The organism is Actinacidiphila cocklensis (genome assembly GCF_907177275.1).
Classification (GTDB): Bacteria; Actinomycetota; Actinomycetes; order Streptomycetales; family Streptomycetaceae; genus Actinacidiphila; species Actinacidiphila cocklensis.
In genome coordinates, this window is record NZ_CAJSLV010000055.1 from 57,672 (window position 1) to 115,342 (window position 57,671).

A 57,671-nucleotide genomic window follows, 5' to 3' on the forward strand; every position below is an offset into this window, starting at 1 on the left:
GACAGCGACTCCCGGTTGGCCGACCGCCCGCCCGCGGGCGCGCTCCCCCCACCACAACCATCGCCCTCCCAGGAGGACGCGTGCCCATATCAGGAAAACCGCCCGTGCGCGCCGTCGGCCGCGTCCGGGCCGCTGCCGTGACCGCCGTCGCCGCCCTGCTGCCGCTGGCGATGGCGGCGACCGCGGGCGCCCCCGCGGCTCGCGCCGCCACCCCGGCCGCCGCCCCCGCCGCCGCCGGCGGCTACAACTACGCCGAGGCACTGCAGGACTCGATGCTCTTCTACGAGTCCCAGCGCTCCGGCAGACTGCCCGCCGACAACCGGGTCACCTGGCGCGGCGACTCCGACCTCACCGACGGCGCCGACGCCGGCATCGACCTGACCGGCGGCTACCACGACGCCGGCGACGAGGTGAAGTTCGGCTTCCCGATGGCCTTCTCGATGACCATGCTCGGCTGGGGCGGCATCGACGAGGCGTCCGGCTACACCAAGAGCGGGCAGAACACCTATCTGCTGCGCAACCTGCGCTGGGGCGACGACTGGCTGCTCAAGGCGCACCCGTCGGCCAACGTGCTCTACGGCCAGGTGGGCGACGGCGGCAGCGACCACTCCTTCTGGGGCCCGCCCGAGGTGAACCCCTCGCCGCGGCCCTCCTTCAAGATCGACGCCTCCTGCCCGGGGTCCGACCTCGCGGGCGAGTCCGCCGCAGCGCTCGCCTCCTCCTCCATGGTGTTCAAGGCCGGCGACCCCGCCTACGCCGCCACCCTGCTGACCAACGCCAAGCAGCTCTACACCTTCGCCGACACCTACCGCGGCACCTACGACAAGTGCATCACCGCCGCCCAGGGCTACTACAACTCGTGGAGCGGCTACTGGGACGAGCTGGTGTGGGGCGCGCTGTGGCTCTACCGCGCCACCGGCGACAGCACGTACCTGGCGAAGGCGGAGACGTACTACGCCCAGCTGCCCAAGATGAACCAGACCACCACGCCCGAGTACAACTGGACGCTGGCCTGGGACGACAAGTCCTACGGCGACTACGTGCTGCTCGCGGAACTCACCGGCAAGCAGGTGTACATCGACGACGCCGAGCGCTGGCTCGACTGGTGGACCACCGGGGTGAACGGCCAGAAGGTGACCTCCTCGCCCGGCGGCGAGGCCTTCCTCGACACCTGGGGCTCGCTGCGCTACTCCGCCAACACCGCATACGCGGCACTGCAGTTCTCCGACTGGCTGAACGCGCAGGGCAAGGACGCGGCCAAGTCGCAGACCTACCACGACTTCGGCGTGCGGCAGATCGACTACGCCCTCGGCGACAACCCGGCCAAGGAGAGCTACGAGATCGGCTTCACCAACTCGGGCAAGAACACCAAGTGGCCGCAGAACCCGCACAGCAGGGCCGCGCACGGGTCCTGGTCGCAGTCGATGACCGAACCCGCCGCGACCCGGCACGTCGACTACGGCCTGCTGGTCGGCGGACCCGGCTCCGCGGACGACGGCTTCTCCGACGAGCGGTCCAACTACGGGGAGACCGAAGGGGCGTTGGACTACAACGCCGGCTTCTCCTCAGCACTCGCCGCGCTGACCGACGAGTTCGGCGGCACCCCGCTGGCGAACTTCCCGCCGAAGGAGACCCCCGACGGGCCTGAGGAGTTCCTGCAGGCCGCGGTCAACGCGGCGGGCACGAACTTCTACGAGATCAAGGCGCAGGTGGTCAACAAGTCCGGCTGGCCGGCCCGCCACCTCACCCACGGCAGCTTCCGCTACTACTTCACCCTCGACTCCGGCACCAGCCCGTCGCAGGTCACCGTGACCTCGGCGTACAACCAGTGCCTGGCGCCGAGCGGTCCCACGCAGTTCTCCGGGAACGTCTACTACGTCACGGTCAGTTGCGAGGGCCAGGACATCGCCCCCGCGGGGCAGTCCGCCTTCCACCGCGAGGTGCAGTTCCGGCTGACCTTCCCCGGGCCGCACAACCCGGCCGGCGACTGGTCCTACCAGGGGGTGTCCACGGTGCCGGGCTCCACCCCGGTCACCGTCAACGACATGGTGCTCTACGACGGTTCCACCGCGGTGTGGGGCACCGCGCCCAGCGGTTCGGGCACCACCGACCCGCCGGCGACCCCGCCGGGTGCGCCGGGCACCCCCACCGCGTCGGCCGTCACCGGCACCTCGGTGACCCTGACGTGGCCGGCCGCCACCCCCGGCAGCCTGCCGCTGGCCCGCTACCAGGTCTACGCGGACCACGGCACCGGGCCGTCCCTGGCCGGGACCACGACCGGTACGAGCCTGGTCGTCAGCGGGCTGACTGCGGGGACGGCGTACGCCTTCACCGTGAAGGCGGTCGACACGGCGGGGAACCTGTCCGCGGCGTCCCCCGCGGTCACCGCGACGACCACCACCGGCTCGACGACGCCGCCGCCGGGCGGTGCGGCGTGCACGGCCGTCTACAGGGTGACCAACGCGTGGTCCGGCGGCTTCCAGGCGGACATCCTGGTCACCAACACGGGTGCGGCTGCGCTGAGCGGGTGGACGCTGAGCTTCACCTTCGGCGGCGATCAGAAGGTCGGCAGCGGGTGGAACGGGACGTTCGCCCAGACCGGGCAGAAGGTCACGGTGACCAACCCCTCCTACGCGCCCACCCTCCCGGCGGGCGGCACCGTCGATCCGGGCTTCACGGCGACGTACTCCGCCGGCAACGCGGCGCCGACCGGCTTCGCGGTGAACGGGGTCGCCTGCACATAGCCCCTCCGGGGCGGTAGCCGGGGATCCGCGTGCACCCCCTGCCTCTCCCTCCGGGCGGCCGGTCGTCCTGCCCCTTGCGGCGACCGGTCGCCTTTCCCCCGGCGGGGGCGTGGCTCGCAGTTCCCCGAGCCCCCGGGGTGGTGGCTGCCGTTTCCACGCGACGGCTGCATCGTGGCTTGTCGCGCAGCTCCGCCCCCAGAGCTTCGCCTGGGGGTACCCCAGCGCCGCCTGAAAACGCTCACCCTCTGTGCAGAGGGCAAGCCACCAGGGGCGCGGGGCTGCATCTGATCTGCGGCGAGCGCTGCACCGGACAGTGCGAGCGCACCGCAAGGGGCACTTACCCAGGGGCGCGGGGAACGGCGCGCGCGACCACGACGCGGCCGCATGCGAGGGACGCACCCCAAGGGGCAGCTACCCAGGGGCGCGGGGAACTGCGCGACCAGGCACGATGGCGCGGCAGACGGGCGACGCAGCGTAAGGGGAACCCCCTTACGGAAGTGCGGCCAGGCGGGACGCCAGGTAGTGGCGTTCCGCCTCGGTCGGGGCCAGGGCGAGGGCCTCGCGGTAGGCGGACGCGGCCTCCCGCGGGCGGTCCAGCCGCCGCAGCAGGTCCGCCCGGGTCGCGGGGAGCAGGTGGTAGCCGGCAAGCGCACCCGACGCCGCGATCGCGTCGACCAGGGCCAGGCCCGCCTCCGGGCCTTCGGACATCGCGACGGCCACCGCCCGGTTCAGCTCGACCACGGGGCCGGGCGCCATGCGGGCCAGCTCCCCGTACAGCAGCGCGATCTGCGGCCAGTCCGTGGCCGCCGCGTCCGCCGCCTCCGCATGGCACGCCGCGATCGCGGCCTGCACCTGGTAGGGGCCGGGCCGCCTGGCGGCGAGCGCGGCCTCCAGCACGGCGGTGCCTTCCCTGATGCGTTCCCGGTCCCAGCGGGAGCGGTCCTGCGCGTCCAGCGGCACCAGCTCGCCGGCCGTGTCGGTCCTGGCCGCGTGCCGCGCGTCGTGCAGGAGCATCAGTGCCAGCAGCCCGGCCGCCTCCGGCTCGTCGGGCAGCAGTGCCGTGAGCAGCCGGGCGAGCCGGATCGCCTCCGCGGTGACCCGCCGCTGGTCGAGGCCTGCGGCCCCCGGCGCGTAACCGGCGTTGAAGAGCAGGTAGAGCACGGCGAGCACCGCCGCGGTCCGTTCGGGCAGCAGCTCGGGCGGCGGCACCCGGAAGGGGATGCCGGCGTTCCTGATCTTGTTCTTCGCCCGGGTGAGCCGCTGCGCCATCGTGCCCTCGGGCACCAGGAAGGCGCGGGCGATCTCCGCGGTGCCGAGCCCGGTCAGGGTGCGCAGCGTGAGTGCGACCTGCGCGGGCAGCGGGAGCGCCGGGTGGCAGCAGGTGAAGATCAGCCGCAGCCGGTCGTCGGGCAGCGGATCGCCGTCCCGCAGCTCGTCCGGCGGCGCCGGGTGCGGCGCGTCCGGGGTGAGCCGGGCCGCCTCGCGCAGCTTGACGCTCTCGTTGGCCGCCCTGCGCAGCCGGTCCAGCGCCCGGTTGCGCGCCGTGGTGGTCAGCCACGCGCCCGGGCGGTTGGGCACCCCGTCGCGCGGCCAGCGTTCGAGCGCCCGCTCGAACGCGTCCTGCGCGCACTCCTCCGCCAGGTCCCATTCCCCGGTCTGCCGGATCACCGCCGCCACGACCCGGCCCCACTCCTGGGACCAGGCCGTGGCGACGGCCTCCTTCACCGCGTCGCGCACGCCGGCCTCAGTCCGTCCAGAACGGCCGGACCTCGACCATGCCGAACTTCGCCACCGGGTGCTTCGCGGCGATCTCGATGGCCTCGTCCAGGTCGGCGCAGTCGATGATGTCGAAGCCGGCCATCTGCTCCTTGGTCTCCGCGTACGGCCCGTCGGTGAGCAGCTGGGCGCCGTTCCTGACCCGTACGGTCGTGGCGTCCTCCGCGGGGCGCGTCCTGTTGCCGTCGAGGCGGACGCGCCTGCGGGTCATCTCCTCGACCCACGGCTCGGCGTCCAGCTCCTCGGGCGTGGCGCCGGGGAAGCCGTCGGCGGTCTCACTGCAGATCAGCAGCAGGTACTTCATGGCACATCTCCTCGTGTGTTCCGTTGCCGGGAGGATTCCCGGTCTCATCCCTACGACGATCGGGAACCGCCCGGATGTACACCCCGCGGAAGATCCGCCGGAGGTTTTTTCGCGGAGGCCCCGCTACCCCGCCCACCTGCGGGTCGAACGCCGCTGCGTGAACAGCGCGGCCGCCACGGCGGCCAGCACCGCCGCGGCCGCGGGCAGCGGCAGCTCGCGGCCCGCGTGGCCGATCAGCGCCGCCCCGGCCAGCGCGCCGAGGAACATCGCGGCCGCCGACAGCAGCCTGCTGCCCACCTTGGCGTCCGAGCCGCCCGCGAGGCGCCCGTCCGACGCCATTCCGGTGATGGTCATGGTCAGCACGGTGGTGGTCAGGTCGGGCACCGCCAGCCGCCGTACCACCGCGTTCTGCCCGCCCATGGCGAGGGCGAGCAGCACGATCAGCGCCGCCCGCGCGCCGCCCCGCGCGGGCAGCTCGGCCAGTGCGGCCAGCACCCAGGCCGCGGCCACCAGCGCGGTCTGCGCGGCGGTGACCGCCAGCAGCAGCCGCCCGCGGTGCCCGGGCACGGCGTGGGCGAGCCGCCCGCCGAGCAGCGCGCCGACGGCGAAGGCGGCCAGCGACAGCACGGACGCCGTCACCGAGAAGCCGCTCGCCCCGGCCAGCGAGAAGCCCATGAAGACCACGTTCCCGGTCATGTTCGCCACGAAGACCCGGCCGAGCACCAGGTAACTGAAGGCGTCTACCAGGCCGGTGACCAGCGTCAGCGCCAGCAGCAGCGGGGGCAGCGGGCCGTGCGGACCCGCCAGGTCGGGGACGAGGGTGCCGCGGGCTTCGCGGAGCGTGGGGTGCACGGCAGACGACCTCCGGGGGCGTACTCACGGGCGTACGGGCAACACGTACACACCGGAGGCCGGGCCTGCGGCCCCCGGGGCGGAGAACCTGACGCACCATCGTGCCCGGTCAGGGGCGACGGGCGTGGCAGCCGCGCGCGGGCCGCGGGCCGTGTGGGACTTCGAGGCGGAGATGATCTCGATGGCCGCAGCGGTGACCGGACCCGCCGAGGACTCGGGCGACACCCTCACCACGGACGTGCACGCACGGCTCGACCGGCTGCCGCGGTCGCGGTGGCACTGGATGATCGCCATCGGGCTCGGCACGGTGTGGATCCTCGACGGCCTCGAAGCGACGACCGTCGGCCAGGGCGTCATGTCGCCGTCCCTGGGCGGCGGTTCGCCGGTCACCGTCGACAACCACGCGCCGAGCCGCAACGCGTCGGGCGTGGTGTGGGCCAGCCCGCAGCCGGGCGCGGGGCGGCACACCCTCACCATCACCATCGCCAACACCGGTCAGCGCAACCGCGCGAGCGGCGGCACCGGCATCGCGCTGGACCGGGCGGACGTCACCCCGTCCTGACCGCGCACGTACCCGACCCCCCGGCCCGTGCGGGCCGGGGGGTCGGGTACGGCGGTCAGTCCTGGACCAGCAGTCCCGAGCGGAGCCGGGCGACGACCCGGCTCAGCAGGCGGGACACGTGCATCTGCGAGCAGCCCAGCTCCTCGCCGATCTGCGCCTGCGTCAGCTCCTCGCCGAACCGCAGCCGCAGCAGCAGCCGGTCGCGCTCCGGGAGCTTGTCGATCAGCGGCGCCAGAGTGTGGAAGTCCTCGAAGAGGTCGAGGGCCGGGTCGCACTCGCCGAACGTCTCGCCCAGCGTGCGGCCCTCGCCGTCGGTGGCGCTGTCGGAGTCGCTGTACGGGGTGTCGATGGACCCGGCGGTGTAGCCGTTGGCGGCCACCAGCCCCTCGATGACCTCCTCCTGCGCCAGGTCCAGATGCTCGGCCAGCTCCGCCACCGTCGGGTCGCGGTCCAGCCTCAGCGACAGCGTCTCCTTGGCTTTGCTCAGCTCCACCCGCAGCTCCTGCAGCCGGCGCGGCACGTGCACCGCCCAGGTGGTGTCGCGGAAGAAGCGCTTCATCTCCCCGACGATGTACGGCACCGCGAAGGTGGTGAACTCCGTCTCGCGGGACAGGTCGAAGCGGTCGATCGCCTTGATCAGGCCGATGGTGCCGACCTGCACGATCTCCTCGTGGTCGGTGGCGGGGCGGTTGCGGTACCGCCCGGCCGCGAAATGCACCAGCGAGAGGTTCATCTCGATGAGGGTGTTGCGTGCGTAGCTGTAGGGCGCGGTGCCCTCTTCGAACTCCTGCAGGCGGTCGAAGAACAGCTTCGACAGCATGCGTGCGTCCTGCGGCGCCACGGCTGTCGCGTCGTCGATCAACGGCAGTCCGCCGGTGGCCGATTCCGGTCCGCTCGGCCACCGTGCGGACTGCGGCGCGGTGAGCGCCGCCGTAGCCGACCTGCCCGTGCCTTCCGTCTGCTCAACCTTTGCGGTCACGTCATCGCCTCGCACTCGTACGACTGGTGACGTATGGCCTTCCCAGTCGCGCCGGGCCTATGCCTTTTCGTTACCCGCCAACTTGCCGGGCAGCCACCGCAGCTGGGCCGACTGCTGGTGGGGGCCGCCGCCCTCGTGGCCGTTGAAGTCGTAGACCTCTATCTGCTTGTCCTGCCCCGCATAGGCGTTGAAGGCCGCGAACACGGTGGACGGCGGGCAGGTCTCGTCCTCCAGGGCGGTGGAGAACAGGGCGGGCGCCCGGCCGCGGGCGGCGAAGTGCACTCCGTCGAAGTACGCCAGGGTGTCCAGCACCCGCGCCTTGCGGTCGCGGTGGACCGACAGGTACCTGCCCACCTCGCGGTAGGGGAGCGTGTCGGTGATGGTGACGGCCCGCGGGAAGTCGCACAGGAACGGCACGTCGGGCGCGATCGCCGCGAGGTCGGGAACCAGGCCGCCGACCGCCACCGTGATGCCGCCGCCCTGGCTGATCCCCGCCGCCACCGTGCGCGAGGCGTCGACCAGCGGGTGCGAGCGGGCCGCCTCCACCGCGCGCACCGCGTCGGTGAAGACCCGGCGGTAGTAGAAGTCGTACGGGTCCTCGATGCCGCGGGTCAGGAAGCCGGGCACCGCCGGGGTGCTGCCGACCGGGTCCTCGGTGTCGCCGACCGACCAGCCGCTGCCCTGGCCGCGGGTGTCCATCACGAAGTGCGCGTAGCCGGCCGACGCCCACAGCAGATGGCTGTGCGCCAGGCCCCGGCCGCCGCCGTAGCCGACGAACTCCACCACCACGGGCAGCGGTTCCGTGCTGCCCGCGGGCACCGTGAACCAGCCCCTGACCGGGTGCCCGCCGAAGCCGGCGAAGGTCACGTCGTAGGTGTCCAGGGTCGTCAGCCCCGTCGCCGTCCGCTCGAAGCGGGCGGCGAGGTCGTACTGCCGTGCCTGGCCGAGGGTGTCGGTCCAGAACTGATCGAAGTCCGCCGGCTCCACCGAACTGCTGCGACGGTCGCGCAGCTGGTCGAGCGGCAGGTCGAAGAGGGCCATGCGGAGTCCTTCGCGGCTGGTGGCGGACGATCAGTGACACCGTACGTCCTGCCGGGCCTGCACAGAAAGCCCCCACTTAACCGGTTGAGGGGCGGGTTGCCGCAAGGGTCGCCGCAAAGGCCGCCCGGGCGGCTCCCGCGCGAAGCGCTGCGGGGGCGGCCCGGGCGTCCGGGTCGTACGGAATCGCGAAGAACGGGGGACAGATCGGCCGTCAGCGCTTGGTGGAGCCTTCGCCGGCGGGCCGGCCACGGTCCGGGTCGGTCGTGCAGCCGCCCTTGCGGCAGTTCACGTCGGGGCAGGACATGGTGCTCACCTCTTCCTTGCGAGGTCGTCTCTACTCTGCGAGGTCGTCGGGCACGCAGTCGAACAGGAGCTTGTCGACCCGCGTGCCGTGCCACAGGGCGGCACTGCGCAGCCGCCCTGCGGTCCGGAAACCGGCTTTGAGGTAGGCGTGGACCGCGGTGGTGTGGGGTGCGGGCACCTCTAGCCACACCGAGTCGAGCGAGGCGATCGTGAACGCCCATTCGAGGGTCAGCGCGGTGGCCTCCGCCGCGTAGCCCCGGCCGCGCTGCTCCGGGGCGATCACCAGGGTGAACTCGGCGCTGTTGACGGACTGGTCGACACTGAGGGCGGTGGTGCCCACCGGGGTGCCGCCCGGTGCGGTGATCACTTCGAAGAGCTGGTAGTGAGCCGACGTGTGGCTGGTGCGGAAACGAGCTCGGAAGACCTCCCAGGACACCGGCCAGCGGGCACCGAAACCGACGACGGTCGCCGGGTCGGTCTCCCACCGGTGGTACTCCTGCATCATTTCTTCTCTCGCCAGTGCCAACGCCAACCGTGTCCCGGCGCGCAGTGGTACGGGTGCGGTCAGTGGGATGTTGGTCATCACGTGCTGTCTCTCCTACGTGTGCCCGGTTCCGGCCCTCGCAGCCGTCCATAAAGCGTCAATCCGCCGCCGGACCGACCGGGGCAGATCCGCGGTATTGCCGCCGTCCGGGCCGTCATGTGCTTGGGCGCCCGCGACCGCGCGGTCGCGGTGTGCGACCGGCGGTTCGCCGCCGGTGCACGCCGCGGGTCCCAGCAGTCGCTTCGATAGGCTGACACCTCATCAGTCGGGGTTGACATAAAAGGAGAGCCGAATGAGCGGGGAGACGGACTACAACGCGGTGATTGTGGCCGAATTCCGTGCCAACCACGGGAAGGTCGGCGGCGCTTTCGAGGGCGCCCCGCTGCTGCTGCTGCACAACACCGGAGCCCGCAGCGGGCGCCGCTACGTCAAGCCGCTGATGTACCTGCCCGACGGCGACCGCTACGTGGTCTTCGCCTCCAAGGGCGGCGCTCCGGAGAACCCCGCCTGGTACCACAACCTGCTCGCGAACCCCGAGGCGGAGATCGAGGTCGGCGACGACACGTTCACGGTCAGGGCCGAGGAGGTGACCGGCGCCGAGCGGGACCGCAAGTACGCGGAGCAGGCCGCCGCCTGGCCCGGTTTCGCCGCCTACCAGCAGAAGACCGAGCGGACCATTCCTGTCGTAGTACTGACCCCTGTCGGCCCTGTGCGGTAAGCCGGCCGCCGATCGGGGAAGGGAACAGGCACGCGATTGTCGAGGGCGGGAGTGTACCGATGAAGGTCGGGCTGCTGACCCGGGAGTATCCGCCGGACGTCTACGGCGGAGCCGGGGTCCATGTCGAGTTCCTGGCACGCGAGTTGCGCGAACTGATCGATGTGGACGTGCACTGCTGGGGTGACGCGCCGCCCGAGGGAGGCGTGTTCAGGCACCGGGCGCCTGCGTCGCTGGACGGCGCGAACGACGCCCTGCGCACCTTCTCCGTCGACCTGGAGATGGCCGCCGCGCTCCAGGGCTGCGACCTGGTGCACTCCCACACCTGGTACGCCAACCTGGCCGGCCACGTCGGCAAGCTGCTGCACGGCGTCCCGCACATCCTCACCGCCCACTCCCTGGAGCCGCTGCGGCCCTGGAAGGCGGAGCAACTGGGCGGCGGCTACGCCCTGTCCAGCTGGGCCGAGCGCACCGCGATGGAGTCGGCCGACGCGGTGGTCGCGGTGTCCGACGGCATGCGCCGCGACATCCTGTCCTGCTACCCGGCGCTCGACCCGGCGGACGTCCACGTCATCCGCAACGGCATCGACACCGCCGCCTACCGCCCGGACGAGCGCACCGACGTCCTGCGCAGGATCGGCGTCGACCCCGACCGCCCCTACGTGGTCTTCGTCGGCCGCATCACCCGGCAGAAGGGCGTACCGCACCTGCTGCGGGCGGCCAGGGAGCTCGACCCCGCGGCGCAGCTGGTGCTGTGCGCGGGCGCTCCCGACACCCCCGCCCTCGACCGGGAGTTCAGGGCGCTGTTCGACGAGCTGAGCGCGGTGCGCGACGGGGTGCACTGGATCCCGGCGATGCTGCCGCGGCCGGCCGTCGTCCAACTGCTCACCCACGCCGCGGCGTTCGCCTGTCCGTCGGTCTACGAGCCGCTGGGCATCGTCAACCTGGAGGCGATGGCCTGCGGCACCGCCGTGGTCGCCTCGGCGGTCGGCGGTATCCCCGAGGTCGTCGTGGACGGCGGCACCGGACTCCTGGTGCCCTACGACGAGGAGCGGCCCGCGGAGTTCGAGGCAGGCCTGGCCGCCGCCCTCAACCGGCTGATCCGCGACCCCGCCCAGGCCGCCGCCTTCGGCGCTGCGGGCCGCGAGCGCGCGGTGCGGGAGTTCGGTTGGGACACCGTCGCCCGCCGTACCGTCGAGCTTTACGAGAAGGTGCTCGCCGCCGGGTAGTGAGCAGGGTAGGAACGGGGCAGACGGCACGGGCGGTACGTACGACAGGGCAGGGCGGTAGGCGGCAGGGCGGGACCACGACCCAAGGGGGACGTCGATGCGCGGTGGACCATCGGTGCTGGGCATAGTGCTGGCAGGGGGCGCGGGCAAACGGCTGATGCCGCTGACAGCCGACCGGGCGAAACCGGCGGTGACCTTCGGCGGTACCTACCGCCTGGTGGACTTCGTCCTGTCCAACATGGTCAACGGCGGGATGATGCGGATCTGCGTGCTGACGCAGTACAAGTCGCACTCGCTGGACCGCCATGTGACCACCACCTGGCGGATGTCCAGCCTGCTGGGCAACTACGTCACACCGGTGCCGGCGCAGCAGCGGCTCGGCCCGCGCTGGTATCTGGGCAGCGCCGACGCCATCCTGCAGTCGCTCAACCTGGTGTACGACGAACAGCCGGACTACATCGCGGTGTTCGGCGCCGACCACGTCTACCGGATGGATCCGCGGCAGATGCTCGCCCAGCACGTCGAGAACGGAGCGGGAGTGACCGTCGCGGGAATCAAGGTGCCGCGGGCCGACGCCGCGGGCTTCGGGGTGATCTCGCCGGCCGCCGACGGCGTCGCGGTGGAGCGCTTCCTGGAGAAGCCCGCGGACCCGCCGGGACTTCCCGGCGACCCCGGGCACGTCTTCGCCTCGATGGGCAACTACCTGTTCACCACCAAGACCCTGATCGACGCCCTCCAGGAGGACGCCGAGGACCCGCAGTCCGTCCACGACATGGGCGGCAGCATCCTGCCCCGGCTCACCTCCGCCGGGGTCGCCCAGGTCTACGACTTCGACACCAACCACGTGCCCGGCGAGACCGCCCGCGACCACGGCTACTGGCGCGACGTCGGCACCCTGGACACCTACTACGACGCGCACATGGACCTGATCTCCGACCAGCCCGCGTTCAGCCTGCACAACAGGAGCTGGCCGATCTACACCCACTCCGGCCAGCTGCCGCCCGCCAAGATCGCTGCGGGCGGCATCGTGGGGGAGTCGGTGGTCAGCCCCGGCTGCGTGATCCGCGGCCAGGTCACCCGCTCGGTCCTGTCGCCCGGGGTGGTCGTCGACGCCGGCGCGGTCGTCCAGGGCTCGGTGCTGCACGACGGCGTACGGGTCGGGCGCGGCGCGATCGTCCGCGGCGCGGTGCTCGACAAGAACGTCGACGTGCCGCCCGGTGCCACCATCGGCGTGAACCCCGACCGCGACCGCGAGCTGTACACGGTGTCCGCGGCCGGGGTCATCGCCCTGGGCAAGGCCCAGGTGGTCGGCTGACCTACCCGGTGGCAGGGGGCGGCGTCAGCTCACCGACCAGTTCTGGTTGGCGCCGCCGTTGCAGGTCCAGACGTCCAGCTGGGTGCCGTTGGCGGTGTTCGAGCCGGGCACGTCGAGGCACTTGTTCGCCGCGGCGTTGACCAGCGTCTGGCCGCTCACCGTCCACTTCTGGGCGTTGGTGCCGTTGCAGTCCCACAGCTGCACCAGGGAGCCGTCCGCGGTGCCGCTGTTGGCGTCGTCCAGGCACTTGCCGAGGGCGGTGACGGTGCCGTCGGTGCCGACCGTCCACTGCTGGGCGCCGCTGCCGTTGCAGTCGTAGAGCTGCACGTGGGTGCCGTTGGCGGTGCCGGAGTTGGCGATGTCCACGCACTTGCCGGCCAGGCCGGTGATGGCGTGCGCACCGGCGCCGCTGGACTGGCCGTAGACCTCCAGTTCGTAGATCCGGGCGGCGGTGTCGCCGCCGGTGTTGGTGGGTGCGGAGATGGCCAGCCGGACGTAGCGGGCCTGCCGCGGGGTGATGGTGTGGTAGGTGCGGCTGGAGCGGCTGCCGCTGACGGACACCGCCGAGGACCAGGTGCTGTTGTCGGTGCTGGTCTGGATCTGGAAGGCACCGGTGTTCCAGCTGGTGTTCTCGCCGCCCAGGCCCGCGTGCTTGACCACGAAGGACCCCACGGTCTGCGCCGAGCCGAGGTCGACGGTCAGGGTCGGGTTCGTCGCGTTCGAGCACCACTTGCTGTTGTTCTTCAGCGAGCCGTCGACCGCCTTGTCACCGGACTCCGCGGTCGCGCACGCCGCCGAGGTGGTGGTCGCCTTGCCCTTCGCCAGGTTGGTGCCCAGGCTCGGCGCGGTCGGCACCGGGGTGGCACCGTCCTGGAAGGACGGCGGTACGTCGCCGGCGCCGGTGCCCCAGCTGGTGCTCGGGGAGCCGCCCATGGTGTAGTCCAGGGTGCCGCCGCCGGCGATGTCCGGGTAGCGCAGGAAGTTGTGGCTGGTGGCGGTGCCGTTGACCTTCAGGCCCTGCACGTAGCCGCCGCTGCCCGCGGAGTTGATGGTGATGTTGCCGCCCGGGCGCTGCAGCAGCACCGAGGGGAACTGCGGGCCGTTGACGGCGAGCGTGTCGGCGCCCGGCGTCGCCGGGTACATCCCCAGCGCCGCCCACACGTACCACGCCGAGGTCGCGCCGAGGTCGTCGTTGCCCGGCAGGCCGCCGGCTCCGGTGGTGAACGACTCGGTCATCACCTTGCGCACCGCGTCAGCGGTGCCCGCGGGGTCGCGGGCGAAGTTGTACGCCCACGGCACACCGTGCTCCGGCTCGTTGCCGATGTAGTAGTACGGCAGGCTCTGGCCCGCGTTGACCTGCGTGAAGTGGTGGTCCAGGCGCTGCTGCGCGGTGGCCGGGCCGCCCATGTAGTTGATCAGGTCGGCGAAGTCGTACGGCACCATCCAGGTGTACTGCGCCGCGTTGCCCTCGGTGAAGTTGCTCTGGCTCGCCGGGTCCAGCGGCCACGACCAGCTGCCGTCGGAGTTGCGCGGCTGCACGTAGCCCGACTCGGTGCTGTAGGTGTTGCGCCACCACTGGGCGCGGGTCATGTGCGTGTCGTAGCTGGTGGTGTTGCCCAGCGCCTTGGCGAACTGCGCGACGGCGAAGTCGGACGCGCTGTACTCCAGCGAGTCGGACGGCTCGCTCAGGAAGTGCTGGCTGGTGTACGGCCCCTGGTTGCCGCGGATCGGCGAGCCCTGCGCGGTACCGCCGTTGGAGGCCTTCTCCATCAGCGACAGCGCGGCGGCGGTGTCGAAGTCCCGCACGCCGAAGGCGTACATGCTGCTGACGATGATCGGCCCGGGGTCGCCGGTCATCACGAAGTCCTCGTTGGTCTGCTGCGACCACTTGGGCAGCAGGCCGCCCTGCTGGCCGTCCAGCACCATGGACTTGGCGATGTCGGCCGCCTCGGTCGGTGCGATCAGCGCGACCAGCGCCGCCCACGAGCGGTAGATGTCCCAGCCGGAGTAGTTCTGGTAGACCGGCCGGGTCGAGTTGTGCACCGCGCCGTCGAAGCCGCGGTAGTCACCGTTGGCGTCGCTGGAGATGTTCGGGCTCTGGAAGACGTGGTAGAGCGCCGTGTAGAACTTCTTCAGGTCCGCGGTCGCGCCGCCGGTGACCTGCGCGCGGTTGAGGATCGAGTTCCAGGACGTGTCGGCCGCGGTGCGGGTGGCGTTGAAGTCCCAGCCGTTGTTCTCCGAGGTCAGGTTGGCCTGCGCGCCCGCGATGCTGACGTAGCTCAGACCGATCTTGGTCTGCACCGTCTGGTTGCCCGTGGTGTCGAAGGTGACGTAGGCCCCGGTGTTGGTGCCCGAGGTGCTCGTCGAACCCGAGGAGACCGTACCGCCGCTCCAGGTGCCGAAACCGGAGGGGGCGCGGTCGAAGCGGATGTCGAAGTAGATCTGGTACGTCTTCGAGGAGCCGCAGAAGCCGCCGGCTGTGACGCTGCCGGTCACCTCGGACCCGCTGATCTTGACGTTCCCGCTGCGGTTGCCGGTCGCGCTGCGCCCGGTGTTGATCAGCAGGCCCGCGCTGGTGGTCGAGGGGTAGGTCAGCCGGGCCATGCCGGTGCGGGTGGTGGCGGTCAGCTCGACGCCGGTGCCGTACTTGTCCAGCCGGTTCTTGTAGTAGCCGGGTGCGGCCGACTCGTTGGACTTGGTGTACGCCGAAGCGTAGCTCGTCCAGTTGCTGCCGGGGGAGGTGCCGACCGCGCCGGTGATCGGCATCAGCGGCAGGTCCTCGTTGTTCGGACAGCCCGCACCGTCGAAGTGGGTGAGGCTGAAGTCCTCGATCGAGCCGTCGGAGTAGCGGTAGCCGGACGGCGAGGCGGTCGGCGTGTCAGGGCTGAACTGCACCCCGCCGAAGGGCGCCACGGCCCCCGGGTAGGTGCTGCCGCCGGCGCCGCCGCCCACCGGGTTGGGGGCGTTGCTGTCGTCGGAGCCGACGAAGGTGTCGACGTACTGCGTGAGGTTGGCCGTGGCGGCGTGCGCGGGGGCCGAGGTGAGGCCGCCGACGCCGAGGGCGGCCAGTAACAGGGCGCTGACAGCGCCCGCGGTTCTGCTGCGGAGCACGGGAGGGAGCACGGATGACCACCTTCTCGCGGAGGCGGCAGGCCATGAGATGACGCACGGCGAGCGGCCTCGGGGCACGGGGGGGATGCTCGAACTGAATGCGAACAGCGCATGTGAACGTTACCAAGCGAATCAGCATCTTGATGTGTACCTGAGGTGATGTCAAGGGTGCGCGCGACCCGCTGAATTCCGCTTGATTCCCGCTCCCCGGGCGATGCCTGGCTGGCGATGCGCGACGTATTGACACGCCGTCAGGACGCCAGCACAATCCCGGAACGCTTGCGAACGTTACCAAGGCACCGCGTTACCACGACGCTGGGAGACAGCCGATGGCACAACCACTCCTGGAAGCCCGAGGCCTGACCAAGCGGTTCGGTCACGTCAGGGCGCTCCAGGACGCCGACTTCACCGCCTACCCGGGCGAGGTCGTCGCCCTGATCGGCGACAACGGCGCCGGCAAGAGCAGCCTCGTCAAGACCCTGTCAGGCACCATCCGACCCGACGGCGGCCAGATCCTCGTCGACGGCAGCCCCGTCGACCTGTCGAGCCCGCTCGACGCCAGGCGGTACGGCATCGAGACCGTCTACCAGGACCTCGCCCTCGCCCCCGACCTCGACGCCGCCGCCAACCTGCATCTGGGCCGGGAGCTGTACCGCGGCGGACTGCTCGGCCGGCTGGGGGTCCTCGACCACGCCGCCATGCGCCGCTCGGCCGTCACCGCCTTCGCCGAACTGGGCGTCGACCTGCAGGACGTCGGCGCCCCGGTCGCCACCCTGTCCGGCGGCCAGCGCCAGTCCGTCGCCGTCGCCCGGGCGGTGGCCTTCGCCAACCGCATCATCTTCATGGACGAGCCCACCGCGGCCCTCGGCGTGGTCCAGCGCGGCCGGGTGCTCGACACCGTCAGGCGGGTCCGCGACCGCGGCATCTGCGTCGTCCTGATCAGCCACAACATGCCCGAAGTGCTGTCCGTCGCCGACCGGGTCGAAGTCCTGCGGCTCGGCCGCAGGGTCGCCCGCTTCACCGCCGCCGACACCACCGTCGAGGAACTGGTCGGCGCGATGACCGGCGCCCTGGACGCAGAAGCCGCCGAAGCCGAGGCCCGAGCAGAGGCCGCCCGGAGCGCACCGGCCGGCCCAGGACCGGGCGCCGACGCCCCACGAAAGGACGGCGCGCAATGACCGCCCAGGCCCCCGCCCCCGTCAAGGACCGGCAGGAGACCACCCGCAGGCCCCCCGTACCCTCCTGGCTGCGGCGGCTGGCCGCCGCCAACGAGGCCTGGACCTTCGGCGTGCTCGCGCTGCTCGTCGCCTTCTTCACCGCCGCCCGCCCCAGCACCTTCCTGACCCGCTACGACATCACCCAGATCGCCACCAACGCGGCCATCTACCTGGTGCTCGGCGTCGGCATGACCTACGTGATCATCGTCGCGGGCATCGACCTGTCAGTCGGCTCCGTGCTGGTGCTGTCCGCCGTCCTTTCCGCCGAGTACACCATCCACCACGGCGGAGCGAAGTCCGGCTGGGGCACCATCGCGGTCAGCACCCTCATCGCCCTGGCCACCGGCCTGCTGTGGGGTGCGCTCCAGGGGTGGCTCGTCGCCAAGGCCAGGGTCCCCCCGCTGATCGTCACCCTCGGCGGCTTCGGCGCCGCACTCGGCGCCGCCCAGATCATCACCGGCGGCCAGGACCCCGCGGGCGCGGTGTCCGGCAAGCTCCAGCGCAGCATCGGCTTCGGCAAGCTCTTCGGCCAGATCCCCTGGCTGGTCGTCATCGCCTTCGGCGCCACCCTGGTCTTCGGCCTGGTCCTCGCCTTCACCCGGTTCGGCCGCTACACCTACGCCATCGGCTCCAACCCGGAGGCCGCCCGCCGCGTCGGCATCAACGTCGACGCCCACCTGGTCAAGGTCTACGCGCTGGTCGGCCTGCTGTCGGGGCTCGGCAGCGTGATGTGGCTGGCCTACTTCGGCACCACCTCCATCGCCGGCCACTCCACCGACAACCTCAAGGTCATCACCGCCGTCGTGCTCGGCGGCGCCAGCCTCTTCGGCGGGCGCGGATCCGTACTCGGCACGGTCATCGGCGTCTTCATCCCCGCGGTGCTCAGCACCGGCCTGATCATCATGGGCGTCCAGCAGTACTGGCAGGACGTCGCCATCGGCGTCGTCCTGGTCGCCGCTGTCTACCTCGACCAGTTCCGCCGACGCGGCAGGGACCACGGCTGACCCTCACCGCGCCCACCCACGTGCCCTCCACGGAAAGGCTCTCCGCCATGCGCCCGACCAACCCGACCGGAAGATCGACGGCCTTCGCCGGATTCTGCGCGGTCCTCGCACTGACCGCCGCGACCACCGCCGGCTGCGGCGGCGACTCCGGCGGCTCGGGGTCGAAGTCCCTCGACCTGATCACCGGCGTGAAAAGCGACCCCTTCTACATCACCATGACCTGCGCGGCCCAGCAGGAGGCCAAGAAGCGCGGCGTCAAACTCACCGTCAACGGCTCCGCCCAGTGGGACGTCGCCGTGCAGCGCCCGATCATCGACTCGGTCGCCGCCACCCACCCCGGCGGCCTGCTGATCTCCCCGGTCGACACCGCGGCCCTGACCCCCTCGCTCCAGCAGATCCAGAACGCCGGCACCAAGGTCGTGCTGGTCGACACCGAGGTCAGCGACGCCTCCATCGGCGTGTCCCGGATATCGTCGGACAACGAGGCCGGCGGCAGGACCGCGGCGAAGTCCCTGGCCCAGCTCATGGGTGACAAGGGGTCGGCGATCGTCATCAGCGTCAAGCCGGGCGTGTCCACCACCGACGCGCGCATCAAGGGCTTCAACGAGGAGATGAAGGCCAACCACCCCGGCATCACCCTGCTCCCGGTGCTCTACGACAATGACCTGCCGGCCACCGCCGCCTCGCAGATCCAGTCCACCCTGGCCGCGCACCCCGACCTCGGCGGGGTCTTCGCCGGCAACACCAACACCGCCCAGGGCATCTCCACCGGCCTGCAGGCCGCGGGCAAGCAGGGCAAGGTCAAGGTCGCCGCCTTCGACGCGGAACCCGACGAGATCACCGCGCTCACCAACGGCACCCTCGACGTCCTGGTCGCCCAGGACCCCGGCGCCATCGGCCGGCAGGGCGTCGACCAGGCGCTCGCGGCGATCGACAAGAAGAAGGTCACGGCGCACATCGGCACCGACATGGTGGCCATCACCAAGGCCAACATGGACCAACCCGACATCAAGAAGTTTTTCTACCAAGCCGCCTGCTGATCGGGGGGAGCCCGGTCACGCGCCCGGAGCCCGCCTGCCATCATCGACGCACGAGCCGGCCGGCCGCCGGCCACCAGCCGTCCGCCGGTCACCGGCGGCCGGCCGGCCGTCGGCCCGTACGGCCGGCACAGCGACGAGGAGGCCCGTGAAACGCCCGACGATGAAGGACGTGGCCCGCGCAGCCGGGGTCAGTCCCATGACGGTCTCCCGGGTCGTCGCGGGCGAAGCGGGCGTCGCCCCCGAGACCGCCGCCCGGGTCGGCCAGGCGGTGCGCAAGCTCGGCTACCAGCGCAACGACAACGCGCGCAGCCTGCGCCAGAAGAACCTCGGGACCTCCACCATCGGCCTGGTCGTGGACGACCTGGCCAACCCCTTCTACGCCCTGATGGCCCGTTCGGTCGAGGACGAGGCCCACCGCCGCGGCCACGTCGTCCTGGTCGGCAGCACCAACGACGAACCGCAGCGCGAACGCGAGGTGATCGCCGCCTTCACCGCCCGCCAGGTCGACGGCCTGATCATCGTCCCCACCATCGGCAGCCATGCCTTCCTCAAACGCCAGATGGCCGGCGGCACCCAGGTGGTCTGCGTCGACCGCCCCGCCAGGGGCCTGGCCGTCGACACCGTCACCGTGGACAACCGCGCCGCCGCCATGCGGGCCGTCACCCACCTGCTCGGCCACGGCCACACCCGCATCGCCTACCTCGGCGACCGCTTCGACATCTGGACCCAGGCGGAGCGCTACGCCGGCTACCTCGACGCGCTCGCCGCCCACGGCATCCCCGAGGACCCGGCCCTGGTACGGCACGAGTTGCGCTCGCACCCGCAGGCCCGCGACGCGCTCGCGGTGCTGCGCACCCTGCCCGAGCCGCCGACCGCGCTGTTCACCAGCAACGACCTGATCACCCTCGGCGTGCTGGACGGCCTGGACCACCCGGCGCCGCTCGCGCTCGTCGGCTTCGACGACCTCCCGCTCGGCGAGCGCCTCACCCCGCCGCTGACCGTGGTCAGCCAGGACCCGGTCGCGCTCGGCGGCACCGCCGCCAACCTGCTCTTCTCCCGGATCGCCGGCGACCGGTCGGCGCCGCGCTCCGTGGTGCTGCTGACGCGGTTCGTGGTCCGCGGCTCGGGCGAGTTCCGGACGGCCGCCGGCTGAGCGGACGGCCGGCCCGGCACCGGGGAACCGGGTCAGTCCGGAATCCAGTTGAAGGTGTCCGGGTCGGGGCCGGTGCGCTCGTCGCGGTTGAGCCCGGTGATCGCGGCCACGTCCTCCGGGGTCAGCTCGAAGTCGAAGAGCCGGAAGTTCTCCTCGACCCGGGCGGGCGTCACCGACTTGGGGAAGACGATGTCGCCGCGCTGCAGGTGCCAGCGCAGGGTGACCTGCGCGGGAGAGCGCTCCACCCGCTCGGCGATCGCGGTGATCACCGGGTCGTCCAGCACCTTGCCCTGCGCGATGGGCGACCACGCCTCGGTCGCGATGCCGTGGTCGGTGCCGAAGGCGCGGACCTCGTCCTGCGTCAGGTACGGGTGCACCTCGATCTGGTTGACCGCGGGGACGGTCGCGGTCTCCCGCAGCAGCCGCTCCAGGTGCGACGGCTGGAAGTTGGACACCCCGATCGCCCTGACCCGGCCGGAGCGGTGCATCTCCTCCATCGCCTTCCAGGTCTCGACGTAGTCCCCGACGGCGGGCAGCGGCCAGTGCACCAGGAAGAGGTCGACGTACTCCAGGTCCAGGTCGTCCAGGGTGCGGGCGAAGGCGGCGAGCGCGTCGCCGTAGGCGTGGTAGCCGTTGTTGAGCTTGCTGGTGACGAAGACCTCGCCGCGCGGCAGCCCCGAGTCCCTGACGGCCTGGCCGACCTCCTTCTCGTTGCCGTACATCTGCGCGGTGTCGATGTGCCGGTAGCCGGTGTCCAGCGCGGCGCGCACCGCCTCGCGGGTGTCCTGCGGCTCGATCTGGAAGGTCCCGAAGCCGAGTTGGGGGATCGAGATGCCGTTGTTGAGCGTCAGACTGGGGATCTGGGTCATGGGTGTGTTCCCTTGCTCTCCTTGGCTGTGTCCCTGCCGCACTGCCGCGGCCGCCCTCATCGCCGCCCCCTCACCCACCGTAGCGGCGGCCCGCTGGATCGTCCTGCCGGACCGGGCGCCGGAAACCGGGCGGTGCTCGGCCCGGGCGGTGGCGCGGGGGTCGTCGGATGTCTCCGGAGAGCGCTCTCACGGAGTGTGCGGAACCGATACGCTGTGGCCTGCCCGGCCGTCGCGCCAAGGAGACATCCCGTTGCCCGTGCCGCCCTCCGCCCCACGTCCCACGCTGGAAGCCGTCGCGGCCCGGGCCGGGGTGTCGCGCGCCACCGTGTCCCGGGTCGTCAACGGGGGAGCGGGGGTGCGCGGGCCGCTCGTGGAAAGGGTGCGCGCCGCCGTCGAGGAGCTGGGCTACATCCCCAACCAGGCCGCCCGCACCCTGGTCACCCGGCGCAACGGCGCCATCGCCGTGGTCGTCGCCGAGCCCGAGTCGCGGTTCTTCACCGACCCCTTCTTCGCCCAGCAGGTCCGCGGCATCAGCCGGGAGCTGGCCGCGCACGACAACCAGCTGGTGCTGCTGCTCACCGGCGGCGCCGCGGACCACGAGCGGGTCGGCCGCTACCTGACCGGCGGGCACGTGGACGGCGCGCTGATCTTCTCGCTGCACGCCGACGACTCGCTGCCGGTGCTCGCCCGCAAGGCGGGCGTGCCGACGGTGATCGGCGGCCGCCCCACCTGGCCCGACCCCGACACCCGTCGCCGCACCCTCTACGTCGACTGCGACAACCGGGGCGGCGCCAGGGACGCGGTACGCCGGCTGCTGGCGCTCGGCCGCCGGCGGATCGTGCACATCGCGGGACCGCTGGACCAGCCCGCCTCGGTGGACCGGCTCGACGGCTTCCGCGACGTCCTGCCCGGCATCGGCACCGCGATGATCGCCGAGGGCGACTTCACCCCGGAGGGCGGCGCCCGGGCGATGGAGAAGCTGCTGGAGCGCTCTCCCGATCTCGACGGGGTCTTCGCCGCCTCCGACGTGATGGCGTCGGGCGCGCTGCGGGTGCTGCGGCAGCGCGGGCTGCGGGTGCCCGACGACGTGGCGGTGGTCGGCTTCGACGACATGGTCTCGGTGGCGGAGTGGACCGATCCGCCGCTGACCACCATCCGGCAGGACATCGAGGAGATGGGCCGGCTGATGGCCCGGCTGCTGCTGCACGCCCTGGAGCCGGCCACCGACCAGGACGGTGTGCCCGCGGTGTCCTCGATCATCACCCCGACCCGGCTGGTGGTCCGCGACTCCGCGTGAGGGGCGCCGCTCGTGCGGCGGGACCGCGCGCCGCGCGCGATGATCGGAGGATGAGGCGTAGCGGCCAGGACACGGGTGTGCCCGAACTCGAACCCGAGGTGTTCGACAGCGCCGTCGTGTCCATCGCGATGACGGCGGGCGAGGATCACGTGCTGGTCTACTACAACGACGCCTTCCGTGCCCTCTTCGGCCCGCGCCCGCTGGGCGTCCCGGCCCGCCAGGCCTTCGCGGAGGACTCCGCCACCTCCTTCATCACCATGCTCGACGACGTCTACCGGGACCGCACGGCCCGCCAGGTCACCTCGCCGCGCACCACCGAGGCCGGTACGCCCGGCGCCCCCGGGGTGCGGCACTTCGTCTACAGCTGCTCGCCCATGGTGTCCCGGCACGGCCCCGGCGTGCTCGCGGTGGCCGTCGACACCACCTCCGCGGTGGAGGCCGCCGAGCGGGCCGAACTGCTGTCCGAGCAGCAGCACCAGGCGCTGCAGCGCTACGAGGCGCTGATGTCGGCGGTCAGCCAGATCGTCTGGCTGATGCAGCCCACCGGCGAGATCGAGGAGCTGGTCGGCGGCTTCCAGGAGTTCACCGGCATCCCGTGGCGGCCCAGGATCGACCAGGACTGGCTGTCCGCGGTCCACCCGCACGACCGAAGCCGGCTGGTGCGCGACTGGCGGGACTCGGCCGAGGGCGCCCCCTCGATGTTCGTGTGCACCTTCCGGATGCGGACCGCGTCCGGCGCCTACCGCCATGTGCAGTCCCGCGCGGTACCCATCGTGCGCGACGGGGTCACCGTCGAGTGGATCGGCGCCACCGCCGACGTGGAGGACCAGTGGCGCAACCGGCTGCGCGAGCGGCTGCTCGCCAGGGTCGCGCAGGTGGTCTCGGCGAACGACGTACCGGAGGCCTTCGCCGCCGTCACCGAGGCGGTGGTGCCCGACCTGACCGACGTCTGCTCGGTCTTCCTGCTGCCGCCGACCGGCCTGCCCGGCTCCACGGGCGCCGCCGGCACCCTGACGGCCACCCGGATCGCCTCCACCGCCCGCGAGGGGCTGCCCTCGCTGCCGCCGCTGAGCGGCGAGCCGCGGCAGCTCGGCCCGGTCGCCCAGCAGGTCGTCGACAGCCGCCGCCCGCGGCTGTTCACCTTCCCCGCGGGCGAGCCGCCGCCGGGCGTGCTGCCCGACCTGTCCACGGCCTGGCTCCGGGAGGCCCGCGCCACCAGCATCACCATGGTGCCGATCGTGATCGACTCCGCCGTCGTGGCCTTCGCCGTCGCCGCCGGCTGCGTCGACAGCCCGCCGCCGGGACCCGCCGACCTGCAGATGCTCGGCGAGGTCCTGCACGAGGTGCGCGACCCGCTGCGGCAGGCGCTGGAGCTGCAGCGCACCCGGCACACCGCGCTGACCCTGCAGCGCGCCCTGCTCACCCCCACCCCCCGGGTGCCGGGCGCGGAGCTGGCCGCGCAGTACCAGCCGGCCAGCAGGACCGCCGAGATCGGCGGCGACTGGTACGACTCGCTGCTGCTGCCCGACGGCTCGGTCACCCTGACCATCGGCGACATCGCAGGCCACGACCTGGAGGCGGCCACCTCGATGAGCCAGCTGCGGAGCATGTTGCGGGTCATCGCCTACGACCGGTCGCACCTGAACACCCCGTCCGAGAGCCTGACCCGGCTCGACCGGGTCGCGGAGGGACTGGACATAGCGCCGCTGGTCACCGCCGTGCACGCCCGCCTGGAGCGGCGGCCGGGCGGCGGCTGGCACGCGTCCTGGGCCAACGCCGGGCATCCGCCGCCGCTGCTGCTTCCGGCGTCGGGGCAGCCGCGCTTCCTGGAGGGCGAGGGACCCGACCTGCCGCTGTGCGTGGCCCCCTGGATGAGCCGCACCACCTTGCACTACGACCTGCACGCCGGCGACACGCTGCTGCTCTACACCGACGGCCTGATCGAGGTGCCCGGCACCGACCTGACCGAGGGGATGGCCGCGCTGGCCGCGCATGCGGAGCAGGCGCGGCTGCGCGGCCTGCCGCTGTCCACGCTGTGCGAACGGCTGCTGGCCGCGGCGGCCGACCGCCGCGACGACGCGGCCGTGATCGGCTTCCGGCCGATCGCCCAGGGCCGGGTGTGGACCGGCCGGCGGCCCTGACGCCGGGGGCCGCGCAGGTTCGGGCTCAGGTCCTGGCCACCATCAGGACGCCCAGGGTGATCATCGTGCAGGCGATCACGACGTCCAGCACCCGCCAGGAGCCCGGCCGGGAGAAGGGCCGCTGGAGCAGCCGGGCGCCGAAGCCGAGGCCGCTGAACCACAGGACGCTGCCGGCCGCCGCCCCGGCGCCGAAGGGCCAGCGCGAGCCGCCGTAGCCGTTGGCGACCGACCCGAGCAGCAGCACGGTGTCGAGGTAGACGTGCGGGTTGAGCCAGGTCATCGCCAGGCAGGTGAGCACCGCGGTCTTCAGCGAGCCGCCCGCGGTGCCCGCCGGGTCCAGCCGCTCGGGCCGCAGCGCCCGGCGGGCGGCCAGCACACCGTACGACACCAGGAAGGCGCCGCCGATCCAGCCGGTCGCGGTGACCGCGGACGGCCAGGCCCTCAGCACGGAGCCGATCCCGCTGACGCCCACCGAGATCAGGACGGCGTCGGACACCGCACAGATCGCGACCACCGCGGTGACGTGCTCGCGGCGGATGCCCTGGCGCAGGACGAAGGCGTTCTGCGCGCCGATCGCGACGATCAGCGACAGGCCGGTACCGAGGCCGGCCAGGGCCGCCGGCAGAGCGGGGTTCATGGGCCGAGGCTAGGAAGTGCGGGCACCATCAGTCCAGCTCATGTTTCTTAGCTAAGGTTAGCGATTGTGATGACGACCGCCGGGCTGCCGCTCGACCAGGTGCGTACGCTGCTCGCCGCCGTCGACGAGGGCACCTTCGAGGCGGCGGCCGCCCGGCTGCATGTGACGCCGTCCGCGGTCAGCCAGCGGATCAAGGCGCTGGAGCAGCGCACCGGGCGGGTCCTGCTGCTGCGGTCCAAACCGGTGCGGCCGACCGCGTCGGGCGAGGTCGTGGTGCGCTTCGGGCGGCAGCTCGCCCGCCTTGAGCAGGACGCGGCCGCGGAGATCGGCCTGACCGGTGCCGCGGGGCCGACGACGCTGCCGATCGCGGTCAACGCCGACTCGCTCGCCACCTGGTTCCTGCCCGCCCTCGCCGAGACCGCGCGCAGCCTCGACGTGTGCTTCGACCTGCACCGCGACGACCAGGACCACACCGCGCTGCTGCTGCGCCAGGGCCGGGTGATGGCCGCGGTCACCTCCTCGCCGGAGCCCGTGCAGGGCTGCTCCGTACGCCCGCTGGGCCGGATGACCTACCGGGCGTACGCGACCCCCGCCTTCGCCGCGCGGCACCTGGCGGACGGGCCATTGGCGGAGCTGCTGCCCGCCGCGCCCATGGTGGTCTTCGACCGCAAGGACGACATCCAGGACGCCTTCCTGCGCCGGCTGGCCCCCGGCCGCGCCACCGGCGGCCAGCCCAGGACGTACGTCCCCGCGTCGGAGTCCTTCGCGGCCGCCGTCGCCGCGGGCCTGGGCTGGGGCATGGTGCCCGAGGGGCAGGCCGAGCCCCACTGCCGCGCGGGCGCCCTGGCCGAACTCGCCGCGGACCAGGCCATGGACGTGCCGCTCTACTGGCAGCAGTGGAAGCTGGACTCGCCGCCGCTGGCCGCCCTCGCCGCAGCTGTCAGCCGGGCCGCCGCCACGGCCCTGGCGCCGCCGCGGCGGGGGCGGGCCGGCGGGTCATGACCAGGTCATGGTGACGGTGCGTTCGAAGTCGACGTAGCCGGCGCGCGCGAAGGCGCGGGCCATCGGCGTGTTGCCCAGGTCGGTGGACGCGCGGATCCGCGGCACGTCCTGGGCCGCCAGGACGCGGGTGCCCTCGGCCAGCAGGTCGTCGATGTAGCCGCGGCCGCGGTGGGCGGGGAGCACGGCGACGTAGGCGATGATCGCGTTGTAGTCGTTGCGGGCCGGGAGGACGAAGCCGACGGGGTCGCCGCCGGGCAGCGTCGCGACCTGCCACCACTCCCGCGGGCTGGAGTAGCCGGCCAGCTCGCCGTCGAAGTGGGCGGCCGCCGCCTCGCGCGGCGTCATCGTGGCCAGGTCGGCGCGGCTGTGGGCGTCCAGCGTGCCGTCGAGCACCGCGGCCATCATGGCGGTGATCTCCCCGGTGTCCCGCACCGGCCGGAAGGCCAGCCGCCCGCTGCCGGCGGGGACGGCCGTGCCCGGCCGCCACTCCAGCCGCAGCCGTTCCACGAAGAGCTGCGCCCCGGTCCGTCCGAGCACCGCCATGCGGTCCTCGACGGCCTGCCGGGTCGCGGTGTCCTGCCGCCAGCCGGGCGGCAGGAAGCGGTTGTACTCCGGCGGCTCGGCGCCGGCGGGAAGGACCGCCGCCGTCGCGGTGCGCAGCAGCTGCTCGGCGACGTCCAGCCGGTCGGGGTCGGGGGCGTCGTCCGCGATGTCGAAGACGTCGAGGTAGAGCGGGGTGTCGCCGCCCCGGCTCCACCAGGCGGCCCTGGCCAGCACCCGGTCGCCGCGCAGCGCGACCCACATCCAGCCGGGGCGCCGCCGGCCGGCGGCGAGGTCGTCGGCGAGCTCGTCGTCGAGGACGTATTCCAGCCGGGTGAAGAGCCCCAGCTCCTCCGGTCCGCTGATCGGGCGCACGATCACGCTCAAGCCGTCCACCCCGCGAGTTCGATCCACTTGCTCGTCTGCTTGTTCATCCGCTTGTTCATCGGCGGCAGTCAACACCGCGTGCCCCGGCCGTGCCAGCGCTTTTCCTGCCCAGGGGCGCCCCCTCCCCGCCCCCGGGCAGACCGCGGCACGCCTTACCCCCCGGACACGCCCTACTTCCCGGGCTCGTCCTGCTCCGGCGGCGTGTCCTGCTCCGGCGGTGCGTCCTGCGCGGCGGGCGGGGAGTCCGCCGGGCGCCGGGCGTGCGCCGGTCCGTGCCGCATCGCGCCCGGCCCCGTGAAGTGCGGGCTGGTGAAGTGCGGGCTGGTGAAGTGCGGGCCGTCGGGACCTGCCTCCTCCGGGACCGGCTCGGACTCGGCCAGGAACTCGGCCTCGCTCTCGGAGTCGGGGCCGTGGAAGGGCGGCACGACGTAGTCGGGCGGGGTGTAGTCGTGGATCGTGGACTCGGGGCTGGTGAAGTGCGGGCTGGCGAAATGCGGGCTTGAGTAGCCCGGGTGGAATTCCGTCTCCTCCGCCTCCTCCGCCTCCTCCGGGGGCTGCGAACCGTCGCTCATGCCGTCTCCTCCGCAGGGGCTGTACCCCGCGGAATGAATGCGGGGCCACTGCCGTTGTGGTGCATGCGAAACGAGTATGACCAGACCACCAGGAGAAGGGCGCGATCCATGAAAGTACGCAACTCACTGCGTTCACTGAAGAACCGCCCGGGCGCGCAGATCGTGCGCCGGCGCGGCAAGGTGTACGTGATCAACCGCAAGGACCCCAGGTCCAAGGCCCGCCAGGGCTGAACCCGCACTCGCGTGCGGGCGGTACGGGCCGCGGCTTGGACGCCGCGGCATCGCACCGGCATGTGGCGCCGGTGCGATGCCGGAAGGCCCCCTGACCGCCGCGGCCGCGCGCCGGGTGTTCGGCGCGCGACACCGCAGGCGGGGGTCGGTGAGGATCACCGCGGCGCCCCGGAAGACCGCGGATCGTCCGGCCGGTGCCGGCCGTTGATCTTGCACTGCCCACTATGCCGTGCCGGGTCGGGTGGGGTCTAGACCACCTGGAGTGAATATTGGGATGCGGGACGACGGCGCGTTGTCGCCGGTCGTCCCCGTCGCGTACTCCTGTACCGGAACCGGACGTCAGGACTCCGCGCCGTGGGTGCACTCCGTGTCCGAGGTGCGGTTGCCCGTGCCGATCCGCCGCAACTGCGCCCGGGTCACCGCCGGCGGGCTGTCCCGCGGCACCTCGGCGGCCCGCAGCCCCGCCAGCTGGATGTCCAACTGCCGCCGCCAGGCGTCGGGTACGACCGCGCCGCTGGTCTCCACGATGCCGCGCAGGCCCCAGATCAGCGCCATGATGTCGCCCAGCTCCACACCGGCCGCGATCCGCCCCGACTCCTGCGCCTGGACCAGCAGTTCCGCGACCCGGTCGCGCAGCAGCTCGACGCAGGCCGTCTTGGAGTGGCCCACCAGCTTCTCCGCGTAGCCGCGGTGCTCGGCCAGCGAGCTGCCGATGACCCGCAGGAACCGTTCGAGGCCCGTGCCGTCCGGCAGGGTGAGCGAACTGCGCGCCACCTCGGTGAGTTCGTGCAGCATCAGCCCGGCGATCTCGTCCACCAGCGCCTCCTTGTTGGGGAAGCGCCGGTAGACCGTGCCGACGCCGACGCCGGCCCGGGAGGCGATCAGCTCCATGCTGGCGTCGGTGCCGAACTCCGAGAGGACCTCGCGGGCCGCCTCGATCACCAGCCGGTGGTTGCGGACCGCGTCCCGGCGCAGCGGCCTGGCGGGCGGGTCCTGTTCGGGCGCCGCCGCCGGCGCCGGGCCTGCTGTCGGCGCCGGCGCCTTCGGGCGCGCGTGTCCTGTCATCGTCGCTCGCTCACTCCCGCCGGGCCCCCCGCCCCGCAGCTCATTCCGGCTTGTCACCCACGACGGTACCTCCGGGGACCGCCGCCAGTTCCGCCTGCTGCGGTCCGTCGACGAATTCGACCCTGGTACTGCGCCGGACGACGGGGATCAGCGTCGCCGCGACGGCCGCCAGGACCATGGCGGCGCCCAGCATGGCGAACCCGTGGGTGTAGCCGGCCTCCCGCGGCAGGCCGTCGGCGGCCGGGCTCGCGGTGACCACGCTGGCCATCAGGGCGGCGCCGATGGAGCCGCCGATGGTGCGGATGTTGGCGTTCATGCCGCTGGCCACACCGGTCTGCGCCGGCGGGACCGCGCTGACGATCAGGCTGGACATCGCCGCGAAGGTCAGTCCGAAGCCGGCGCCCATGACGGCGGTGGCCACGTACAGCTCCCAGGTGCTGGTGTGCGCGAAGGCCAGCAGCGCCATGGAGACGGCGCCGATCAGCGAGCCCGTCACGACGACCTTCTTGCCGCCTATGCGGTTGGCCAGGCCGTTCGCACCGAGGCCCACGATGAACATCATCACCGACATCGGCAGCAGGATCAGCCCGGACTGGGTGATGCTCGCGCCGAAGCCGTAGCCGGTGGACTTCGGGGTCTGCACGAACTCCGGCAGGAAGGCGAAGACCGCGTACATCCCGACGCCGACCAGCAGCGCCACCAGGTTGTTGGTCCACACCGCCGGGCGGGCCATCATCTTCATGTCGATCAGCGGCGTCGCCGCCCGCAGCTCGACCAGCACCCAGGCCACGGCCAGCACGACGGCCGCCGCGATCAGGCCGAGCACCTTGCCCGAGCCCCAGCCCCACACCGGGGCCTGGCTGAGCGCGACCAGCAGCGCCACCAGCCATGCCGACAGCAGCACCGCGGGTGCCCAGCTGATCCGGCCCGCCGTGCGCACCGGCGACTTCGGCACGAAGAAGTGCGCGGCGATCGCCGACACCAGGGTCAGGATCATCGGCAGCCAGAACAGCCAGTGGTAGTCCAGCGCGTTGACGATCGGTCCTGCCAGCACGATGCCCAGGCCGCCGCCGACCGCGAGGATCGAGGCGATCAGGCCGACCGCACCGCTGAGCTTCTCGCGCGGGAACTCGTCGCGGATGATGCCGAACGCCAGCGGCAGCACGCCGCCGCCGATGCCCTGGATCGCCCGGGCGACGATCATCGTCGTCACGTTGGTCGCAAGCGCGGCGAGCAGCGAGCCCGCGGCCAGCGCGCCGAGGGTGGCGACGAAGACCCGCTCCTTGCCGATCATGTCGCCTATCCGGCCCATGATCGGCGTGAATATCGAGGCCGACAGCAGGTAGGCGGTCAGCACCCAGGTCACGGTGTTCTGGTTGGTGTGCAGGTCGGCCTGGATCGTCGGCAGCACCGGGGTGACCAGGGACTGGAGCAGCGCGTACGCGGTCACACCCGCCGCAAGGACCGCGAACGTGACCTGGTGGTGTGTGCGCCGGGTCTCGGACGCCATGGAACTCCTTAGAAGATGAAACGGAACGATCATTCCGGAACAACAGGATAAGGGATCAGGAATGACGGTTCCGTTTCCTGACGATGAGGGAAAGCGCACACCCCGGCGGGGAATTTTCCGGGCGCCCCGCGCACACCTGCGATGACCTGAGCCTTTGTGCCCCGGCCCGCGAAGCTGTGGCTTCGGGGTCGGTGGAAGCGCTCTCAGAGCGTCGCACTCCCCGGAACCGGTCTCCATGTCCCGCCCGGCGGACGGGCGGTGGTGCCCTAACCTCGGCTGACGGGAAAGGACATCACCATGCGGATCGTCTCTCCGGCCTACGCGCTGTACGCCCGTCGGCTGCGCCGGCAACTGCGCGGCAGTGCGCTGCCCCGGCACATCGGCCTGATCATGGACGGCAACCGCCGCTGGGCCAGGCAGGTGGGCCTGGCCAGCCCCAGCCTCGGGCACAAGGCGGGCGCCGAGCACGTGGACGACGTGCTGTCCTGGTGCGAGGCGCTCGGCATCCGCCACGTCACCGTCTTCGTCTGCTCCACCGAGAACCTCAGCCGCCGCGGCGAGGGCGAAGTCGCCTTCCTGATGGGCCTGATCGAGCAGATCGTCCTCGACAAGCTGGCCAGACCCGGCGCCCGCTGGCAGCTGCACGTCGCCGGCAGCCTCGACGTGCTGCCCGACCGTACCGCACACGCGCTCAAGGTAGCCGTGGCCGCGACCGAGGGCTGCACCACCGGCGCCCACGTCACCCTGGCCATCGGCTACGGCGGCCGGCAGGAGGTCGTAGAAGCGCTGCGCGAACTGCTCACCGAGCGCGCCGAGTCGGGCCAGACGCTGGCCGAACTCGCCGCGGAGGTCGCCCCCGAGGACATCGCCCGGCACCTGTGGACGGCCGGCCGCCCCGACCCGGACCTGGTGATCAGGACCAGCGGCGAGCAGCGCATGTCCAACTTCCTGCTGTGGCAGAGCGCTTACTCCGAGCTGTACTTCTGTGACGCGCACTGGCCGGCCTTCCGCGAGGTCGACTTCCTGCGGGCGCTGCGCAGTTACGCCGCCCGGCAGCGCCGCCAGGGCGCCTGACCTGCCGGGCCGCTCGGAGCGGCCTATTGTGGCCGGGTGTTCTCACCCGAGGGACCCACCCTGCGCGAGCTGGCCGTCCAGGCGCTGTCCTCCGTCGACCGCGGCTACGACCTGCTCGCCCCGGCGTTCGACCACACGCCCTTCCGCACCCCCGACCGCTTCCTCGACGCGACCGCCGCCGCCCTCGCCCCGCTCGGCCCCTTCGACGCCGGGCTCGACCTGTGCTGCGGCACGGGCGCGGGCCTGCGGGTGCTGGCCCCGCTGTGCCGCAAGCGGCTGACCGGGGTCGACTTCAGCGCCGGGATGCTGGCCCTGGCCGCCGCGGCATTGCCGCCCGCCGGCGGCCCGCGGCCGCAGTGGGTGCGGGCCGACGCCCGGGCGCTGCCCTTCGCCGGGGCCTTCGACCTGGTGGTGAGCTTCGGCGCCTTCGGGCACTTCCTGCCCGCCGAGCGTCCTGGCCTGTTCGCCCAGGTGCACCGGGCGCTGCGCCCCGGCGGCCTGTTCGCCTTCCCGATCGGGGCGCCGCCGCCGATCACCTCGCCCTGGTACTGGGCGATGGCCGGCTTCGACGGCGCCATGCGGGTGCGCAACGCGCTGTGGCGCCCGCCCTTCGTGATGTACTACCGCACCTTCCCCTTCTCCGCGGTGCGCGACGACCTCGCGGCGGCCGGCTTCGACGTGGCGCTCGACGCGCTCGACGCGCTCGACGAGGTCGGCCGCCGCGAGGACGGCAGCCCGCGGGCCGGGCTGGTGCTGGCCCGCAGGGCCTGAGGTCACCGCGGCGCGGTCAGCAGCCGCCGTCCGCGATGACGTAGTAGTCCGTGCCGGTCTCCTTGAGGGTGTGGGTGGTGTAGAGGTTCCACAGCCCCATGTTCTGGTTGGAGCCGTCGGCGTACGTGTAGCCGCCGCTCTGGTGCGCGCGGCCCGCCGCGACCTGGTCGTAGTTGCTGTCGGTGAAGCACTGCCCCGAGCCGCCGCCCGACCCGGTGGTGGTCGCGGTGACCGCCGCCGACGCCGGCCCCGCCGCGCCCGAGGAGTCCACGGCGGCGACGGCGTAGCTGTACGCCGTACCCGCGGTCAGGCCGGTGTCGGTGTAGGAGGTCGCGGTGGGCGAACCGGCCTGGGTGCCGCCGCGGTAGACCCGGTAGGAGGCCGCGCCGGTGACCGCGCCCCAGCTCAGCGAGACGCTGCTGCCGGTGGTGCCCGAGACGGCCAGCCCGGTGGGCGCCGGCAGCGTACCGCCACCGCCGCCCGGCGGGGTCGAGCCGTCGAGACCCCAGAAGCGGGCGGTGTAGTAGCTGGAGCAGATGGTGTCCAGGTAGTACGAGCCCGTCGAACCGCACTGCTCGGTTCCTGAACCCGGGTCCACGGCCAGGCCGTGGGCCATGCCGGCGATCTGGTAGAGCTGCACCGCCGGCTTGCCCGAGGGGTCGTTGTAGACGCTGAGTGTGGTGCCGCCCGGCAGCGACTGGGTGGACGACGCGGTCTGCCCGATGCCCCACACGTCGGTCCACTGGTCCCGCAGCTCGGTGCCGTTGACCGGGTAGACGGTGTAGTCGGAGGCGCCCTGCCAGATCGCCACCCGCGGCCAGGGGCCGGTGTGACCGGGGTCGGACGCCCGCACCTTGTCGCCGAGCTGGGCGGGCGTCAGGTTGACGCTGCCGTACTGGCACGTCGACGCGGCGGCCTGGGAGGTGGCGCACTGCGCCGGCAGGCCCGAGTCGACCGCGCCGCCGGCGAAGACGTCCGGGTAGTCGGCGAGCAGGTCGGCGGTCATCCCGCCGCCCGCGGACAGCCCGGTCACGTAGACCCGGCCGCTGTCCGAGCCGTACTGCGTGACGGCGTGCGAGACCATCGAGACGACCGAGGCCGCCTCGCCCTTGCCGCGGGCGTCCTTGGCCGGGTCGAACCAGCTGAAGCAGGACAGCGAGTTGTTGGACGTGCCGGTCTGCGGCAGGACCAGGGCGAAGCCCCACAGGTCGGCGTACTTCTGCCAGCCGGAGTGGGCGAAGTAGTCGCTCGCCGACTGGGTGCAGCCGTGCAGGGCGACCACCACGGGGGCGCCGGCCGGCAGCCCGGCCGGCGCGTACTCGTACATCGCGAGAGCGCCCGGGTTCGAGCCGAACGAGGTGACCTGGGTCAGGCCCGCCGCGGCGGCGGGTTCCGCGCTCGCGACGGCGCCCAGGCAGGCGGCGACCAGGGCGAGCACACCGGTCACCGCGGTGGCGACCCTGCGGCGGACGGTCGCGGGGCGGTGCGCGGTTCCTCGGGGGCGGGGGAGCGGAGAGCTGTTCATGTGCACTCCTATGGGGGGATCCTTTGGCGTTGGACGGTAGGACCGCGCTGTGGCCGCAGACACGTGAGGGACCGCCATGGCCGTACGCCGGAAGTGGCGGGCACGGCCATTGCGGTGCCGCGGCCGCGCGGGCGGCGGCCGCGCCGGTGTGCGGGCGGCCCGCGGTGCAGCCCGGGCGGCCGCCGCGACATGGGTGCGGACGCCACCACCGGCGGGGGAAGTATGGGCGCAGGACACGTGTGCGCTGTGCCGCAACCTTCCTAGCGTGGCCGCCATGGAGAGCACTCAGCGCCCCGGCCGGGACCAGGTCCCCGCCGCGCCACCGGCCGACGCCACCGCCGCGGTACCGGCCGGCGGGCACTTCCTCGCCGGCCGCACCGCCCTGGTCACCGGCGCCGCCGCCGGGATCGGCCGGGCCTGCGCGGTGGCCTTCGCCGCGGCCGGCGCGACCGTCTACATCGTCGACCGGGACGCGGCGGGCGCCAAGGACGCCGCGGCCGAGACCGGCGGGATCTGCGTGGTCGCCGACCTCTCGGAGCCCGGCGCGGTCGACGCGCTGCCCGCCGACGCCGACATCGTCGTCAACAACGCCGGCCTGCAGCACATCGCCCCCGTCCACGAGTTCCCGCCGGAGCGCTTCACTCTCATCCAGCGGGTGATGGTCGAGGCGCCCTTCCGCATCCTGCGCAGGAACCTGCCGCACATGTACGCCCGCGGCTGGGGCCGGGTCGTCAACATCTCCTCGGTGCACGGCCTGCGGGCCAGCCCGTACAAGTCCGCGTACGTCGTCGCCAAGCACGGCCTCGAAGGGCTCAGCAAGACCGTCGCCCTGGAAGGGGCCGAGTTCGGCGTCACCAGCAACTGCATCAGCCCCGGCTACGTCCGCACCCGGCTGGTCGAGGACCAGATCGCCACCCAGGCGCTCGCGCACGGCATCCCCGAGGCCGACGTCATCGCCCAGGTGATGCTGGACCGCACCGCGATCAAACGGCTCATCGAACCGGTCGAGGTCGCGGCCGCCGCGCTGTGGCTGTGCTCCCCGCACACCGGCTACATCACCGGCACCTCGCTGCCCCTGGACGGCGGATGGACGGCGCACTGACCCCGCACGGGGCCGGGACGTGCGGTTATTCGTGCGTACTTCGTGCGGTACGAGGTCTGGGACGCCGCACCGCAAGGTGATTGGATGACGCCCCATGGCAGACAGCCCCGCCCCCGCCCCCATCGCCCGCCCGCTCCGCCGGCTGCTCGAACTCATCGCGGAGGACGCGCCCGCCGAGGCCTACGGGGCGCTCGCCGCGCAGGCCAGGGCGGGCGGGGCGGACGCCGCCGACCTCGCCGAGCTGGAGCAGGCCACCGCGACCGCCCTGCGGGTCCGCGGCACCCTGCGCCAGCACCGCCGCCGGGAGACCGAACTGGCCGCGCTCTTCGACACCGCGGGCGATCTCGCGGCGCTGCGCGACCTGGACGCGGTGCTCCAGTCCATCGTCCGCCGGGTGCGGATGCTGCTCGGCACCGACACCGCGTACCTGACGCTGCGGGACGACGAGGCCGGCGACACCTACATGCGGGTCACCGACGGGTCGGTGTCCCCGCTGTTCCAGAACCTGCGGCTCAGCTACGGCGACGGGCTCGGCGGCCTCGTCGCCCAGACCGCGCGCCCCTACGCCACCCCCGACTACCGCACCGACGAGCGCTTCCGGCACACCGGTTCCATCGACGAGGGCGTCCTCGACGAGGGCCTGGTCGGCATCCTGGGGGTGCCGCTGCTGCTCGGCGCCCGCGGCGGTGCGCCCGGCGGTGCGCCCGGCCGGGCCTCCGGCGGGGGCGACGTCATCGGGGTGCTGTTCGCCGCCGACCGCACCCCGCGGCCCTTCTCGCCCGACGAGGTCGCGCTGCTGTGCTCGCTGGCCGCGCACGCCGCCATCGCCATCGACACCGCCCGGGCCATCACCGACCTCGCGCAGGCCGGCGCCGTCATCCGCGAGCACGCCGCCGCCATGCAGCGCGCCGAGGAGGCCCACGACCGGCTCACCGACCTGGTGCTGCGCGGCGGCGACCTGTCGGAGGTGGCCGCGGCCGTCGCGGGGCTGCTCGACGGCGCCCTCACCATCCACGACCCCGACGGCCGCACGCTGGCCGCCGTCGGCCGCGGCGGCGCACCCTTCGACGGCGGCCCGCCGCCCGCCCCCGCGGCCGCCCCCGGGGGCCGGGCCGCACCCACCGCCAGGGCCGAGCACCGCGACGGGCGCTGGACCTGCGCGGTGCTCGCCGGCCAGGAACTGCTGGGCAGCATGGTGCTGCACGGACGCGACCGGCTCGACGACTCCGACCGCCGGCTGTTCGAGCGGGCCGGCGTCGTCACCGCACTCCTGCTGCTGCTCAGCCGCTCCGTCGCCGAGACCGAGAACCGGGTGCGCGGCGAACTGGTCACCGACCTGCTCACCGCCCCCGGGCGCGACCCGGTCGGCCTGGTCGTCCGCGGCCGGCGGCTCGGCGTCGACCTCAGCAGGCCGTGCCTGGTGCTGGTCGCGCAGAGCGCGGCCGGCTCCCACGACCGGCTGGCCGGCGCCGCGGGCCGCTACCTCTTCGGCAGCGACGGGATCAGCGCGGAGCGCTCCGGCACGGTGGTGCTGCTGCTGCCGCACGACGGCGCCGCGCCCGGCGCCGTCGCCCGGGGCGCCGCGGCCCAGCTCACCCAGCTGGTCGGCGCCCCCGTCACGGTCGCCGCGGCCGGACCGGCGTCCGGGCCGCAGGCCCTCGCCGACGCGCACGCCGAGGCGGTGCGGTGCCTGCGGGCGCTGTGCGCGCTCGGGCGCGTGGGGGACGGGGCCGGGGCGGCCGAACTCGGCTTCCTCGGGGTGCTGCTGGGCAACGAGCGGGACGTCGAGCCGTTCGTCGGCGCGACGCTCGGGCCGCTGCTGGAGTACGACGCCAGGCGGGGGACCGAGCTGGTCCGTACGCTCGGGGCGTACTTCGCGTGCGGGGGCACGCTGACGCGCACCAAGGACGAGCTGCATCTGCACGTCAACACGGTGGTCCAGCGGCTGGACCGCATCCAGGCGCTCCTCGGCCCGGACTGGAACGAGCCCGAGCGCGCGCTCGAACTCCAGCTGGCGCTGCGCCTCCACATGCTGGCGGCGCCTTCTTGAGGGTGCCCCTCCCCCCTGCCCCTGCGGGCCGCCCCGGGACCTTCCCCCTGTGGTGGGCTCGTCGTGCAGCCCCTCGCGCCCCTGGGGGGTTGCCACTTGCTGTGGCGTTGCTTTCTTTCCCACCGTTCGGGCTGGGCGCGCAGCCCGTGCCCCTTTTTGGCCTGCGTCCTCCTCCGCACAGGGTTCGCCCCTCGCAAGGGCTTGCCCTCTGCGCAGAGGGCAAGCCATCAGGGCCGTCAGGCGAAGGTGGCGGCCAGGTGGGTGGCGAGGGTGGTGGGGGAGGGCCGGTGGAACCGGGCTGAGATGTGGGCGTCGGGGCGGATCACGATGGCCTCGGGCGCACGCGCAGCGTACTGGCGGCGGAAACCGTCGTCCCGGTCGTGGACGCGCGGCACCCCGAGCCCCTCGCCGGGCGCACCTGGCGCGAGGACCGCGAAGACGTTGAGGCGGCCGTGGGCCGCCGCCCGCGCCGCGGTCGCGCAGGCCCGCAGCTCCTCCGCCGCCGAACCCGCGTCCGCGTAGAGCAGCAGCGTGTGGTGCGAGCTGCGCAGCAGGTCGAACAGCCGCACCGGATACGCGGCGATGTCCCCGGTGAGCCCCCGGCAGTCCGGCGCCCGGTCGCCCGGCCGCGGCTCGGGAGCGCCGGGCCCGGGGTCGGGCTCGACCAGCGGGCTGTCCCGGTAGCGGACCAGCAGTTGCGCCTCGCGCAGCACCTCCACCTCGATGCCCTCCCGGGCGTGCCGTACCGTCCGCGCGACGACCTCCTCGCCGACCGGGTGCCGCTCGGCGTGGTAGCTGGCGAGCAGCCCGTCCGCGGCGACGCCCTGCGTCGCGAGCGCCAGCTTCCACGCCAGGTTGTACGCGTCCTGCACGCCGGTGTTCATGCCCTGCGCGCCGGTCGGCGGGTGGATGTGCGCGGCGTCGCCCGCCAGGAAGACCCGGCCGGCGGCGTACCGGTCCACCAGCCGGTGGCTGATCCGGAAGACCGACGACCAGCGCATCGACCGCGCGGTCGTCGGCCGGGGCGAGAGCCGGTCCAGCACCGCCTGGATGTCCCGCAGCTCAGGTGCGCGCCCGGACTCCAGGCCGTGCGCCACCTCCTCGCCCGCCGCGGGCGCCGGCACCGACAGTTCGGGCGGGACGAGCATGGACATCCGGTAGCGGCCCCGCCCGGGCAGCGGGACGCAGACCAGCACGTCGTCGGTGGCACCGCCCGCGTCCTGGTGGACGGAGCGCACGGTGTAGCCGGAGGGCAGGTCCCAGTCCACCTCGACGTCGGCGAGCATGTACTCCTCGGGGAAGGCGTCGCCCTCGAACGACAGCCCGAGCACCTGCCGGGTGCGGCTGTGCGCGCCGTCGCAGCCGACCACGTAACGGGCCTGGACCGTCTCGGTGCCGCCGGGTGTGCCGAGCCTGGCGCGTACCGCGTCGGCGTCCTGTTCCAGGCCGAGCAGTTCCGTGCCGCGTTCGATCCGGCCGCCGTACGCCTCCAGGCGCGCGGTCAGCAGGCGCTCGGTCTCGTACTGCGGCAGCGCCGCGAAACCGTACGGCACGTCGGGCGGGAGTTTCAGGTCCACGCGCTGCCCCGGCTCGCCGTTGACGTAGCCGAGCCGGCCGTAGAGCGGCACCGCCGCGTCGAGGGCGTCGCGCACCAGGCCCATCGCGTCCCACACCTCAAGGGTGCGCGGCTGGATGCCGACGGCCCTGGCGCACGGCTGCGGCTCGTCGAGCCGGTCCACGACGCGGCAGCCGACACCGCGGCGGCGCAGCTCCACCGCCGCTGTCAGCCCCACAGGACCCGCCCCCACCACCAGTACCTCGGTGTCGCCCATGATCACTCCCCGGCGTCGGGAGGGTGCGGCCCCGCACCGCTCGTTCATCCCCTCACCCAGCTTGCTCCCGGCCCCGCGGCGACGCATCTTCGTCCCCGCCGGACGCAACCGACACGCCCCTGCGCGCATCAGATATAAATGGGCCTTCGCGTGGGACGGCACCGCCGGTTCGCGTGCTTGTCCATGGGTGGGGACCGAGAGTCCGGGGGGTTTGCCATGAGCTGGAGCCAGCAGGGCGGGAACGGCGGTTACGGCGGCGGGGGCGGCTTCGGACCGCCGCCACCGCCCGACGGCGGCGGCTTCGGACCGCCCCCGCCCCCGCCACCGCCCGGCGGAGGCGGCGGCTTCCCGCCCCCGCCGCCGTTCGGCCCGCCGCCGATGCCCGCCGCGCCGCCGGCGCCCCGCGAGCCGGCCGACCCGCTGCGCGCGATAGCCGTCGGCGTGCTCAACCTCAGCGGCCTCGGGATCGGCTACCTGCTGACCCGCCGCTGGATCGGCTTCGCCGTCGCCCTCATCGGCACCGGCGTCTTCCTGGTGAGCGCGCTGCCCGCCGACCCCGACGGCGTGTCCGGCGGGGTGCTGGTCAGCTACCTGGTCTTCCTGGTGCTGACCGCCCTGCACGGCGCCCTGCGCGGCCTGCGCACCCGGATGTCCTTCCCGCCGCAGGCGCCGCTGGCGCTGCTGCTCGGCCTGGTGCTGCTCGCGGTCCCCGCGGGCGCGGTCGTCTACTACGACGGCGCCAAGGACGACGCCACCCAGAAGATGCTGCTCGACCGCCTCGACAAGGCCGACCAGCTCGTGCAGGCGGCGAAGGCCAAGCCCTTCGCGAGCGCCAAGTCCGACTACAGCTCCGCGCTCGGCTCCTACCAGGACCTCGACAGCAAGCACCCGGGCTCCAAGGCCGCCAAGCAGGTGCCCGACCGGCTGCAGACCTTCTACACGGCCGTCGGCACCCCCTACGACCAGAAGAAGTTCTGCGACGCGATAGAGCCGCTCAAGTACCTGCGGACGGTGCCGCAGCACATCGACGGCAAGGCGCTCGGCTCGCTGGCCGGCTGGCCCGACGACCGGCTCGCGACCTCGCTCTACGAGTGCGGCATGACCGAACTGACCTCGCCCGCACCGGACTCCGCGTCCGACACCGGCAAGCTCGGCGAGCTGCTCACCACCTTCCCCAAGTCGCCGCAGGCCGCCAAGGTCGAGCCGGCGGTCAGGGCGAACATCGACGCCACCGCCAAGGGCCTGGGCGGCTCGGACCCGTGCGGGACCACCGAGAAGCTGCGCACGCTGGGCACGAACGCGGCGGCCCTGCCCGGTGACAAGGCGGGTGTCGCCGACGCTCTCAAGGCCGACTCCCAGCGGGTCGACGGCTACGTGGAGACCGGCACGTACAACTGCGGGCTCTCGCAGTACAAGAGCGGCAACTTCGACGACGCCCTCACCACGCTGAACGGCTTCACCGGCAAGTACCCGCACGACAAGCACCGCCCGCTCGCACTCAAGATCGCGATCGCCGCGGAGATCGCGACCAAGGTGCCCGCGGCCGGCAAGAAGGTGCCGACGATGGGCTCCGGCGGCTCCATCAGCGTGACCTTCACCAACGACAGCCCCGACGCGGTCGAGATCCTCTACACCGGTCCGGTCACCGGCAGCTTCACCCTCAAGGGCTGCAGCTCCTGCTCGCGCTACTCCAGCGAGTCGCTGGCGCAGTCCCTGGCGTGCAAGGCCACCAACAAGAACTACGCGAAGCGGACCCTGCACCTGCCGACCGGCACGTCGTACATCATGCAGAAGCCCATCGACGACGCCGACTCCGCGACGCCCATCGCCGACACCCACCAGTTCAAGAGCGGCTACATCTATACGGAATGCGCGTACGTACTGGAGTCGCCGTTCAGCTTCTGACCCGTTCAGCCTAACCGTCCAGGTCCGCAGGCAGCCCTGGCCGTGGAGCCCGCGCCGCCCGTCGATGCGCAGCCGTTGGCGTGAAAACGTCCCCCGTGCGGCTGCCGCGGCGGGCGGCGCGGGCGTGCCGGGCGGAAGGTGGCGGTGAGGCGGCCGCCGGGTCGCGACGACCGGTGAGGTGGCCATGGCGGGTGCGGCGATGCGAGGTCTCGGCGCGCTGTCGCTGGGTGTGCTGGGCGCGGTGAGCCTGCTGCCGGCGCTCGCCGGCTGCTCGGACTCGAACTCCGGCGGCTCCGGTGCGACGCCGAGCGCGTCGGCGCCGGCCTCCTCGCCGGCCGCGGGCGGCGGCGCCGACCGGATCGACATCAAGGACTTCGCCTTCGGCCCGGCGGCGCTGACCGTCAAGCCGGGCGCCGTGGTGACCGTCACCAACAGCGACTCGACCACCCACACGGTCACCGCGACCGGCGCGAAGGCGTTCGACACCGGCGACATCGCACCCGGGAAGACGGTGACCTTCACCGCGCCCTCGAAGGCCGGCTCCTACCCGTACACCTGCACGATCCACCCCTTCATGAAGGCCAACCTGACCGTCGGCTGACGCCCTGGCAGCGACCGACGACGACGCGAAGGAGCCGTGATGCAGGTCCGTACGGCGGTCTGGACCGCCCGAGTGCTGGCCGCGGCCGGGCTCGCGGTCGACGCGTATGTGCACGCCGACCTCGCCCAGCAGTACGACGCGGTGAACGCCACCATCAGCCAGGGCGACCTCTTCCGCATCGAGGCGGCGATCTCGGCGCTGGCCGCGCTGGTGGTGCTGGTCTGGCGGCGCTTGCCCGGCGACGCCTTCGCCTGGCTGGTCGCGGCGGGCGGCTTCGCGCTGCTGATGATCTACCGCTACGTCGACGTGGGCAAGTGGGGGCCGTTCCCCGACATGTACGAACCGGTGTGGTTCACCGAGAAGTGGGTCGCCGCCGTGGCCCAGCTGGTGACGGTCGTCGCCGCGGGTGGGCTGATGGTCGTCGACCTGCGCGACCGGCTGCACCGGCGGCACCTGCGCTGAGGCCCTGCCGCTCTCAGTGCTGAGCCCCGGGCGGGGCCAGCGAGCCGCCGTGCAGCACCAGCAGGGCGACGGCGGTCACGGCCATGGCCAGTGTCGCCAGGAACGGCAGCCGGCTGCCCGGCCTGGCGCCCTGCGACGTCGCGGCGGTGGTCGCTGCCGCCAGCGCCGCGGTCACCACGAGCGCCGCCCAGCCGGCCCGCCCGGCCGGCCCCGGCGGGCCGACCACCAGCACTGCGGACGCGGCGAGCAGCGGCAGCGGGGCCAGTACGCGGGTACGCCGCCGGCCCAGCCGCTGCGGCAGGCCGCGCACACCCGCGGCCAGATCCGCGTCGATGTCCGGCAGCACGTTGGTGAAGTGGGCGCCCACGCCGAGCAGTGCGCCCGCGGCCATCGCCCAGGCGGGCGGCCACGGCTGCCCCGGCAGTCCCAGCGTGACGAACGCGGGCAGCAGCCCGAACGCCAGCGCGTACGGCACCCAGGAGGCGGCCGTGCGCTTCACCCCGAGGTTGTACGCCCAGGCTGCCGCCACGCCCGTCAGATGCGCCGCCCCGGCCAGGCGGCCCGCGGCCAGCGAGAGGACGACGCACGCGGCCAGCGCGGTGGCCGCGGCGGCGGCCACCGTCTGCGGGGTCACCGTTCCTGCGGCGAGCGGCTTGTCCGTGCGGCCCGCCGCGGTGTCGCGGGCGGCGTCCACGAGGTCGTTGCTCCAGCCGATCGACAGCTGCCCGCACAGGACGGCTGCGCCGAGCAGGGCGCAGGCGGTCGGGGTGCGGCCCGACGCCGCCGCCAGCGCGGTCACCAGCACGGTGACCGCGACGGTCGGCTCCGGATGACACGCCCTCACGACCACCACGCCGCCACGCTAGGCGGTGCCATCCCCCCGGCCACCCCGCCATGCCCGCGCTTCCCCTGTCCGGGTGACCTTCGCTGCGGCCTGGTGGCGGGCAGGCCGCGCCCTGCCGGGTTGGGGGCCGGCGGCGGTGCGATGACCGTGCGGTGCCCGCAGCGATCGTCTTCGCTGCCAGATCGGTACACCGTCTGCCAGAACGCATCGAAGACCGGCGGCAACTGCCGCCAGGTGCAGCCCGAGGCAGCGTCATCAAGGACGCCCGGAGCGCGGTGCCGGACCTCATCGACTGAGACGACCTCCCAGCCGGGGTTTCAACGAGCGGGCCCGGTTTCCACGGGGCGGGACCCGTCACGGCTGTAGGCGGACCACCCCCCGACGAAGAGTCGGCCAGAACGCAGACCTGCGTATTCAAGGGCCAGGAGGTTGTGACAGGCCGTCACTCCCGAGCCGCAGTACGACACGACCTTCGGCGAGGAGTCCTGGTCCACTCCCGCGGCCGCGAAGTTGTCCCGGATCTGCTGCACGGGCAGAAGGCGGCCCCGGTCGTCCAGGTTCTCCCGGCACGGGACGTTCACCGCACCCGGGACGTGGCCCGGGCGCGGGTCGACCGGGTCCTGCGCGCCTGCGAATCGGTCACGATTGCGGGCATCGACCGCCAAGTCGTCCGGTCCCGCCGCCTCGTCGGCGGCCGCCAGGGCTTCCGCCGGCCAGGGGCGCACGGAGAAGTCGGCGTCGGCGGGCGCCGGTTCCACCACTGTCAGGGAGCCGGGGTGGGCCTCGACGTAGGCGGCGAGTCCGCCGTCGAGGATCGCTGCGCGGCGGCCCGTGCTCCGCAGCATCCACACCAGCCTGGCGGCGATGACTCCGCCTTGATCGTCGTAAGCCACGACGATGTCGGTGTCGTTGATCCCCAGCGCCCGCATGCCCTCGGTGAACACCTCCGGCGATGGGAAGGGATTCCGTCCGCCCTCCGGCGTTGCGCGCCCCGACAGCCAGCGGTCGAGGTCCACGAACACCGCGCCCGGCAGATGTCCCCCTTCGTACGCTGCTCGCCCGGAACGACCATCCAGATACCACCGCACGTCCGCCAAAACCACGTGCCCTGGCAGGTCTTTCAGCTCTTCAACCTGCGCGAACGGCGAGACATCCACAAGTTCACTCATGCGGCGAACGTAACCATCGTCCAGTATATGAGCAATAATGTTTCATATAATGAGAAGCCTGTGCCTGGTCGGCGGCCTGGGCGCTGGCGCTCAGTGACGACTTGGAGGAGGGGCTGCGCGGCCTGAGGCGAACACCCCGGCTGTGGACGTGCGCGTCTGTGGCTTCCGCATGACGTGGCAGCGCGTACCTGTCCGCCTTGTGGCGTTCCCGGCGACTGGTGCGGCTCCGACCTGACGGCGTGGTGGTCGACGAGGTGAGAGTCGCTCGCGCCGTGAGTGAGGCTCTGATCGGGCGGCTTGTGCCGGCAAGTCGTCCTCACGGCAGGCCATGCACCGCACTGGGCGGTCGCCCAGGGGCGCCCCAGTCGTCGGGGACGACACGCCGAGGGAACCCGGAGGGAATGGCACGGGTCGTACGTAAAGTGGGTGAATGACGCGAATCGGCGCCGTGCATGCGGTGCTTCCGCCGCATCAGTACGAGCAGTACGAGATCACGGAAGCACTCGCGGGGCTGTCCGCGGCCCCTTCGGCGGCGCGCGGGGTGCTGGAGCGGGTGCACGCCGCATCCGCCGTGCGAACGCGCCGGCTCGCGCTGCCCCTGGAGCGCTACGCGACCCTGCGCGGATTCGGCGAAGCCAACGACTGCTTCATCGAGGCCGCCCAGGAACTGGGCGAAGAGGCCGTCACGGGTGCCCTGCAAGCCGCCGGCATCCGGCCCGACGAGGTGGACCTCGTCATCTCCACCTCCGTCACGGGCATCGCCGCCCCCTCCATCGAAGCCAGGATCGCCGGCCGGATCGGGCTGCGGCCCGACGTGAAGCGGGTACCGGTGTTCGGCCTGGGATGCGTGGGCGGGGCCGCCGGCCTGGCGCGGCTGCACGACTACCTGGAGGCCCGCCCGCAGGGCGTCGCCGTCCTGCTCTCGGTCGAGCTGTGCTCGCTGACGCTGCAGCGCGACGACACCTCGACGGCCAACGTCGTCGCCGGCTCGCTGTTCGGCGACGGCGCCGCGGCCGTCGTTGCGGTCGGCCGGGACCGGGCCGCCACGGGGCCCGAGGTGGTGGCGACCCGCAGCCGGCTCTACCCGGACACCGAGCACCTGCTCGGCTGGGACATCGGCGACGGCGGCTTCCGGATCGTGCTGGGCAGCGACCTGCCCGACCTGGTCAGGCGCCATCTCGGCCCCGAGGTGAGGGACTTCCTCGCCGACCACGACCTCAAGCCGCACGACGTGACCGGCTGGGTGTGCCACCCGGGCGGCCCGAAGGTGCTCGAAGCGGTCAGGGAGACGCTGGCCCTGCCGGCCAGGGCGTTGGAGCCGACCTGGCGTTCGCTCGCCGAGGTCGGCAACCTCTCGTCCGCCTCGGTGCTGCACATCCTGCGCGACGTCCTGGCCGGCGACCGGCCGCTGCCGGGCAGCCCCGGGCTGCTGATGGCGATGGGCCCCGGCTTCTGCTCAGAACTCGTCCTCCTGCGCTGGTAGGTAACGCCTTGATGCCTCCTTACACCCTGCTCGTCCTGCTGGTCGCCTTCGAGCGGATCATCGAGCTGAACACCGCCCGCCGCAACGCCGCGTGGAGCTTCGAGCGCGGCGGCACCGAGCACGGCGGCGGCCACTACCCGGTGATGGTGCTGCTGCACACCGGGCTGCTGGCCGGCTGCCTGGCCGAAGTGCACTTCGGCGGGCGGCCGTTCACCGCGGCACTGGCCTGGCCGATGCTCGTACTCGTGGTGGCCGCGCAGGCGTTGCGCTGGTGGTGCATCGCCGTGCTCGGGCCGCGCTGGAACACCCGGGTGATCGTCGTGCCCGGGATGCCGCTGGTCGACCGCGGGCCGTACCGGCTGATGCGGCACCCCAACTACCTTGCGGTGGTGGTCGAGGGCGCCGCGCTCCCGCTGGTGCACGGGGCGTGGATCACCGCGCTGTGCTTCACGCTGGCCAACGCGCCGCTGCTGGCGGTCCGGCTGCGCTGCGAGAACGCCGCGCTCGGCCTGGCCCCGGCGTGATCGACCTGCTGGTCGCGGGCGGCGGCCCCGCCGGGCTGGCCACCGCGATCCACGCTGCCAGGGCGGGACTTGACGTGGTGGTCGCGGAGCCGCGCCGCGCTCCGGTCGACAAGGCGTGCGGCGAGGGCCTGATGCCCTCGGCGCTACGGTCGCTGGCCGCGCTCGGCGTCACCGTCGCCGGCCGGCCGCTGCACGGCATCGCCTACGTCGACGAGCGGCACCGGGCCGAGGCCCGCTTCCGCGCCGGCCCCGGGCGGGGCGTGCGGCGGACGGAACTGCAGGCGGCGCTGGCCGCCACCGCGGCGGAACTGGGCGTGCCCGTCCTGCCGTTGCGAGTCGACGGGGTGCGGCAGGACGCCGACGGCGTGACCGCCGCCGGGATCACCGCCCGCTACCTGGCCGCGGCCGACGGCCTGCACTCGCCGATCAGGCGCGGCCTGCAGCTCGGTGCGGGTCCCGACCCGCGCCCCGCCCGCTACGGGCTGCGCCGGCACTTCGCCGTCCGCCCCTGGTCGGACTGCGTCGAGGTGCACTGGTCGGCGCGCGCCGAGGCGTACGTCACCCCGCTCGGTCCCGAGCTGGTCGGCGTCGCGGTGCTGACCTGCGACCGCGCGCCCTTCGCCGGCCAGCTGGCCGCCTTCCCCCGGCTGCTGGAGCGGCTGCCGGCCGACGCGGTGACGCCCGCCCGGGGCGCGGGTCCGCTGCGGCAGCGGGTCCGCGCCCGGGTGGCGGGCCGGGTGCTGCTGGTCGGCGACGCGGCGGGCTACGTCGACGCGCTGACCGGCGAGGGCATCGCGGTCGCGCTGGCCTCGGCCCGGCAGCTGGTGGACTGCGTGCTGGCCGACCGGCCGCAGGACTACGACCGGGCGTGGCGGCGGGCCTCGCGAGACTACCGGCTGCTCACCACCTCGCTGCTGTGGCTGCGCGGCCGTGCCTGGTCCGCCCGCCGCATCGTCCCGGTTGCGGCTCGCTGCCCCGGGCTCTTCGCGGCCGCGGTCAACCGGCTGTCCTGACCGGAGGCCGGGTCAGGCGGGGCCGTAGCGGAACCAGTCGTAGTCGGCGTGACCGGTGCCGCCCGCGGGGCCGGTGGCGTACGGGCCGAGGTAGACGCCGGTGAAGCCGCCGGCGACCTGGCTGCTGAGGAAGCGGCCGTCGACGGTGCCGACGTCGCGCGAGCCCTCGGGGGACTGGCTGCAGGAGAAGGTGTAGTCCTGCCCGTCGGTCCGCACGGCGAGCCGCAACGGCCCAGGACCGAGCGGGAGTTCGCCGCGTACGGTGTCGGTGCCCGCATTGCGCTCGGTCAGCCGGACGACGGTGCCGCCGTCCGCGGCCGCCGTCACCAGCAGCGTGATGTGGTAGCCGGGGGCCTGCAGCACCGCGAGCCCCGCGGCCTCGCCCGGGGCGCCCGGCGTGAAGTCCAGCGCGGTCTCCGCGGCGAAGTCGATGTGCTGCTGGCGGCGCCCGACGAAGGCCGGGGTGCTCTGCTCGGCCAGGGTCTGCGGCAGCAGCCGCAGCCGCAGGTGGCCGGGCCGCTCGGTCAGGCTGTACGCGTCGGCCGCGGCACCCCGCAGCAGGTTCCAGCCGGTGTCCAGCGCCTCGGTGTCGAAGTGGTCCACCGGGTCCGCCGCCGGCCACGGGTGCGCGGGCAGGGCGACCTCCGTCTGCTCGGTGAGCAGGCCCACGCCCGGGTTGAACACCGGCCAGCCCTGCTCCCACTCGACCCGGGCCAGATGCGTCTCGCGCCCCAGGTTGGCGTAGCGGCCGCCGTACATCCGGGAGGCCAGCAGCAGCGCGTACCAGTCGCCGCCGGGCGTCTGCACCAGGTCGGCGTGGCCGACGCCGGACAGCGGGTAGCCGAGGCCGAGGTGGCGGTGGGTGAGCACCGGGTTGCCCGGGTGGTTCTCGTACGGCCCCTCGACCTGCCGGCTGCGGGCCACGGTGACCGCGTGCTCGTACTCGGTGCCGCCCTCGGCGAGCAGCAGCACGTACCAGCCGTCGTGCCGGTAGAGGTGCGGTCCCTCGGCCCAGCGGGCGTCGACCAGCGCGCCGCGGAAGAGCACCCGGTCGGGGCCGGTCAGCTTGCCGGTCGCGACGTCGAAGCCGCGCATCCAGACCTCGGTGCGGCCGCCGGTGCCGGGCAGTTCGCGGGTGCCGAGCAGATACGCCGAGCCGTCGTCGTCGAAGAAAAGCGACGGGTCGAAGCCGGGGGCCTCCGGCAGCCACACCGGGTCCGACCAGTCGCCGGCCGGATCGTCCGCGGAGACCAGGAAGTTGCCCGAGGTGCCGAGCCCGCCGACCAGGGTGCACACCAGGTGGAAGCGGCCCGCGGCGTGGCGCAGCGTCGGCGCGTACAGCCCGCCGCTCGCGCGGACCCCGCCGAGGTCCAACTGGTCCGCCCGGTCGACGGCGTGGCCGATCGGCCGCCAGTTGACCAGGTCCCTGCTGTGGTGCAGCGGGACCCCGGGGAAGTAGGCGAAGGAGGAGCAGGCGAGGTAGTAGTCCTGCCCCACCCGGATCACCGAGGGGTCGGGGAAGCAGCCGGGCAGGACGGGGTTGGTGGCGGTGACGGTCATCAGCGGTGCGTGTCCTTGCGTGGGTTGACGCGGTGGCTCTCCGGTGGACTTCCGTGCGCGCCGGCCGGATCTTCGAAAGTTGCGTAATCCCTCCGGAAGTTTCGAGTGACGTTAGAAGCGCCGGCGGACCGCGTCAACCCTCGGGGCGCGAAGCGGGCGTACGCGTGCCGGAATGGTGTGCCCCTTCTCCGCGGGACGGGGGCGCTGCCTATGCTGAAACCCCACTGCGACAGGAGGCACCGGTGGCGTCAGACAGCGCGGGCCGGGTCACGATCGCCGACATCGCCCGCGAGGCGGGGGTGTCGCTGCCCACGGTCTCCCGCGTGCTCAACGGGCGCAGCGACGTCGCGGCGGCGACCCGCCGCCGGGTCGAGGACCTGCTGGCCGAGCACGGCTACCGGCGCCGCGCGGCCGGCACCGCGAGCCGGGCCAACCTCATCGACCTGGTGTTCAACGACCTCGACAGCCCCTGGGCGGTGGAGATCCTGCGCGGCGTGGAGAAGGTCGCCCACGCCGCCGGGGTCGGCGCGGTGGTCTCCGCGGTGCACCACCAGGCGGCGTCCGCGCAGCAGTGGCTGGTCGGGGTGCGCTCGCGCAACTCCGACGGCGCGATCCTGGTCACCTCGGAGCCGGCCCCGCAGCTCAACGCGGAGCTGCGCCGGCTGGGCATGCCGCTGGTGGTCATCGACCCCGCGGGGGTGCCCACCTTCGACATCCCGACCATCGGCGCGACCAACTGGGCCGGCGGCCGCAGCGCGGTGCTGCACCTGCTCTCGCTCGGGCACCGCAGGATCGGCATGATCGCCGGGCCGCCCGCGCTGCTGTGCAGCCGGGCCAGGCTGGACGGCTACCGCTCGGCCCTGGAGTCGGCCGGCGTCGAGGTGGAGGACGGCCTGGTGCGGGTGGGCGACTTCTCGCACGAGTCCGGCTTCGCCCAGGGCTCCGCGCTGCTCGGCGGCCCCCGGCCGCCCACCGCGGTCTTCGCCTCCAGCGACCAGATGGCGCTGGGCGTCTAGGAGGCCGCCAGGCAGTCCGGCCTGCGGGTGCCCGACGACCTGAGCGTCGTCGGCTTCGACGACCTGCCGCAGGCCCGCTGGTCACCGCCGCCGCTCACGACGGTGCGGCAGCCGCTGGCCGAGATGGGCGCCGCGGCTGCCGACATGCTGCTCCAGCTCGTCCAGGGCCAGACCCCCGACGTGCTGCGGGTGGAGCTGTCCACCCGCCTGGTGGTCCGGGACAGCTCCGCCGCGCCGCCTCTGGCCCCCGCGGCTGCCAGGTAACGCCTCGCGGGCGGTTTTCCACCGACCGGACGACAGGACCACCCCGATGGATCTCCTCCTGCCGACATATCCACAGAAGAGCGATATTCCTGTGCTATGCCGACAAAGGAGAGATCCGATGGCTGAACGCACCGCGGTACGACGCGGTTATCGAGAAGGAATCGGCGGCGAGATGCTGGCCGAGTTCCTCGGAACATTCGTGCTGATCCTGCTGGGCGTGGGCTCGGTGGCCGTCGCGGTCGTCGGCCTGCCCGGATCAGGACGACAAACCGTGCCCTTCGGCGCCGCGAACTGGCTCATCATCTCGTGGGGCTGGGGACTCGCTGTGGTCTTCGGCGTGTACGTGGCCGGCGGCATCAGCGGTGCCCACCTCAACCCCGCGGTGACTCTCGGCTTCGCCGTCCGGAAGGACTTCCCCTGGCGGAAGGTCCTGCCCTACTGGCTCGCCCAGGTCGTGGGCGCCTTCGTCGCCGCCGCTCTCGTCTACGCCACCTACCGGTGGGCGATCGAGGCGGCCGACGGGAAGGCAGGACTTCCCCGGGACAAGTCGCTTTCGACGTACTCGATCTTCGCCACGTTCCCCGCCGAGTACTTCGGTGACTCGTGGTGGGGGCCGCTGCTCGACCAGATCGTGGGGACCGGGATCCTGCTGCTGCTGATCTGCGCGCTCATCGACCTGCGCAACACGGCACCGATGGCGAACCTCCACCCGTTCATCATCGGTCTGGTGGTCGTCGCGATCGGCCTGACGTACGGCACCAACGCCGGCTACGCGATCAACCCGGCGCGCGACTTCGGCCCCCGGTTGTTCACCTTCTTCGAAGGCTGGGGTTCCATCGCCTTGCCGGGGTCGTTCCAGTGGTTCGACCACTACTGGTGGATCCCCATCGTCGGCCCGCTCATCGGCGGAGTCGCCGGCGTGCTCGTCTACGACCTGATCATCAAGCCGGTGATCAGGGCCAGGAAGGGCGAGGCCGCCGAGGAGGGTCCTGCTGTCGAGGAGTTCTAGCCGCGGTCACTGCGGCACCCCCGGCGTACGACCGCGCCGGGGGTGCCTCCATGGGCGGCGCCGGTGTGCCGGGGCGTCACGCGGGCGGCGCCGGGCCGGGACGTCACGCGGGTGGCAGCGGGCCGGGCCGCCACCGGGCACGGGCACGTGCGAACCCCCTCGTCGAGGTCCCGACGAGGACGGGATATCTTGATATCAAGCAATGTTTGTCATGGTGGAATCTGGAGCGGAGTAACCGGTGGCTGACTCGACCATCATCTATACGCACACCGACGAGGCGCCGGCCCTGGCGACGTATTCGTTCCTGCCGGTGATCGAGGCCTACGCCTCGACGGCCGGCGTCGCGGTGGAGAGCCGTGACATCTCGCTGGCGGGCCGGATCATCGCCGCGTTCCCTGAGTTCCTTCAGGAGGCGCAGCGGATCGACGACGCCCTGGCGGAGCTGGGCCGGCTGGCCGGCACGCCGGAGGCGAACATCATCAAGCTGCCGAACGTCTCGGCGTCGATCCCGCAGCTCAAGGCCGCCGTCGCCGAGCTGCAGGAGCAGGGCTACGCGCTGCCGGACTACCCGGACGACCCGAAGAGCGACCAGGAGCGCGACGTCCGCGCCCGCTACGACCGGATCAAGGGCAGCGCCGTCAACCCGGTGCTCCGCGAGGGCAACTCCGACCGCCGCGCCCCCGCCTCGGTGAAGAACTACGCCAAGGCCCACCCGCACCGGATGGGCGCCTGGAGTCCCGAGTCGAAGACCAACGTGGCGACCATGGGCGCCGACGACTTCAGGAGCACCGAGAAGTCCGCGGTCATCGCCGCGGACGGCGCCCTGCGTATCGAGCTGGCCGGCGACGACGGCAGCACCACCGTGCTGCGCGAGTCGGTGCCGGTGCTGGCCGGCGAGGTCGTCGACGCCTCGGTCATGCGGGTCGCCGCGCTGCGCGAGTTCCTCACCGCCCAGGTCGCCAGGGCCAAGGCCGAGGGCGTGCTGTTCTCCGTACACCTGAAGGCCACCATGATGAAGGTCTCCGACCCGATCATCTTCGGCCACGTCGTCCGCGCCTTCTTCCCCGAGACCTTCGCCGCGCACGGCGCCGCCCTCGCCGCGGCCGGCCTGACCCCGAACGACGGCCTCGGCGGCATCCTCAAGGGCCTGGAGTCGCTGCCCGACGGCGCCGCGATCAAGGCGTCCTTCGAGGCGGAGCTGGCCGCAGGGCCGCCGCTCGCGATGGTCGACTCCGACCGCGGCATCACCAACCTGCACGTGCCGAGCGACGTGATCGTGGACGCCTCGATGCCGGCCATGATCCGCACCTCCGGACACATGTGGGGACCCGACGGCCAGGAGGCCGACACCCTCGCGGTGATCCCGGACAGCAGCTACTCCGGCGTCTACCAGGTCGTCATCGACGACTGCCGCGCGCACGGCGCCTTCGACCCGGCCACCATGGGCTCGGTGCCCAACGTCGGCCTGATGGCGCAGGCGGCCGAGGAGTACGGCAGCCACGACAAGACCTTCGAGATCCCGGTCACCGGCACCGTCCGGGTGGTCGACGGCAACGGCGACGCGGTCATCGAGCAGGTCGTCAGCGCCGGCGACGTCTTCCGGATGTGCCAGACCAAGGACGTCCCGATCCGCGACTGGGTCAAGCTCGCCGTCACCCGCGCCCGCGCCACCGGCAGCCCCGCGGTCTTCTGGCTGGACGAGAGCCGCGCGCACGACGCCAACCTGATCGCCAAGGTCGCGCAGTACCTGCCCGAGCACGACACGGACGGGCTGCAGATCGAGATCATGACGCCGCAGGCCGCGACGGCCTTCTCACTGGAGCGCATCCGCCGCGGCGAGGACACCATCTCGGTCACCGGCAACGTGCTGCGCGACTACCTGACCGACCTCTTCCCGATCCTGGAGCTGGGCACCAGCGCCAAGATGCTCTCGGTGGTCCCGCTGATCAACGGCGGCGGCCTGTTCGAGACCGGCGCGGGCGGCTCGGCGCCCAAGCACGTGCAGCAGCTGGTCAAGGAGAACTACCTGCGCTGGGACAGCCTCGGCGAGTTCTTCGCGCTGGCCGCCAGCTTCGAGCACCTGGCCACCTCGACGGGCAACGCGCGGGCGCAGATCCTCGCCGACACCCTGGACCGCGCCACCGGCACGTTCCTCAACGAGGACCGCTCGCCCAGCCGTCGCCTCGGCGGCATCGACAACCGCGGCAGCCACTTCTACCTCGCGCTGTACTGGGCGCAGGAGCTGGCCGCGCAGACCGGGGACGCGGCGCTCGCGGCTGCGTTCGAGGGGCTCGCGAAGACCCTCGCCGAGCAGCAGGACGCCATCGTTACCGAATTGATCGCTGTCCAGGGATCGCCGGTCGACATCGGCGGCTACTACCAGCCCGACCCCGCCAAGGCGGCCGCGGTGATGCGCCCGTCGGCGACGTTCAACCAGGCCATCGCCTCGCTCGCCTGATCGAACGCACGCGGCGAAACCGCCGCAACACCCCCGTCACCCCGGCCGGATCGTCACCGAGCCGGGGTGACGGCGTCTCGGTCCGTGATCATTTTTGCGGTCTACTTCTTGACGCGCAGGCCGGGGCACGGGTTGACTGCCCCGCACTTGGGCCGCGTCGTGGCGGCCCTCTCAGGGGAGGCACCGCCGCAATGAACGCGATAGCGCGCCGTCTCGTCGTGGGAAGCGCAGTGATCACTCTTGCGCTCACCATGGCTGCATGTGGCAAGGCGGGCGACGACAAGTCGTCTTCGGACAGCACGGACAAGACCATCGGTCTCCTGCTGCCCGACACCGTGACGGCACGGTACGAGAAGTTCGACAGGCCCCTGATCACGAACAAGATCAAGGAGCTGTGCTCCGACTGCACCGTCGACTACGACAACGCCGCCGGTGACGCCGCCAAGCAGGCCCAGCAGGTCAGCAGCATGATCGCCAAGGGCGTCAAGGTGCTGATCCTGGACGCGCAGGACGCGGTGGGCATCAAGTCCTCCGTCCAGGCCGCCGTGGACAAGGGCATCAAGGTCGTCGCCTACGACCGGCTGGCCCAGGGACCGGTCTCGGCGTACGTCAGCTACGACAACGAGAAGGTCGGCGAGCTGCAGGGCCAGGCCCTGCTCGACGCGATGGGCGCCAGCGCCACCCCGCAGAGCAAGATCGTGATGATCAACGGCGACGACGCCGACCCCAACGCGGCCGAGTTCAAGGCGGGCGCGCACAAGATCCTCGACGGCAAGGTCACCGTCGCCTACGAGCAGTCCGGCCTGTGGAAGGACACCGTCGCCAACCAGAAGGTGCAGGCGGCGATCACCTCGGTCGGCAAGGCCAACATCAAGGGCGTCTACTCGGCCAACGACACGATGGCCGGCGGTATCGCGACCGCCCTCAAGGCGAACAGCATGAGCGTCCCGCTGACCGGGCAGGACGCCGACCTCACCGCGATCCAGCGGATCCTGCTCGGCACCCAGAGCTCCACCGTCTACAAGGCGGCCAAGCCCGAGGCCGAGAACACCGCGCAGATCGCGGTGGACCTGCTGCAGGGCAAGGACTTCAAGTCCCTCGCCGACACCACCAAGAAGAGCGGCTCCGGCAACGACGTGCCGTCCAAGCTGCTCGAAGCGGTCTCGGTGACCAAGGCCAACATCAAGGACACCGTGGTGGCCGACGGTACGTACACCGCGGGCCAGATCTGCACCTCGGACTTCGCCGCGGCCTGCACGGAGGCCGGCATCAAGTAGGGGCGGGCGTCACGCAGCCAGGGACCGGGTCGGCCGCCGAGCGGCCGGCCCGGTCCGCTGTGCGCCGGGGGAGCGGAGCGGGCCGGGCGCGTTCAGCGCGTGAATCCCGTTCATCTTCTTGACGGCCCGCCATGCCCCCCTGACACTGCCTTACGGATCGGGGGTATCCCCTATCCGCAGATTGAGAGCGGTTTCAATCAGCTGAATCAAAGGGTCATGCCCCAACCATGGCCTGATATGTGCAGTGCTGAGCGCGATTCCACCCCCACATCCGCGCTGACCTGGCGTTCACTGCGTGAACCCAGGGAAAGGACTCCACTCATGCGCAGGACCTTCCCCCCACACGGGGCCGGGCACCGTATCCGCCGGCGGCCGGTCGCCCTCCTCGCCGCCTTCGTCCTGGCCCTCGCCGGGATGCTGGGACTGATCGGCACCATCGGCAGCGCGTCGGCTGCCTCCGACTACACCCAGAGCGTCAGCGAGCCGAGCAGCACCCAGGCGAAGCTGACCTTCACCCCGACCACGCCGGCGACGTACGTGATCGTCCACTACGCGGTGGGCAGCGGCGGCCAGCAGAACGTCCAGATGGCGGCGTCCGGCAGCAGCTGGACGTACACCGTCTCGCCGATCCCGGCCGGGACGGTGCTCACCTACTCGTTCACCTACACCAAGAACGGGCCGCAGTACGACACCCCGCAGTTCACGTACACCCAGGGCAGCGGCGGCACCACCAGCACCGGGACCAGTACGGGGACAAGTACGGGCACGAGCACCGGAACCAGCACGGGCACGACCACCGGCAGCACCGGCGGCTCCACCACCCCGCCGCCCGGCAACTGCCCGACGCAGTCCGACACCCCGAACTTCGGCCCCAACGTCCACATCTTCGACCCGTCCATGGGCAACGCCGCCATCCAGGCGCAACTGGACGCGCAGTTCAACCAGATGAAGGACACCGGCAGCGCGCAGTTCAGCGAGAACCGGGTCGCCGACCTGTACAAGCCGGGCACGTACACCGTGCAGGACAACGTGGGCTTCTACACCTCGGTCGCGGGCCTGGGCCAGAACCCCGACGACGTCACCATCAACGGCGACGTCACCGTGGACGCCTTCAACGCCTCCGACGCGGGCAACGCCACCCAGAACTTCTGGCGCAGCGCGGAGAACCTGGCGATCAACCCCTCCAGCGGCACCGACCGCTGGGCCGTCGCCCAGGCCGCGCCCTTCCGCCGGATCGACGTGCACGGCAACCTGGCGCTCTACCCGGCCAGTTACGGCTGGGCCAGCGGCGGCTACGTCGCCGACACCAAGGTCAGCGGGCAGGCCGCGTCGGTCTCCCAGCAGCAGTGGTACACCAGGGACAGCAACCTGGGCAGTTGGGCCGGCGGCGTGTGGAACATGGTCTTCTCCGGGGTCAACGGCGCCCCCGGCAACAGCTTCCCCAACCCGCCGGAGACCACGCTGGGCACCACCCCGGTCTCCCGTGACGTGCCCTACCTCTACATCGACGGCAGCGGCAAGTACCGGGTCTTCCTGCCGAGCCTGCGCACCAACGCCTCGGGCGCGAGCTGGGCGAACGGCAGCACCCCGGGCAGCTCGCTGCCGATGAGCCAGTTCTACGTCGTCAAGGCCGGCGACACCGCCGCGACCATCAACAACGCGCTGGCCTCCGGCTGCAACCTCTTCGTCACCCCCGGCGTCTACCACCTCGACCAGACGCTGAACGTCGCCAAGGCCGGCACCGTGGTGCTCGGCATCGGCTACCCGACCTTCGTCCCCGACAACGGCGTCACCGCGATGCAGGTCGCCGACGTCGACGGAGTGCGGCTCAAGGGCCTGCTGTTCGACGCGGGCACCACCAACTCGCCGTCCCTGCTGACCGTCGGCCCCTCGGGATCGTCGGCGAACCACGCCGGGAACCCGACCACGATCCAGGACGTCTTCTTCCGGATCGGCGGCGAGCGCGCCGGCAAGGCCACCAACAGCCTGATCGTCAACAGCAGCAACACGATCATCGACCACATCTGGGCCTGGCGGGCCGACCACGGCACCGCGGGCACCGTCGGCTGGACCACCAACACCGCCGACACCGGCCTGACCGTCAACGGCAACAACGTGCTGGCCACCGGGCTGTTCGTCGAGCACTACCAGAAGTACGAGGTGGTGTGGAACGGCCAGGGCGGTAAAACGATCTTCTTCCAGAACGAGAACCCCTACGACCCGCCCGACCAGGCGGCCTGGAAGAACCCGGCAGGGCAGAACGGCTACGCGGCCTACAAGGTGGCGTCCGACGTCACCACCCACGAGGCCTGGGGGCTCGGCAGCTACTGCTACTTCAACGTCAACCCGGCGGTGAACAACTACCACGCCTTCGAGGTGCCCAACACCTCAGGGGTGCGGTTCCACTCCGCACTGACGGTCTCGCTCGGCGGCGTGGGCACCATCAGCCACGTCATCAACGACACCGGTGCGGTCACCGCGTCCAACACCACGCCCAGCAACGTCGTCAGCTTCCCCTGACGGCGGGCTGACGGCACACGGGTTGTCCGCCCGGCCCCGACGGCCGGGCGGACAACCCGTGCACGACCCCCGCCGCTTCCCGGCAGCCGGGCGATAATGCCGACCATGACGTCGGTGATCACCGTGGTGTCCGTGACGCTGGTGATCGCGGGCGCCGCGGCCGCCCTGTTCTGGCTGGTCCGCGGCCGGCGCGGCTTCGGGACCCCGGTGGAGCGGGCCGCGTTCGCGGCGCTGCACGAGGCCTCGCTCGCCGCCCCGCTGCTGCGCGACGGGCTCAACCCCGACTCGGCGCGCAAGGCCGCCCGCCATCTGCGGGCACTGCTGGCCACCCCCGCGCTGGCCGTCGTCGGCGACGGCGAACTCCTGGCCTGGGACGGCGCGGGCCGCCACCACACCGCGCAGGCCGTCGCCCACACCCGGGACGCGATCGACGCGGGACGCCCCTGGCTGGTGCCCGGCGACGCCATAGACTGCGGCGACCTGGACTGCCCGGTCCGCGCCGCCGTCGTGGTGCCGCTGGTCGTCGACGGCCTGGTCGCCGGTGCCCTGGCGGTCTACGCCCGGCAGGTCTCCGCGGGACTGGTACGGGCTGCCGGCGAGGTCGCGCACTGGGTGATCGCCCAGCTCGAACTCGCCGAACTCGACCGCTCCCGCACCCGGATGATGGAGGCCGAACTGCGCGCCCTGCGCGCCCAGATCTCCCCGCACTTCGTCTACAACTCGCTCACCGCCATCGCGTCCTTCGTCCGCACCGACCCCGCCCAGGCCCGCGAACTGCTGCTGGAGTTCGCCGAGCTGACCCGCTACAGCCTGCGCAAGCACGGAGAGTTCAGTACCCTCGCCGAGGAGTTGCGGTCGGTGGACCGGTACTTGCGGCTGGAACGCGCCCGCTTCGGCGCCCGGCTGCGGGTCGACCTGCTGATCGCACCGGAGGTCCTGCCGGTCGCGGTGCCCTTCCTGTGCCTCCAGCCGCTGGTGGAGAACGCGGTACGCCACGGCCTCGGGCCGAAGGCGGCACCCGGCCTGATCACCATCAGGGCCGAGGACGCGGGCGCGGAGTGCCGGATCAGTG

The 57,671-nt window shown here is 72.6% G+C and carries 45 protein-coding genes and 2 pseudogenes (1 of these 47 only partly in view); 29 read left to right on the plus strand and 18 right to left on the minus strand.

Features of this window, described 5'->3' with window-relative positions:
• Positions 1–80 precede the first annotated feature (80 nt).
• Positions 81–2,744, plus strand: a complete 2,664-nt coding sequence (locus tag NFU81_RS17240) for a glycoside hydrolase family 9 protein (protein WP_251490672.1) — start codon at positions 81–83, stop codon at positions 2,742–2,744.
• A 489-nt stretch (positions 2,745–3,233) separates the two neighbouring features.
• On the opposite strand, the gene NFU81_RS17245 is transcribed toward NFU81_RS17240, so the two are convergent.
• From NFU81_RS17245 to NFU81_RS17255, 3 genes are all read right to left on the minus strand, one after another.
• Positions 3,234–4,481 carry an RNA polymerase sigma factor gene (locus NFU81_RS17245; protein ID WP_251490675.1) on the minus strand — a complete coding sequence of 416 codons (1,248 nt, stop codon included), beginning with the start codon at positions 4,479–4,481 and terminating at the stop codon, positions 3,234–3,236.
• A gap of 7 nt (positions 4,482–4,488) precedes the next feature.
• Entirely contained in the window at positions 4,489–4,824 is a 336-nt protein-coding gene (locus NFU81_RS17250; RefSeq protein WP_251490678.1) for a YciI family protein, read from the minus strand.
• 123 nt (positions 4,825–4,947) lie between these two features.
• The gene (locus NFU81_RS17255; protein WP_251490681.1) at positions 4,948–5,676 is read right to left on the minus strand and encodes a YoaK family protein; all 729 of its coding nucleotides are present in this window, start codon (positions 5,674–5,676) and stop codon (positions 4,948–4,950) included.
• Between the two features lie 181 nt (positions 5,677–5,857).
• On the opposite strand from NFU81_RS17255, the pseudogene NFU81_RS17260 reads away from it, so the two are divergent.
• Positions 5,858–6,022 (plus strand): annotated as a pseudogene (locus NFU81_RS17260) (MFS transporter); the annotation flags it as partial.
• Positions 6,023–6,293: 271 nt separating this feature from the next.
• Here the strand turns inward: NFU81_RS17260 and NFU81_RS17265 are convergent.
• From NFU81_RS17265 to NFU81_RS17275, 3 genes are all read right to left on the minus strand, one after another.
• The gene (locus tag NFU81_RS17265) at positions 6,294–7,217 is read right to left on the minus strand and encodes a SigB/SigF/SigG family RNA polymerase sigma factor (RefSeq protein ID WP_422665220.1); all 924 of its coding nucleotides are present in this window, start codon (positions 7,215–7,217) and stop codon (positions 6,294–6,296) included.
• A 57-nt stretch (positions 7,218–7,274) separates the two neighbouring features.
• Positions 7,275–8,258, minus strand: a complete 984-nt coding sequence (locus tag NFU81_RS17270; RefSeq protein WP_251490684.1) for an acetylxylan esterase — start codon at positions 8,256–8,258, stop codon at positions 7,275–7,277.
• Positions 8,259–8,592: 334 nt separating this feature from the next.
• Entirely contained in the window at positions 8,593–9,144 is a 552-nt protein-coding gene (locus NFU81_RS17275; RefSeq protein ID WP_251490687.1) for a GNAT family N-acetyltransferase, read from the minus strand.
• Between the two features lie 253 nt (positions 9,145–9,397).
• Between NFU81_RS17275 and NFU81_RS17280 the strand changes: the two genes are divergently transcribed.
• From NFU81_RS17280 to glgC, 3 genes are all read left to right on the plus strand, one after another.
• Positions 9,398–9,823 carry a nitroreductase family deazaflavin-dependent oxidoreductase gene (locus NFU81_RS17280; RefSeq protein ID WP_251490690.1) on the plus strand — a complete coding sequence of 142 codons (426 nt, stop codon included), beginning with the start codon at positions 9,398–9,400 and terminating at the stop codon, positions 9,821–9,823.
• Positions 9,824–9,882: 59 nt separating this feature from the next.
• Positions 9,883–11,049 (plus strand): glycogen synthase, encoded by a 1,167-nt coding sequence (glgA, locus tag NFU81_RS17285; RefSeq protein ID WP_251490693.1) that lies wholly within the window; start codon positions 9,883–9,885, stop codon positions 11,047–11,049.
• A gap of 97 nt (positions 11,050–11,146) precedes the next feature.
• Complete coding sequence (gene glgC / locus NFU81_RS17290; protein ID WP_251490696.1) at positions 11,147–12,364, plus strand: glucose-1-phosphate adenylyltransferase; 1,218 nt, start codon at positions 11,147–11,149, stop codon at positions 12,362–12,364.
• A 24-nt stretch (positions 12,365–12,388) separates the two neighbouring features.
• Here the strand turns inward: glgC and NFU81_RS17295 are convergent, their stop codons facing one another.
• Entirely contained in the window at positions 12,389–15,475 is a 3,087-nt protein-coding gene (locus NFU81_RS17295) for a GH92 family glycosyl hydrolase (protein ID WP_251490698.1), read from the minus strand.
• A 329-nt stretch (positions 15,476–15,804) separates the two neighbouring features.
• On the opposite strand from NFU81_RS17295, the gene NFU81_RS17300 reads away from it, so the two are divergent.
• From NFU81_RS17300 to NFU81_RS17315, 4 genes are all read left to right on the plus strand, one after another.
• A complete protein-coding gene (locus NFU81_RS17300; RefSeq protein ID WP_251490701.1) occupies positions 15,805–16,653 on the plus strand; it encodes an ATP-binding cassette domain-containing protein in 849 nt (282 codons plus the stop codon).
• Positions 16,650–17,696: an ABC transporter permease gene (locus tag NFU81_RS17305; protein WP_251490704.1), complete on the plus strand. Its 1,047-nt coding sequence runs from the start codon at positions 16,650–16,652 to the stop codon at positions 17,694–17,696. Before NFU81_RS17300 ends, NFU81_RS17305 begins: the two co-directional genes overlap by 4 nt.
• A gap of 47 nt (positions 17,697–17,743) precedes the next feature.
• Positions 17,744–18,736, plus strand: coding sequence for an ABC transporter substrate-binding protein (locus tag NFU81_RS17310; protein ID WP_251490707.1), 993 nt, complete (start codon positions 17,744–17,746; stop codon positions 18,734–18,736).
• A gap of 145 nt (positions 18,737–18,881) precedes the next feature.
• On the plus strand, positions 18,882–19,889 hold the full coding sequence (locus NFU81_RS17315; protein WP_251490709.1) for a LacI family DNA-binding transcriptional regulator: 1,008 nt from the start codon (positions 18,882–18,884) through the stop codon (positions 19,887–19,889).
• A gap of 32 nt (positions 19,890–19,921) precedes the next feature.
• On the opposite strand, the gene NFU81_RS17320 is transcribed toward NFU81_RS17315, so the two are convergent.
• Entirely contained in the window at positions 19,922–20,758 is an 837-nt protein-coding gene (locus NFU81_RS17320; RefSeq protein WP_251490712.1) for an aldo/keto reductase, read from the minus strand.
• A gap of 256 nt (positions 20,759–21,014) precedes the next feature.
• On the opposite strand from NFU81_RS17320, the gene NFU81_RS17325 reads away from it, so the two are divergent.
• Complete coding sequence (locus tag NFU81_RS17325; RefSeq protein ID WP_251490829.1) at positions 21,015–22,055, plus strand: LacI family DNA-binding transcriptional regulator; 1,041 nt, start codon at positions 21,015–21,017, stop codon at positions 22,053–22,055.
• Positions 22,056–22,105: 50 nt separating this feature from the next.
• Positions 22,106–24,196 (plus strand): SpoIIE family protein phosphatase, encoded by a 2,091-nt coding sequence (locus NFU81_RS17330; RefSeq protein WP_251490716.1) that lies wholly within the window; start codon positions 22,106–22,108, stop codon positions 24,194–24,196.
• Positions 24,197–24,221: 25 nt separating this feature from the next.
• Here NFU81_RS17330 and NFU81_RS17335 read toward each other — a convergent pair whose 3' ends face one another.
• Complete coding sequence (locus NFU81_RS17335) at positions 24,222–24,833, minus strand: LysE/ArgO family amino acid transporter (RefSeq protein ID WP_251490719.1); 612 nt, start codon at positions 24,831–24,833, stop codon at positions 24,222–24,224.
• Between the two features lie 69 nt (positions 24,834–24,902).
• Between NFU81_RS17335 and NFU81_RS17340 the strand changes: the two genes are divergently transcribed.
• Entirely contained in the window at positions 24,903–25,835 is a 933-nt protein-coding gene (locus NFU81_RS17340; protein WP_251490722.1) for a LysR family transcriptional regulator ArgP, read from the plus strand.
• Here the strand turns inward: NFU81_RS17340 and NFU81_RS17345 are convergent.
• Both NFU81_RS17345 and NFU81_RS17350 read right to left on the minus strand, forming a co-directional pair.
• Positions 25,830–26,756: a GNAT family N-acetyltransferase gene (locus NFU81_RS17345; protein WP_422665225.1), complete on the minus strand. Its 927-nt coding sequence runs from the start codon at positions 26,754–26,756 to the stop codon at positions 25,830–25,832. The two genes, NFU81_RS17340 and NFU81_RS17345, sit on opposite strands and share 6 nt — an antisense overlap.
• Before the next feature lie 176 nt (positions 26,757–26,932).
• Positions 26,933–27,334 (minus strand): hypothetical protein, encoded by a 402-nt coding sequence (locus NFU81_RS17350; protein ID WP_251490725.1) that lies wholly within the window; start codon positions 27,332–27,334, stop codon positions 26,933–26,935.
• A gap of 108 nt (positions 27,335–27,442) precedes the next feature.
• On the opposite strand from NFU81_RS17350, the gene ykgO reads away from it, so the two are divergent.
• A complete protein-coding gene (ykgO, locus tag NFU81_RS17355) occupies positions 27,443–27,565 on the plus strand; it encodes a type B 50S ribosomal protein L36 (RefSeq protein WP_033172643.1) in 123 nt (40 codons plus the stop codon).
• A gap of 339 nt (positions 27,566–27,904) precedes the next feature.
• On the opposite strand, the gene NFU81_RS17360 is transcribed toward ykgO, so the two are convergent.
• Together NFU81_RS17360 and NFU81_RS17365 are read right to left on the minus strand one after the other, a co-directional pair.
• The gene (locus NFU81_RS17360; protein WP_251490728.1) at positions 27,905–28,630 is read right to left on the minus strand and encodes a TetR/AcrR family transcriptional regulator; all 726 of its coding nucleotides are present in this window, start codon (positions 28,628–28,630) and stop codon (positions 27,905–27,907) included.
• A 40-nt stretch (positions 28,631–28,670) separates the two neighbouring features.
• On the minus strand, positions 28,671–30,140 hold the full coding sequence (locus NFU81_RS17365; RefSeq protein ID WP_251490731.1) for an MFS transporter: 1,470 nt from the start codon (positions 30,138–30,140) through the stop codon (positions 28,671–28,673).
• Positions 30,141–30,437: 297 nt separating this feature from the next.
• Here NFU81_RS17365 and uppS point away from each other — a divergent pair, with 297 nt between their 5' ends.
• Both uppS and NFU81_RS17375 read left to right on the plus strand, forming a co-directional pair.
• Complete coding sequence (gene uppS, locus NFU81_RS17370) at positions 30,438–31,214, plus strand: polyprenyl diphosphate synthase (protein ID WP_251490734.1); 777 nt, start codon at positions 30,438–30,440, stop codon at positions 31,212–31,214.
• A gap of 36 nt (positions 31,215–31,250) precedes the next feature.
• Positions 31,251–31,985: a class I SAM-dependent methyltransferase gene (locus tag NFU81_RS17375; protein WP_251490737.1), complete on the plus strand. Its 735-nt coding sequence runs from the start codon at positions 31,251–31,253 to the stop codon at positions 31,983–31,985.
• A gap of 16 nt (positions 31,986–32,001) precedes the next feature.
• Here NFU81_RS17375 and NFU81_RS17380 read toward each other — a convergent pair whose 3' ends face one another.
• A complete protein-coding gene (locus NFU81_RS17380) occupies positions 32,002–33,510 on the minus strand; it encodes an extracellular catalytic domain type 1 short-chain-length polyhydroxyalkanoate depolymerase (RefSeq protein WP_251490740.1) in 1,509 nt (502 codons plus the stop codon).
• Positions 33,511–33,784: 274 nt separating this feature from the next.
• Here NFU81_RS17380 and NFU81_RS17385 point away from each other — a divergent pair, with 274 nt between their 5' ends.
• Positions 33,785–34,612 carry a 3-hydroxybutyrate dehydrogenase gene (locus tag NFU81_RS17385; protein ID WP_251490743.1) on the plus strand — a complete coding sequence of 276 codons (828 nt, stop codon included), beginning with the start codon at positions 33,785–33,787 and terminating at the stop codon, positions 34,610–34,612.
• Between the two features lie 94 nt (positions 34,613–34,706).
• Positions 34,707–36,662 (plus strand): helix-turn-helix domain-containing protein, encoded by a 1,956-nt coding sequence (locus NFU81_RS17390; protein WP_251490746.1) that lies wholly within the window; start codon positions 34,707–34,709, stop codon positions 36,660–36,662.
• Positions 36,663–36,898: 236 nt separating this feature from the next.
• On the opposite strand, the gene NFU81_RS17395 is transcribed toward NFU81_RS17390, so the two are convergent.
• Positions 36,899–38,494: an FAD-dependent monooxygenase gene (locus NFU81_RS17395; RefSeq protein ID WP_251490749.1), complete on the minus strand. Its 1,596-nt coding sequence runs from the start codon at positions 38,492–38,494 to the stop codon at positions 36,899–36,901.
• A gap of 216 nt (positions 38,495–38,710) precedes the next feature.
• Here NFU81_RS17395 and NFU81_RS17400 point away from each other — a divergent pair, with 216 nt between their 5' ends.
• The 3 genes from NFU81_RS17400 to NFU81_RS17410 all read left to right on the plus strand — a co-directional run bounded on the left by NFU81_RS17400 (position 38,711) and on the right by NFU81_RS17410 (position 41,462).
• Positions 38,711–40,399, plus strand: coding sequence for an outer membrane protein assembly factor BamD (locus tag NFU81_RS17400; protein WP_251490752.1), 1,689 nt, complete (start codon positions 38,711–38,713; stop codon positions 40,397–40,399).
• A 199-nt stretch (positions 40,400–40,598) separates the two neighbouring features.
• Positions 40,599–41,000, plus strand: a complete 402-nt coding sequence (locus NFU81_RS17405) for a cupredoxin domain-containing protein (protein ID WP_251490755.1) — start codon at positions 40,599–40,601, stop codon at positions 40,998–41,000.
• Positions 41,001–41,039: 39 nt separating this feature from the next.
• Positions 41,040–41,462 carry a hypothetical protein gene (locus NFU81_RS17410; RefSeq protein WP_251490758.1) on the plus strand — a complete coding sequence of 141 codons (423 nt, stop codon included), beginning with the start codon at positions 41,040–41,042 and terminating at the stop codon, positions 41,460–41,462.
• A 13-nt stretch (positions 41,463–41,475) separates the two neighbouring features.
• Here NFU81_RS17410 and NFU81_RS17415 read toward each other — a convergent pair whose 3' ends face one another.
• Together NFU81_RS17415 and NFU81_RS40840 are read right to left on the minus strand one after the other, a co-directional pair.
• The gene (locus NFU81_RS17415; RefSeq protein WP_251490760.1) at positions 41,476–42,315 is read right to left on the minus strand and encodes a UbiA family prenyltransferase; all 840 of its coding nucleotides are present in this window, start codon (positions 42,313–42,315) and stop codon (positions 41,476–41,478) included.
• 308 nt (positions 42,316–42,623) lie between these two features.
• Positions 42,624–43,475 (minus strand): sulfurtransferase, encoded by an 852-nt coding sequence (locus NFU81_RS40840; protein WP_274037590.1) that lies wholly within the window; start codon positions 43,473–43,475, stop codon positions 42,624–42,626.
• A gap of 430 nt (positions 43,476–43,905) precedes the next feature.
• Between NFU81_RS40840 and NFU81_RS17430 the strand changes: the two genes are divergently transcribed.
• The 3 genes from NFU81_RS17430 to NFU81_RS17440 are packed head-to-tail and all read left to right on the plus strand — an operon-like array spanning position 43,906 to position 46,495.
• Positions 43,906–44,958 carry a type III polyketide synthase gene (locus NFU81_RS17430; RefSeq protein ID WP_251490763.1) on the plus strand — a complete coding sequence of 351 codons (1,053 nt, stop codon included), beginning with the start codon at positions 43,906–43,908 and terminating at the stop codon, positions 44,956–44,958.
• A gap of 11 nt (positions 44,959–44,969) precedes the next feature.
• Positions 44,970–45,482 (plus strand): isoprenylcysteine carboxyl methyltransferase family protein, encoded by a 513-nt coding sequence (locus NFU81_RS17435; protein ID WP_251490766.1) that lies wholly within the window; start codon positions 44,970–44,972, stop codon positions 45,480–45,482.
• Positions 45,479–46,495: an NAD(P)/FAD-dependent oxidoreductase gene (locus NFU81_RS17440; RefSeq protein ID WP_251490768.1), complete on the plus strand. Its 1,017-nt coding sequence runs from the start codon at positions 45,479–45,481 to the stop codon at positions 46,493–46,495. Before NFU81_RS17435 ends, NFU81_RS17440 begins: the two co-directional genes overlap by 4 nt.
• Before the next feature lie 12 nt (positions 46,496–46,507).
• Here the strand turns inward: NFU81_RS17440 and NFU81_RS17445 are convergent, their stop codons facing one another.
• Positions 46,508–48,055, minus strand: coding sequence for a glycoside hydrolase family 43 protein (locus NFU81_RS17445; protein ID WP_251490771.1), 1,548 nt, complete (start codon positions 48,053–48,055; stop codon positions 46,508–46,510).
• Positions 48,056–48,297: 242 nt separating this feature from the next.
• Between NFU81_RS17445 and NFU81_RS17450 the strand changes: the two are divergent.
• The 6 genes and pseudogenes from NFU81_RS17450 to NFU81_RS17475 form a co-directional block, all read left to right on the plus strand.
• Positions 48,298–49,335 (plus strand): annotated as a pseudogene (locus NFU81_RS17450) (LacI family DNA-binding transcriptional regulator).
• Positions 49,336–49,453: 118 nt separating this feature from the next.
• The gene (locus NFU81_RS17455; RefSeq protein ID WP_251490774.1) at positions 49,454–50,344 is read left to right on the plus strand and encodes an MIP/aquaporin family protein; all 891 of its coding nucleotides are present in this window, start codon (positions 49,454–49,456) and stop codon (positions 50,342–50,344) included.
• A gap of 238 nt (positions 50,345–50,582) precedes the next feature.
• The gene (locus NFU81_RS17460) at positions 50,583–52,802 is read left to right on the plus strand and encodes an NADP-dependent isocitrate dehydrogenase (RefSeq protein ID WP_251490777.1); all 2,220 of its coding nucleotides are present in this window, start codon (positions 50,583–50,585) and stop codon (positions 52,800–52,802) included.
• A 191-nt stretch (positions 52,803–52,993) separates the two neighbouring features.
• Positions 52,994–54,079: a sugar ABC transporter substrate-binding protein gene (locus tag NFU81_RS17465; protein ID WP_251490780.1), complete on the plus strand. Its 1,086-nt coding sequence runs from the start codon at positions 52,994–52,996 to the stop codon at positions 54,077–54,079.
• Between the two features lie 321 nt (positions 54,080–54,400).
• Complete coding sequence (locus NFU81_RS17470) at positions 54,401–56,599, plus strand: coagulation factor 5/8 type domain-containing protein (RefSeq protein WP_251490783.1); 2,199 nt, start codon at positions 54,401–54,403, stop codon at positions 56,597–56,599.
• Between the two features lie 96 nt (positions 56,600–56,695).
• Positions 56,696–57,671, plus strand: partial view of a sensor histidine kinase gene (locus tag NFU81_RS17475; protein ID WP_422665221.1) — the 5' portion only. 215 nt of this gene lie beyond the right edge of the window; only the first 976 of its 1,191 coding nucleotides appear in the window; the start codon lies at positions 56,696–56,698; its stop codon lies beyond the right edge, outside the window.

Bases quoted from the DNA above. Each gene is read 5' to 3' on its own strand.
- NFU81_RS17380 (WP_251490740.1), bottom strand. From the start codon at position 33,510: ATGAACAGCTCTCCGCTCCCCCGCCCCCGAGGAACCGCGCACCGCCCC.
- NFU81_RS17335 (WP_251490719.1), bottom strand. From the start codon at position 24,833: ATGAACCCCGCTCTGCCGGCGGCCCTGGCCGGCCTCGGTACCGGCCTG.
- NFU81_RS17360 (WP_251490728.1), bottom strand. From the start codon at position 28,630: ATGACAGGACACGCGCGCCCGAAGGCGCCGGCGCCGACAGCAGGCCCG.
- NFU81_RS17250 (WP_251490678.1), bottom strand. From the start codon at position 4,824: ATGAAGTACCTGCTGCTGATCTGCAGTGAGACCGCCGACGGCTTCCCC.
- glgA (WP_251490693.1), top strand. From the start codon at position 9,883: ATGAAGGTCGGGCTGCTGACCCGGGAGTATCCGCCGGACGTCTACGGC.
- NFU81_RS17300 (WP_251490701.1), top strand. From the start codon at position 15,805: ATGGCACAACCACTCCTGGAAGCCCGAGGCCTGACCAAGCGGTTCGGT.
- NFU81_RS40840 (WP_274037590.1), bottom strand. From the start codon at position 43,475: ATGAGTGAACTTGTGGATGTCTCGCCGTTCGCGCAGGTTGAAGAGCTG.
- NFU81_RS17320 (WP_251490712.1), bottom strand. From the start codon at position 20,758: ATGACCCAGATCCCCAGTCTGACGCTCAACAACGGCATCTCGATCCCC.
- NFU81_RS17410 (WP_251490758.1), top strand. From the start codon at position 41,040: ATGCAGGTCCGTACGGCGGTCTGGACCGCCCGAGTGCTGGCCGCGGCC.
- NFU81_RS17275 (WP_251490687.1), bottom strand. From the start codon at position 9,144: ATGACCAACATCCCACTGACCGCACCCGTACCACTGCGCGCCGGGACA.
- NFU81_RS17305 (WP_251490704.1), top strand. From the start codon at position 16,650: ATGACCGCCCAGGCCCCCGCCCCCGTCAAGGACCGGCAGGAGACCACC.
- NFU81_RS17330 (WP_251490716.1), top strand. From the start codon at position 22,106: ATGAGGCGTAGCGGCCAGGACACGGGTGTGCCCGAACTCGAACCCGAG.
- NFU81_RS17465 (WP_251490780.1), top strand. From the start codon at position 52,994: ATGAACGCGATAGCGCGCCGTCTCGTCGTGGGAAGCGCAGTGATCACT.
- glgC (WP_251490696.1), top strand. From the start codon at position 11,147: ATGCGCGGTGGACCATCGGTGCTGGGCATAGTGCTGGCAGGGGGCGCG.
- NFU81_RS17395 (WP_251490749.1), bottom strand. From the start codon at position 38,494: ATGGGCGACACCGAGGTACTGGTGGTGGGGGCGGGTCCTGTGGGGCTG.
- NFU81_RS17350 (WP_251490725.1), bottom strand. From the start codon at position 27,334: ATGAGCGACGGTTCGCAGCCCCCGGAGGAGGCGGAGGAGGCGGAGGAG.
- NFU81_RS17435 (WP_251490766.1), top strand. From the start codon at position 44,970: ATGCCTCCTTACACCCTGCTCGTCCTGCTGGTCGCCTTCGAGCGGATC.
- NFU81_RS17430 (WP_251490763.1), top strand. From the start codon at position 43,906: ATGACGCGAATCGGCGCCGTGCATGCGGTGCTTCCGCCGCATCAGTAC.
- NFU81_RS17340 (WP_251490722.1), top strand. From the start codon at position 24,903: ATGACGACCGCCGGGCTGCCGCTCGACCAGGTGCGTACGCTGCTCGCC.
- ykgO (WP_033172643.1), top strand. From the start codon at position 27,443: ATGAAAGTACGCAACTCACTGCGTTCACTGAAGAACCGCCCGGGCGCG.
- NFU81_RS17270 (WP_251490684.1), bottom strand. From the start codon at position 8,258: ATGGCCCTCTTCGACCTGCCGCTCGACCAGCTGCGCGACCGTCGCAGC.
- NFU81_RS17445 (WP_251490771.1), bottom strand. From the start codon at position 48,055: ATGACCGTCACCGCCACCAACCCCGTCCTGCCCGGCTGCTTCCCCGAC.
- NFU81_RS17365 (WP_251490731.1), bottom strand. From the start codon at position 30,140: ATGGCGTCCGAGACCCGGCGCACACACCACCAGGTCACGTTCGCGGTC.
- NFU81_RS17455 (WP_251490774.1), top strand. From the start codon at position 49,454: ATGGCTGAACGCACCGCGGTACGACGCGGTTATCGAGAAGGAATCGGC.
- uppS (WP_251490734.1), top strand. From the start codon at position 30,438: ATGCGGATCGTCTCTCCGGCCTACGCGCTGTACGCCCGTCGGCTGCGC.
- NFU81_RS17390 (WP_251490746.1), top strand. From the start codon at position 34,707: ATGGCAGACAGCCCCGCCCCCGCCCCCATCGCCCGCCCGCTCCGCCGG.
- NFU81_RS17470 (WP_251490783.1), top strand. From the start codon at position 54,401: ATGCGCAGGACCTTCCCCCCACACGGGGCCGGGCACCGTATCCGCCGG.
- NFU81_RS17280 (WP_251490690.1), top strand. From the start codon at position 9,398: ATGAGCGGGGAGACGGACTACAACGCGGTGATTGTGGCCGAATTCCGT.
- NFU81_RS17405 (WP_251490755.1), top strand. From the start codon at position 40,599: ATGCGAGGTCTCGGCGCGCTGTCGCTGGGTGTGCTGGGCGCGGTGAGC.
- NFU81_RS17400 (WP_251490752.1), top strand. From the start codon at position 38,711: ATGAGCTGGAGCCAGCAGGGCGGGAACGGCGGTTACGGCGGCGGGGGC.
- NFU81_RS17385 (WP_251490743.1), top strand. From the start codon at position 33,785: ATGGAGAGCACTCAGCGCCCCGGCCGGGACCAGGTCCCCGCCGCGCCA.
- NFU81_RS17310 (WP_251490707.1), top strand. From the start codon at position 17,744: ATGCGCCCGACCAACCCGACCGGAAGATCGACGGCCTTCGCCGGATTC.